This is a genomic window from Bacillus coahuilensis m4-4, assembly GCF_000171615.1.
In the GTDB taxonomy this organism is placed as follows: Bacteria; Bacillota; Bacilli; order Bacillales; family Bacillaceae_K; genus Bacillus_T; species Bacillus_T coahuilensis.
Map to the genome: position 1 here is coordinate 1 of NZ_ABFU01000059.3, position 57,671 is coordinate 57,671.

Consider the following 57,671-nt stretch of genomic DNA (forward strand, 5'->3'; position numbering starts at 1 on the left):
CAAAATCGTGTTCCTCTGGAGTGCCGGTTCGACCCCGGCCACCGGTACCAGACAATTTTATATGCGGGTGTAGTTTAATGGTAAAACCTCAGCCTTCCAAGCTGATGTCGTGGGTTCGATTCCCATCACCCGCTCCATTACATAATCTATAACGCATTATTTCTTGTATAACTTGAAATAGTGCGTTTTTTATTTTATATAAACAAGCAGTGATAAATAAAGGTTCTATAATATATGTTGGGGTTTCCACACAATTTGAAGAAATAAAAAAAGCACGATATCACCCATTCTTATATACTTGAATTGTCGAGAAACAAGTAGAGAGTGGGGACACGTGCATATGAATTCTAACATAGTTTTACCTGGATTTGAAGAAGTGATAATCAATAAAACTGAAGTAATTGAGGGTACCCTTTGCCTATACGTTGAAATGCCAGTAAGCAAGCATACGTGTCCAAATTGTGGTAAACACACCATGAAGGTTCATGATTATAGAATTCAAAAAATAAAGCACTTGAAGATGTTTGAGCGTAATACTCTCATTTTTTATAGGAAGCGCCGTTATACTTGTCTTTGTGGAAAAAGGTTTCCTGAGAATAATCCCTTTATTAATCGTTATCAAAGGTTATCTACTGAATACAATCAAGCCATTACGATTAGAAGTATAAAAGGGAAAACATTTAAAGAAACAGCTGAGATCTATGGTACGTCAGCTTCAACAATTGTACGTAGGTTTGACAAGGTGGCTGAAGACACGGTACAAGAAGAACCTAATGCGTTACCAAAAGTCATTGCGATAGACGAGTATAAAGGGGACACAAAAAAAGGAAAATACCAACTTATTATCGCTGATGGAGTGACAAGGGAACCTATTGATATACTACCCAACCGTTATAAAAAGACCATATCACATTATTTGCGAAAGTATGGTACGAATGTAGAAGTTGTAGTAATGGATATGAGCCCCTCTTTTAAAGCAGCTGTTCGACAAGCTCTGGGGAAACCGATTATCGTTGCAGATCGCTTTCATTTTGTGCGGTATATCTACTGCATTGGATGGGGTTAGAAGAAGAGTACAGTCAACTTGGCATGATTATGATCGGAAAAAGTGTAAAAAGATGCGCTATGTATTCCATTGGAATTCAGAAAAGTTAACAGAAGAAGATCGGTGGTACTTAAACCGATATCTAGGATTATCCAATGGATTAAAAGTAGCTTATGAACTGAAAGAGGCATTTTCCCAGTGGTTTAATGAGGCAAAAGAAAACGGTCAGGGTTCTATTCTTCAAACCACCAAGTTATTACAAGAGTTCTATCAAAAAGTAGAACAAGCCAATTTACCAGAGTTTAAGAAAGCTATTCAAACGCTCCAAAATTGGCAGGTAGAGATATTGAATAGCTTTGTTTATAACTTTTCTAATGGGTTTTTAGAAGGAATTAATAATCTAACTAAAGTAATGAAGAGAAATGCATTTGGATTTAGAAGTTTTAAGCGTTTTAGAGCTAAAATATTATTGACACATAAGTATAAAAAAATGGGTGTTCATATTGGTTGAGGGCGAAGTAGGAATTACTTCACCCCAACATTTGACGTTGAACCWAAATAAAAGAGGTTCAAAACGAATGTACAGTTAGTTCATTTGCTTTGAACCTATACTATGGGATGTTTATTTAGTTAAGATAAAATGAGTCCCATTTCCACCATGTAATTGAATGAACATATTTTTAAGCGATTCTGTAAGTTTATTTGCCTCTTCTATTAAAAGAGACGGTGGTAAATAAATAATCTGAAGGGCACTTTTTGTAGATTCAGTTACTGGTGCCCGGTTAGAGTCTACGTATGGTGATCCAAAGGGACCCGATTTGTCCTTACTTATAATTAAGTTTTCTAATGAAATGTCTCGCCCGTTTAGCGCAGTATAGACTTCTTTATCAGAACCAACTGTTATTTGAATAGGCCCGTTTAGTTTACTTGAATCATAAATCCCTATTGGACTTTCATATTGAAGGGAAAAGAAGTTATTTAGGTCCACTGCAGAGTGAATGCTGGATAAGTAATTTTCTTTCTGAATACGTCGATATAAACTTTCAGACGATGGCCGATACCTACTCGGGTCCTTGCCAAATGACTTAAAAACCTGTCTCCATTCATTGATTCCTTTTCGATCAGTGACTTGTTGATCTTTTAGGTCAAAGTAGATGGACTCTTGGAAGAGCTGGAGACGTCCTCTAAGCATAGATGGCGATGGGCCAACAGTGATGTTGTTATACTCTATAATACCAAGTTTAAAATCTGGTAGAATGTCTGTTACAGATGAATGTAATGTAATTTCCAAAGATTCCATCTCCCATTATTGTTTCGTTTAGTTTACCATAGAGATACAAAATTATTGAACTTAGTTTACTCAGAAAGGAAAGGAGGGAAGCTGTATGAACTATTAGTGAATTTAAAATGGACATTATAGCGTATAGTAAAACAATCGGAATTGATAAAATTGGTTTTACGACTCCAGATCCTTTTACTGAAATGAAAAATTTGTTAATCCGACAAGAAGAACTCGATTATCAATCAGGCTTTGAAGAAAAGGATATTGAGAAGCGAGTAAATCCTTCTTTACTATTTAATCAACCTCGATCAATCATTAGTATTGCGCTTGCTTATCCTTCTAAAATGAAAGAGGCTCCTAGAAGTAAAGAGGGAGAGCGAAGAGGAATATTTTGTCGTGCTTCATGGGGCACCGATTATCATGTTGTATTACGAGATAGGCTGCAGAAGCTTGAGACATATATATTATCAAGAGTCCCAGACGCTAGAATGAAAAGTATGGTGGATACAGGAGAGCTTGTGGATAGAGCAGTGGCTGAACGTGCAGGTGTCGGATGGAGTGGGAAGAATTGTTCCATTATTACGCCTGAATTCGGCTCGTATGTGTATTTAGGAGAAATGATTACGAATTTACCCTTTGCACCCGATGAACCTATGCAAGAGGGATGTGGTACGTGTAACAAGTGTGTGGATGTTTGTCCTACAGGAGCGTTAATCCAAGGTGGTCAGCTTGATGCTAAGAGATGCATCGCTTTTCTAACTCAAACAAAGGGATTCTTGCCAGATGAGTTTCGAGGGAAGATTGGAAATCGTTTATACGGATGCGATACGTGCCAAACGGTTTGTCCTAAAAATAAAGGGATAGACGTTCATCATCATATTGAAATGGAGCCAGATCCTGAGATTGCTAAGCCTTTACTACTCCCTCTTTTAACAATGAGTAACCGTGAATTTAATGAAACGTATGGCCATGTATCTGGCTCCTGGAGAGGGAAAAAACCTATTCAGCGAAATGCGATTTTGGCACTTGCACATTTTAAAGAAAGGGCAGCAGTGGAAGTTTTGATCCATCTGTTAAAAACAGATCCACGTCCTGTTATAAGGGGAACTGCTGCTTGGGCACTTGGAAAAATCGGAGGAAAAGAAGCCTACGAAGCCTTGAAGTTTTACAGGGAAAAAGAGCAGGATCAAGAGGTAGTGGGGGAAATTGAAAAAGGATTACGCTTTTTTGACCCTGAACTTGCTGAAAGATGACGCATTCTATTTAGGATGCGTTTTTGTTTTGGTGTTAGAAAGAGACAATCCCTCATAGAATTTTATAGAGGGGAGGGATGGGCTTTGAAAGAATTGCTACAAGAACGGTTGGCTGAGCGGATTGAAGGATTTGTGAACGGAAAGCGTGAGATACAACCATCCTGTTCAAAATTTGCTCAAAAGAAGGAGCTGTTTCATCGTCGTGAGGCAGAGGTTGTGAAGCTTAAAGGAAAAGGTAAAATTAAAGGGTATCTTCAAGATAAAACTCGCGTGTATTATGTTGTTCATCTAGAATATCTAGTTAGACAAGGAGAACAGTATTATATTGAAGAAGAGGTAGAAGAGCGTGTGGCTTCTTTTTATCAGGGAAAGCTACAGCGGGATGAAGAACTTAAGCCGCATTACTCATCCATCACTATTGAAGAAGAAGATTCTGGACAACAACGTGTTGGGTATGAGCGAATAACCTATCAGTATGACCGTTTAAAGGCTGTTCAATATGCAGAGAAATGGTGGAATAGTTATAATCCAGCTTATAAAAGCTTTGATGTGGATTGCACGAATTTTATATCTCAATGCTTGCGAGCTGGAGGAGCCCCTATGAGAGGAATGCCAAGTAGAGGGAAGGGCTGGTGGATGAGTGGGAATAATTGGAGCTACAGCTGGAGCGTGGCAAATGCGCTAAAAGTGTACCTAGGCTCTTCCATTGTCGGCCTACGTGCGAAAACAGTATCTTCTGCCGAGCAACTCACATATGGAGATGTGATTTGCTATGACTTTGAAGGAGATGGCCGATATAATCATAATACGATCGTAACGGGCTTTGATGCGGTCGGTATGCCGCTAGTGAATGCTCATACGACGAATAGTCGCATGAGGTATTGGAGCTATGAAGATTCTACCGCCTATACTCCTAATATTCAGTATAAATTTTTCTCCATTCAAGATGACCGCTAGAAGGTTGAGACTATGTGAAAGAGTGGTATAATGCTAAGGAGAATGTTTTAATGAGGTGAAAGATTTGGGAGTACATGTCGTATTATATCAACCAGAAATTCCAGCAAACACAGGTAACATTGCACGCACATGCGCAGCAACCGATACCACTTTACATTTAATCCGTCCTTTAGGATTTTCAACTGAAGATAAAATGTTACGTAGAGCAGGTCTTGACTACTGGGAACACGTAACGATTGTTTATTATGATTCATTAGATGAGTTCTTTGAGAAAAATGCAGGGGGTGAATTCTTCTATTTAACTAAATATGGAGAAATTCCTCACTCTGATTTTGATTATAGTTCGGTAGATAAAGATTATTTCTTTATTTTTGGACGTGAAACAACGGGGTTACCAAAAGATGTGATTGAAAATAATAAAGATCGCGCTCTACGTATTCCAATGAATGAGAATGTACGGTCATTAAATTTATCCAATACTGCTGCTATTCTTGTATATGAAGCTTTGCGTCAACAAAACTTCTTACACTTACGATAAGTCTCCTGGGTGGAGGCTTTTTCTGTTTATATTGGAGTGACAGCCGCACGAGAATGGGATGGACGCGCATGAGCTGACGGGGGTCCGCACGAGAATAGAGTGTAGCCGCACGAAGTAAGAGGTAAGCCGCACCAGATGAAGGGTTACCGCACGACATAAGGTGTCATCCGCCCAGGAAATCCGCAGCCGCACGAGAAAAGTCAATTTTTCCTCATCTCCAACACCAATCATTTTACCCATCTTCTCCAAATAGATATGATTATACTTAAGAAATAAGGGAGGTATCTACATACAATGAATGAAACAATCCGAACGATTCTTGAACATAGGTCAATTCGTCATTTTTCAGAGGATAAGCTGACGAAGGAAGATGTAAAATTACTCGTTCAGTCGGCTCAGGCTGCTTCAACGTCTAGTTACATTCAAGCTTATAGTATTATTGGCGTGACAGATCGACAGAAGAAGGAAAATTAGCGGAGCTTGCTGGTGGACAACAGTATGTGGCGGATAATGGACATTTGTTTGTGTTTTGTGCAGACTTTTATCGACATGAAGAAATGGCGAAGGCGTATAATCTAGACGTATCAGAGTCCGTTGAGAGTACGGAGAAATTTATGGTAGGTGTTATTGATGCAGCTTTAGCTGCTCAGAATATGAGTGTAGCAGCAGAATCAATGGGTCTTGGTATTTGTTATATTGGTGGAATTCGGAATGATCTTCAAGGGGTAAGTGAGCTTTTACAATTGCCTCACCGAGTACTTCCTTTATTTGGTTTAGTAGTAGGGCACCCGGCCAAAGAAACCGATCAGAAGCCACGCTTACCACTTCAGCATATTTACCATGAAAATGGCTATCATCTTGACCATTCAACACACTTAGAAGAATACGATGAACTCATTTCATCCTACTATCATGAACGGACGGGTGGGAAAAGGCAGGATCGCTGGACGGAGCAAATTGCAGGGATGCTTTCCATGCCGAAACGTATGTACATGAAGCAGTTTGTAGAAAGTAAAGGATATAATAAGCGATAGTCAAAACCCCCAGGTGCCGCACTGGGGGTTTTGTCTTAAACCTTTCCTACCCAAAGCCGTCTTAAATCAACATATCCAAAAGAATCAAATTGAATGTCTTGAATCATAGGATGGAAGGTTTGTTGTTTAATAGGGTGATGCATGTAAAGGATTAGGTTTTCTCTTTTAATATAGGACTCTATCTCATTAATAATTTCCTCTCGTTTGGCCGTACTGCTCTCCATTTTAAATTGATTTAAATAGGAGTCAATTTTACCAAGATGGGAAGGAAGAAGCATACGGCGAAACAGTAGCGCTTTATTTTTAAAGGACCCGTAGAATGAAACATGGTGGTCACTGGAACTTACTTCTCCCATAAAGATGAAGTCGGCATACTGTTCAAAATCCTCTGTGTAAAAGGAATCAAGCTGAAATAAGTGTAGTTCTAGTTGAATTCCTACTTTCTTTCCTGCTTCCATAAACCAATTGGCTTCTTCTATCGCATGCTCTTTGTTCAATTGGTAGACTCTTAGTGTCTCTCCTTCATAAGACGATTCTTCGATAAGCTCACGTACCTTTTCAAATGAGCGATCCCTCTCCTCTGAATTCCAATAAAAGTTCCCTGATGCTTCTACAAGATGATCTCGATCTAAATCCCTCCACATTCTCTTCATATCTAGTAGGTGGTAAATCGCTTCTCTAAATTTTGCATCGTTTACAATAGCGGATCGATGAAAGTTAAAGACTAGGAAACGATAGCCAACCTCAATTTCTTTCGTCTTTTGTAGTTGAATTTGCTCTTCTTCATTTTCTAAGTGAAAGGTCACATTGTGAAGGGCACTGTGATCAACTCGTACAAATTGGACTTCATCTAAAATTGGACGCTCTAAAAAATATGAATCAAAAGCGGATAAAACGATTTTTTGATTTGAATTTTCTTTTAATCGGAACGCTCCTGATCCAACCCATTCCTTTTCATCAAAGGAAATATGGTGAGGCAGAATGGAGAAGTTCGCAATACTAATAAATCTCAAGAACAAGGGATTCTGTTCTTTTAAATAGAATTCAATCGTGTAATCCGATAAAAGGTTCATTCTATCAATGTGCTCTACTACCCAGGAATAGGCGTTGTCCACTGCTTTAAATCGATTAAAGGTATATTCAATGTCCTGTGTTGTCAGAGTGCTATGGTCATGAAATTGAATCCCTTTTCGTATATAAAACGTCCACAATGTATGAGAATCATTGCTTTTCCAGTGGTGGGCAATACGTGGTTCAATTTTATCCATTTCCTTGTTATACGTAACCAGAGGGTCACCAAGCTGGCCAATAAGAAAACTTTCAAATGTAATGGATGAGAATATTGGGTCTAATGTTGTTAGTTTGCGAGCGATGATGGTTCGTAAAATATCTTTTTGAGCATGTGGTCCTTGAAATCCAAATAGTTGATTAAGCTCCGTGGTGAGCCCAGTGATCCATTGCTTTGGAATGGGTAGCTGCAAAAAGGTAAGAAGATCGTCTAGACGGTCGGCTGCTACAAGACTTGTCACCATTTCTTCTACTTCTTGTTTAAATGGAAGAGAAAACGTTAACGTAGAAGAGTTGCCTCTTCCTCGACCGGGTGTGTAGCGTAATAAGCCTTCTGATTCATATTTTCGTAATTTCCGTTTACAGTTTTTGGCTGTACAGAACCAAATCGATTCAAGATCTGCTAACCGGCAGTGAATGGTTAGATTTTGCTCAGTAGCATAATAATGAGCACGTAATTCAAAATAAGGAAAAATCCATCTATTTTACCACTTCTTTCTAAAAGGGGACATTTTAATATGGATTATAACCTTTTTTGTCCCCTTTGAATAGGGCAAAATAAAGGGGCAAAGGAGGCGTTTATGTGTTTAAGGAATTACACCCCAACATTCGTATTCGGATTTATACCAGTTTTTTAAGTAGAGTAGTAGGGTCCATGATCTTTCCTTTCATGGCCATTTATTTCACAGAGAGAATTCATGCGACAGCAGCAGGTATAATGATAATGGTCACGATCTTGGTTCAGTTTATTGCAAGTTTGTACGGTGGATACTTGGCTGATATTGTGGGTCGAAAGAAAATGGTGGTCCTAGGTGAGGTACTGAAATCTTTCGCATTTGTAGGTGTTCTATTGAGCAACTCCCCTTGGTATGAATCACCGTGGATTACGTTTATCATGCTGACAATCATCAGTGTTGCAGTGGGACTCATTATGCCAGCATCAGAGGCGATGTTAATTGATGTTAGTACAAAAGAGACGAGAGCCTTTATGTACTCTATCAATTATTGGGCAGTCAACTTTTCTATGATGTTTGGGTTAATTATTGGAGGATGGTTTTTACTACGAATTTCTTTGAATTATTGATAGTTCTCGTTATAATGAGTTTTTAACCCTATGGATTACACAGAGATTTATTCTAGAGACTTACACGCCAGATGTATCTAAAGAATCAACATCCTATGGGATAAAACCGATTTTAAAAAGCTATCAAACTGTCATTAACGATTTTCCATTTCTATTGTTTACTCTTGGTGGCATTTCTATATTAGCCATCGAATTTCAGCGAAATAACTATATTTCCGTTAGATTAAGTGAGGAGTTCACAGCTATTTCATTTCCTTTGTTAGGCACCATTGATGGAGTTCGCCTAATAAGCTTATTAACTGTTGAAAATACGTTGCTTATTGTTCTCTTAACGGCAGTTGCTTCGAAATGGATAAAGGGGAAGCGTGAAGAACCCATTATGTATGCAGGATTTATTTTGTTTGGATTAGGCTATGCGTATATGGCCTTTTCAAATAATGTAATGGGTCTTATCGTCGCGATATTTATTTTAAGTATCGGGGAATTACTATATGTTCCCACTAGACAATCCCTTCTAGCGGATATTGTAGATGATTCTAAGCGTGGAGCGTATATGGCGTTCAATGGATTTGTTTTTCAGATCGGTAAATTAATTGGAGCGTATGGAATCATTTTAGGTGAAAGTATTGGCGGGATGGGAATGGCGGTATTTACAATAGGCTTGGTATTAATCGGGATCGCTAGTTCCTCCCTATCATTGCGTAAAAGAAAGCGGGTAGTGAACATAAAGGCTGTAAACATATAAAGCGAAAAAGAGACAGCAACGATAGCTGTCTCTTTTCTTCTTATTTATGAACGCCTGGCTTGTCGTCATATCCTGCAGTGAAAATCGCCGCAAGGAATGTAACACATACACCTAAAATTAGTAAAAGTTTCATGTATGTACCCCCTCTTAACCGAATGTAATTATCATTATACAGGAAAATACGGAGCATGTGAATCTTGGATAGAACATGCTCACTTGGAAAATTGTGTACAATCCATGAATTCAAAATAAAAGTAACCAAGTTAATCATGATGTGTGGACGAAGTGCATAGATTGTATTAATCGTCGCCCTTAAGGAGGTTCACATGGATATATTAAGAAGAATTGAAGAATTTAGATCTGAAGAGCTATCGTTAAAGTGGGAAGGAACCTTTCGTGAATATTTAGACATTGTAAAAGAAAAGCCGTGGGTAGCCCAGTCTGCTCACTCAAGATTGTATCAAATGATTAAAGATGCTGGCGTAGAAGAGGTTAACGGTAAGCGTCATTATAAATTTTTCGATCAACAGCTATTTGGTCTTGAAGACTCGTTAGAAAAGCTTGTAGAGGAGTATTTCCATCCTGCAGCAAAGCGTTTAGATGTAAGGAAGCGTATTTTGTTACTAATGGGACCTGTTTCAGGTGGAAAATCGACTCTAGTAGCGATGCTAAAAAGAGGGTTAGAACAGTATTCAAGAACAGATAGGGGAGCCGTGTTTGCCATTAAGGGCTGCCCAATGCACGAGGATCCTCTTCACTTAATTCCTCATCATTTACGAGAGGAATTTCAGCAAGAGTATGGGGTGAGGATTGAAGGGAATCTGTCTCCTCTTAACTTGATGAGACTTGAAGATGAATATAATGGGCGAATTGAAGACGTAATAGTAGAACGCATTTTCTTCTCAGAGGATAAGCGTGTAGGAGTGGGTACCTTTAGTCCATCTGATCCAAAGTCTCAGGATATTGCTGACTTGACTGGAAGCATTGACTTCTCTACTATTGCTGAATTTGGTTCAGAATCTGATCCGCGAGCGTACCGCTTTGATGGTGAGCTAAATAAAGCAAATCGCGGTCTAATGGAATTCCAAGAGATGTTAAAATGTGATGAAAAGTTTCTGTGGCATTTACTTTCTCTTACGCAGGAAGGGAATTTCAAAGCAGGTCGCTTTGCCTTAATTTCTGCTGATGAATTGATTGTTAAGTGATATATACTAAAAGATATGTGGATAACTTCAAGGTTATTCCTAACCAAAGAAAAAACCTACCCAAAAATTATTGGGAAGCCGTACTAAGTAACATATTAGGATTAAGGTAAGCATGGAGATTGAATTTTCCTTTACCAGTCTTTTCTAAAACAACGTAATCAAAAATTCCTCTTAGTAATTCGTTCTTTTCACCTTTAGATAATTCTCCGCTTCTGTAAAGTGTCAATACTCCATTAAAGCCTTCTTGTATCTTTACCACATTTAATTCGTCCAGTTGTTCTTTTTGAGTTTGCAATGTGAATAAGTTAATCTGTTTATGTATTTCTTGTGCCTTCTTCTCAACTTCAGCATAATCATTCAAGTAATCATCATCTTCAATTAAACCTTTTCTTAAGATTCTCCTTAAATTTACTTTTTCACCCTCCAAATCATTCAGTTGCTTTTGCAACATTGCCATACGATCAGTTGGGTCAATTCTTTTCTTGTCTTGCATATTCTCTAAATCTATTAATTCCTCTAATTTACCTCTTAGGATTTCACTATCAACATTTAGGAAGTCTTCCTCAAGAACTCTAATAAGTTCTTCTTCAATAGCATTATATTTCATATACACTTTACACTCTAAACATTGCATAAACTCCTTATTATAGATACTTACATTTCCATCTTTTCTTTTATAATGTTGAGTGCTACTTTGCCTTTGCATCTTATTGTTACAACTACCACAAACAATTAAACCAGCAAGAGGAGTAGGTTCAAACTCTAGTCTTACCTTTGGGCTACTTCTATTCTCTTGCATTATTTCGGCTGCTTTATAAAATGTTTCTTCATCTATTAGAGGAGGATGTGCATTTGGAACAATAATCCAATCTTTTTCGGGTCTCTTTTCTTTCTTTTTCTTTCCATTCTCTATAACAGTCATTGTTTTATTAAATTCAACAGTTCCTATATAAACAGGATTTAACAATAACCTACGAATGACCATTGGTTTCCAATATTCTTTTCCAGTTGCGGTGAGGATTCCTTCTCTTCGCAACATAGTTGAGATTGCATTATATCCGATTCCCTGATGAACATAATAATCAAATATCTTTTGAATAACCCAATCCCTTTCCTCGTTTGGTTCTAGTTTTTGAGTATAGGAATTAAACTTGTACCCATCTGGAATTCCGCCACCACCTGTCATCCAACGTCCCATTTTTGAATAACTCAATCTCGCGTTGACCATACGTTCCTTAATAATGTCATACTCCTGATTAGCCATAAACATATGAAATTTCAAATAACGGATATCATTACTTTCATTAGGATCATATATTTTGAAGGGAGTAATTATATAGATAGACTTACTCTGAAGTAAATCTAATAGGAAACCCATTTCAGTCATACTTCCACGACCTAATCGGGAGATTTCTTTAACTGCAAATGCAACTGTCCCTCTTGCTTTAGATTTTATTTCTTCTATTATATTTAAAAAGACTGGTCTAGCCTCTAATGCGTCAGCACCAGAACCATATTCTTCAAATACATCCCAATCAACATGACGAAATCTATCTTCTAATATTCCTTCAATCAAAGTTCTTTGCTCTGTTAAAGTATCTTGGTCAACTTTTCTTTCACGTTCGATATCCTGTCTAGATCTTCTTATATATCCATAAATGTAGGTGACAGTCTGTTGGAGTGCTTTATCGTCCATATAGATACCTCCAATATTTTGGTATGTACCTATATTATACAACAGATGTTTTTACAGATGTTGCACATACCAAAAAAACTTTTTCTTTATTTTAAATACTTATGTTTTAACCTACTGACCACGTATTTTTAGATATATGGTATAAAGAAAAATAAGTTAAAAAATATAAAATTTTTTATGTAGAAATAGGGGGGATCTATAAATCAACGTGTAACTATAGGGTATAAGGCTGATAAATCAACATACTCAAGTCAGCATAGTGTCTAACAAACGGAAAAGGAGAGTGATAATTATGACACAAGTTAAAGAAGTAAATAAGCAAGAAGAAATGGTTAATGAGTATCTTAAAGCATTACAAGAAGAAAAGGATTTAGCAACATTTAAGCAAGCAGCAGTATTAACAATTGACGGTTTCATTAAAAGAAATGATTTAGATGAAAATCAACTAGAAAAATTAAATGGTTCAATTGCTGCTATTTATATGAGTAAGGATAGAAAACAAGCAGAGTTCTATCTAGACCATGCTAATGAGTTTATGAATGCTATTTCTGAAGCAAAGATTAAAGGTTGGATTTAACTACTTAGAGGGGTTCATTCTCCTCTAAAATATTTTTATATTTTCTACATATTTAATGCAGGGATTAGTTGCTCACTGTTTAACTGTAGAAATATAGAAGAAAGGAGTTGATACATATGGCAAAATTATTTCCAAATGTGTTCAGTGGTGAGGTACTTACTACAAGTGAGTTACCTACGAAGAAAAGAAGAGAGTTGTTTGAACTAGGTTTCTTGGTAAATTTCTTCAAACCTAATCAATACAACGGTAATGAATATTATGTACTTAGAAAGAAAGTAGGAGACTTCTACAAATTTGAAAAGGTAAGTAGATATGGAACGAAGAACAGACTTCCATTGTTACTTCTTCAAGGGTGGGAGATTGTTAAAGCACCTGCTGGTGTTCCTGATAAAGAAACAGAAGAAGAGTAACAAACACTTTAGGACAGAGATTTCATCACCACAGATAGTACGGAGGTGATAAATATGGAAATATTACAAGAATTAAAAGAAAGAGTTGCTGCTCTCTACAAAAAGGCAGAAGATGAAAAATGTGAAGATACTTTTATAAAGGCAAGGGATTTAGAATTTCAATATAAAATGACTATCCTATACCATAGCGAACAGTTCCCAAATGATTAACACATACTTACATAAGACAGACGAAACATTTCCTAAAGACAGAGCGTGCTACGGCACAGAAAAGGAGAGTGATAATTATGATTATTAAAAATAAGAAAAAGAAGTTAGCATTATTACCTAATTTCGAGGATATGTATGCACTTGGAAAAGATGTAATAGTGATTAAAACAAATAGTTCTTATGAGGTTGAATTAGAAAATGAAGTGTTCTATTGCGACACAAAAGAAGAGGTTCTTGAAGTAGTAAAGGGATACAAGTTGTACGAAGAAGAACCTGCTAATTTTTTAGGGTTACTTAACTAGATAAGATTCACACCTTTTGATAGATGATTTACTCCTAAAGACAGCACGTGCAATAGCACGAAGGAGGTGTTCTAAAATGATAAATTATAAAGGCAATATCGCAGTCATTGAACAAGGCGATTTTGACGAAGTGAAAAAGGAATATAACGGGATATTATTTTTAGGATCTAGATATGAAGTTTGGTCACTTATTAACACTAAAGACTTTGGTGTTCAAACGGTCATACTAAGAGATTCTAAGAAGGAATTCACTTTTCACTGTCTGGACGATTTCTATTCTATTTTTACTTTTGATATTTTGAAGAAGGTATGGGCTAACGAAACTCGAATCAACCCATCTCACGAAAAATACCTTCAGTATGAGAGTTTTAAAAACCATATGGTTCAGCATTACATTCATTGCTTTGCTAATGTATATGAACTAATGGTTAGTAAAGGATACACTGACTTGGAAATTCAAAGAAAGTATCCTAGAGCATTTAAACTACTTATGGAATACTTAGATTAATTTAAAAGCCATCAACAAGGATATTATAAAATCATTCACAACAATTATTCATAACACTACTCACACTCCTAAAACCCTTGTTCTAAACGGGAAGGAGAGTGATAAATATGGCTAAAGATTTAAAAGAAAAAAATATTATTGAACCAAATTTTGACGAGATTGACGGAAAGAAAAATGAAGAAGAGGTAAGAGGTTTCACTCCAGAGGAGATTGAGGAGCAAAATAAGAAGGTTGAAGAGTTTGAAACAAAACATTTAATTAAAGTGTCAGAAAAAGATAAGAAGAAAATGAAAGTATGGGAAACTGTACTTAAAGACGAAAAAGGCAATGAGTTTATTGGTCCAATTAATCATACTGTTGCATTTGACGGAAATGAAAAAGTAAAGTTCATTCCTCCATTTTTACAATGCACTGTTGATAACAAGGGCAATGAAAGAGAGTGGATAAGTAAGGGTTTCTTGGCTGAATACCTTATTGAGAATATAAATGCTATCTATTCTGGTGGCCTTATGTATATATATGACAACGGAGTTTATAGACCAATTCTTGAGAATGAAGAAAAGGGAATTATTAAAGCCCTTCTCACTCCTCAATTTTCAAACATGAACACTGTATCTGATGTTGCTAGTCAATGGAAGATTGATTATAGAATTAACAAACATCCACAAGAGATTAACAGTAATAATAACATGATTAACCTAAAAAATGGATTACTAGATATTAGTGATAATGAAAACTGGAAGTTCATTAAAGGACATAATCCAGAGCATTTAAGTACTATCCAAATTCAGGCTAATTATAATCCTGAAGCAAAAGGAAAAGAGTTTCATAAATTCCTTGATAGTAGTGTTCCTGACAAGCAGGTGCAAGTATTACTACAAGAAATGGTTGGTTACTGCTTAACTCCTTTTGTTACAAGTAAGCAAATGATTTTCATTCTAACTGGTCAAGGTGATAGTGGTAAATCTACTTTCTTAAATGCAACACTAGAGGCTTTAGTTGGTGATAATGCTAAAAGCCACGTGGCACTTCAGGACCTTGATGGAAACGAATATAATCAAGCAGAATTATTCGGGAAGATAGTCAATATCTTTGCTGATTTACCAGACAAGCCGCTTAAAGATATAGGATACTTAAAAGCAGCGACAGGTAAGGACTGGATTACTGCTAGACGTATTAGACAAGCACCTTTCCAGTTTAAAAATAAAGCGAAATTTGTTTATAGTGCCAACGATCTTCCTTCTAACTTCAGTAAGGATTCAACAGACGCTTTCTATAACCGTCTAACTCTTATTCCTTTCAATCAGAAGATTACTAAGAAAGATCCTTACTTAGAGCAGAAGTTAGAAAAAGAAATTGACTACATAGCATATTGGGCTTTACAAGGATTGCAGAGATTAATCAGTAACGGCTTTAAATTCTCTGAAAACCAGAAGAGCAATGAGTTAAAAGCAGAGTACAAGAAGAACTCTAATCCTGTAATGGTATTCGTTGAAGAGTATTGTGAATTAAGTTCTGAAAATGAAACACCAAGAGTAAGCCTTTGGACTGCTTGGCAGAATTTCTGTGAACAGAACGGCCATGTTGCTGGTAGTCAAATCAAGTTCAATAAAAACCTTACTGCATTGTATGGAGAACAAATTCAACAAAGCCAAATGAATAATAGTAGAAGAACTAAATCTTGGAAAGGTATTAGACCTTTAGAGTTTGACGAGATTGGTTGATTAATCAGGGACGGTATTATTACCGTCTCTTTTTTATGCTATGAACCAAGATGAACCAACTTTTGAACCAAGATGAACCGACTTTTGAACCGACTTTCCCCTACAGTCGCAAGGGATGAGCCGACTGAACCGACTTTTTCCTATTGTAAAATTATTTGTCTTTATATATAAGAGATTCCTTACTAAGGGTCTGTGTATGTATATGTGTTTTTCGAACGCTAAAAAACTGGTTCACTCGGCTCATGTGTTGGGGCTGTAGGCTCGAACTGGTTCAAACTCGGTTCATAGTTGGTTCGTAACTCGGTTCATGTTGGTTCATCCCCCATGTTCTTTTCGTTTCAAAAAAGAAAAAGAAGAAAACAAGGAACGAACATATGTGCGTGGAAGTTAACAACAGATACAACAAATATACTCAAGAAACGGGAGGAGCCGCTTTATGAAAGAAAATCAAGTGAACAAAGGGAAGATTGATTATCAAGACATTTGGTTTAGAGATTATGAACATCGTTTTATGATCGCACGTTTTAAAAAGGCTTTTACTTTGCCTACTGATAATCCCAAAAACGATTACTTATATTTCTTGTACATTCTCAAGGATGAATATAAGGTAACTGGAAAGGAAAAAGGTAAGACTAAAATTCAAAGATTTAATGTTATGGTTTATAACCAGTCATACGAGTCCTTCTATGAAATGGTTCTTAGTATTCAACCAATCCTAGAGGAATACATCCTTGATATGGGAAGAAGAAATAAATTACTTAATTTAGTTACAAAATTAAATCCAAAATATTATGCGAAAGCAGAGTAGGACAGAGAGCAACATTCTCTGTTCTTTTTTTATTGCCATTATTTACTTGCTTTATAGAATAGTACGGTTCTAGATGGTGCGTTAAAGTTATTACATAAGCAACACACATAACTTAAAAGGAGGAGATTAATATGATTCATTTTAACGAAGGATTTGTTAATACATTTATCAATATATACAACGAAGTAAAGAAAGGTACTGCTGACTTAGAAAAGGTTGAGAACTTGATTCTCGCAATCTACAATAACGATGAACTTTATGAGCCAATTGAAGAGAACGATCTTATGTGGAAGAGATTGCAGCAACTAGAAAAATACATGAATAAAAACGGTGTGCATTATGAAGCAAAGTCATATTCAGCAGATAATCAAATAACAGAATATATCCAATCAGTTGGTCGTTTTAACCGAGTAGAGTAGTGATTCTCTACTCTTTTTTTTGTCGAAAAATATTTTTATTTTTCTTCATTTTTTTATGCAGATTTTAGGGGGGATCTTTAAATGAATGTTTAACTGTAGATATATAGTCATAATTAATACTCCAAATCCACTGATAGCAAGAGTTTCACTCACTAAAGACAGAGCAGGTATTTACTAATACCTACCCATATGAGTTTAAAGAAAGGGAGGTGATACATATGGGATATTTTAAAAAAGAATTAGGATTCACTTTTAATCCGTTTGTTGTACAAGTAGTGATTGAGGATTTAATTAAAGAAGGATACAGTGAGGAGCAGGTTCACTTTGCTTATGCTACATACACTGTAAATAAGGATGCATTTGGTAGTAGTTACTTTAGATACAGTAGCCTTGAGGACACTCTAAAGCAAGACTTACTTTCTATTCTGGAAGGAGGTCAATGCTAATGAGTAATGAATTTGTTATTAACACTGAATTGGATGTTTGTGAATTGATTGGAATTAGTGAAGATTATAACAATAATTTTGTTGATTTAGAAAGACATATATACGATAGCGATAATAAAAAGATTATTGGTATTGTGATTAGTAGGAATGTTTATAAGAGTTCTAATTTGATTAGAGGTATTAAAACACATTATCTATTAACAGTGGACCAATGGGTGAAAATGAAAAGTGATTTCTATATTGGTGAATTACTAGAAGTCTGTTATAAATTTAATGACTTTTCATTAAAGAAACTGAATGAAGATAAGTACCAATTCGTGTTTATTCCAAAGGACGAAGAACCACGAACTATCATAGTAAATAAAGAAGAACGAGATTATATACTAAATTCAATTATCGATTAATTAACTTTATTACAGAGATTTTATTACTAAAGACAGCCCGTGCTATGGCACAGAAAAGGGGCTGATATAAATGGAAGGATTATTATTAAAGGGGGATTGCCTACAAGTATTAAAAGATATTGATAATAATATTGCTGATTTAATTATTGTAGATCCACCGTATGGAGTATTAACAAATGGAAAAGTAGTAAAAAAAGGTAATTATGAGATTGACGATTATTTCGAGTGGGATATGCTCGAAGACCTGCAACAATTCACTACTGAATGGTTTGAAAAGTTGTACAACAAGGCTAAAGAAGATTCATTTATCTATATCTTCTGGTCTCAAAAGTATATGAGAATGGGTTATGAAATATTTAATCCAGACAGAGTAATATTTTGGCACTATAAAAATCTAACATTAGGGGGTAACGGGGATTTCAGTTATGACTATGATCCAATATTCGTAGTTAAGAAAGGTAATCCAAAACTTTCAAAAGGAAAACACTCCTCTATATTACAATTCACAAAACCTCAATCAAACTAACAAAAAAGACAAACTTATACACCCCACACAAAAGCCAATTGCTCTCATTGAACATTTAATTGAGATTAGTTCTAAGGAAAACGATATTGTTCTAGATTGTTTCGCAGGTAGTGGAACAGTTGGAAGAGCCGCTTTAAACCTGAATAGAAAGTATTTGTTAATTGAAAAAGAACAGAAATACATAGACTTGATAAACGAACGATTAAGTTAGATTTACTTTTACTGAAGATAGATGATTTATCACTAAAGCCAGCGCCTGTTGATACACAGGGAAAGGCAAGGTGATGCTATATGGCACAAGAATTAAGCAATATTCAATATAGAAGCAAAGAAACACCAACTGAAAAACAATGGAGATTATTTGGGGAATCCTTACAAAAGGAAATGGGTAAAGGGTTTTGGTTTGATAATGGTACTTCAGAAGAAGGTAATGGGGTTCAGCAACACACGGCTGCAAGGGAAGCCACTTTTGATTTCGTTTTCTACTTTAAAGATTGGGATACACAAATATATGATAACCTTCCTGCTTACCGTAAAGGTGAATTTACTGGTGAGTTGAAGGATTGGATGTGGGATCACGATTATAAAATGAATATCGAGGTTAAGCGTGTAGGACTTGGAACTTTAGCAAGTGTTATGCCTTATAGGTTTATGAAATCCTTTGAGATTCCTTTTAGAGATCGTGACAAGTGGTTGATTGTAGATTTTACTAATGTTCTGAAACTAAGTAATCATGGTGGCTTTATTTATATTTTAGAGAATGGTGAGGGCGAGGAAGTTCATCATATCTTTGGTTCTCAAATTATTGAGGAAGCCTGTATTGGCGAATATAAAATGGATTGGGAAGGAGACCCAACTGCTGTTGGCGGTGGTGCTTATAAGGCTAAGACACTACTTGATAAGTCTTATTCTCTTAAGTTTAAATCATTTGAGGAAGTTAAGCAGTACATACGCAAAGTAGCGAAAGTTAAAATAGAAAAAGAAAAGAATAAGAACCGCTTCCTGTTCCGTAAGAATATAGAAAAAGGTAAGACGGATATCATTGAATACTCTGATAACAAAGTGGGTGAGGTTGCTCCAGTTGTTTGTAAGGACGGCCTTCTGAAGGATGCTCCAAAGACTTATATAGAGTGTAAGCAGGTGCAAGTCAATGAGTAAGAAAACTGGTAACAAGACAATCATTGACGGTATAGAGTTTGCTTCTGACATTGAGACTGCATTCTATCTTCATTTAAAGAAGAAAAAAGAAGAAGGTTTAATTAAGGATATTAAACCACATGTTACATATTTGTTCATTCCTTCTTTTACAGACTTCGAAGGGAGTAAGGTAGAGCCTATGACATATACTTCAGATTTCAATATCACTATGGCTGATGGGAAAGAGATCGTGATTGATACGAAGGAATACTCTGGTGAGGCTGATGATATAAAGAAGAAGTTGTTTATGTATCATAATCCAGATATCCCATTCTATTGGGTGGAAAGGCTTCCTAAGTATCTTGGTTACTATTTCGTGAACCGGGCTTTAAGAATAAGTTAAAAACACGATATGAAAAGATACATGGTTCTTCATTGAGTGTTAAAAGAAATATTAAATGGACTAAAGAACAAATAGAAGAGCATTTTGAGTTTGAAGATAACGGTCTTTTTCTTATCTGGAAGAAGACTAAGAGAATGAAGAAAGGAGGTAGTTAATATGATTACTCTTGTTTTATTAGCAGTTATTTCTTTATTAATATATTTGATTATATTCCTTGCTATTCAAGTTACTGAACTAAAGGGAAGAGTTGAGAATTATAGAAGGTTTCTAGAATTACAGGATTATATAGAGTATTTCAATTTACAGAAGGAGGATGATAAAAATAGGAAAATAAAAAATAATAACCTTGAAGTTGATCGTGATACATTGTATCAAATCTCATTAGCATTAACTCAATCTATAAATCTTTATAGAGGTTTAGTAAAAGAGGAATTAAGTAAGAGTGTAAATGAAAGAAGAGGGCTTTATACATATCTAACTGAATTAGAAAGAATGGAAGAAGCAGAATTAATCGTAGAAAAAACAAGGAACAGTATTAAAGAAGAGGAGGCTGATAAATAATGTTAAAAAGAAATAGTCCTTACAGACTTATTGAGTTACTTGTAGTATTGGTTGTATTAGGTATATTAGATAAAATCATTATCCCATCCATAGTAACCAATAAAATCTCATATACATATATGGATATCCTTGCAGTTGTTTGGTCTCTTAATCTCCATAATAGCAAGGTTAGAATTCCAACAGGGCAATCTTATTGATTGCTCTTTTTCTATGTCTGGACCTGATTTCAGAACAGATGCGCGCTATAATATAAATATTAACAAAATTAGAAAAATAAGGAGTGTGATATATATGTACATTCAACAAATTCAAAATAGAAACAGATATCTATTTAGTGTGATTGCTTATGTGTTTATTCTTTGTTGTATCAGTGCCATTTTATTCTATCCAGTCAATTACTTTAATCTTCATTTCAGTTTAACGAATTACTTTTTATTATACATTGGAGTATTCATGGGGAGTGGAGCATTGTTCCATCGCTTCTTCCTTCACATTGAAATGTTCGTTATGCCTGAAGCAAAGAACCAAAACGAAGACTTATGGGACTGGGTAGCACTAGTTGGATATAACCTCATTGGTTCTCCTGTTGGAGGATTTGTTATCTATATGCTAACCGATTCCTTTTCACTTGGAATTAGGACTTCCATAGTAATGCTGATAGGTTCTGTTGCTTGGTATATCACTATTGACTCCTTACGAACAGAACTAAAAAGAAAAAAGAAAAAAAACTTAGAAAATAATGAAAAAATATTCGTAGATGAAGCAGGAAATAAGCACTTAAAGTTTAAATTATAAGTATCAAAGTAAATAAGAATTATGATTTATCATTTTAGAACAAACTCATTAAATACGGTACAAATCAGAGCATATCATTCACAACCTTTATTCCCGTTTAGGTTGTCGTGATGTGCTCTATTTGTGTTTATAGGAGGGAAAGGAAAAGGAGGGGTAGATATGAGTGATAATGTTGTTCAAGTATATTATAGCGATAGAGATGATATTCATTTTAGTGTTGATATGAGTGATACGGTTAATAGACTAAGTGAAGTAATGCAAGAAGCAACTTCAAATGCTTTAAATTCAGTTCGTAGGAGTATTGAAGAAAGCAGGAATGCTGCACCTTTACCAGATTATTCTCATTATGGTTCACCAGCCTATGTTTCTTCAATTCACGGTTCTTTTAAACCGATTGAAGAAGTAAAGTTGTTAGATAATAAATACAAAGTTTTAAGGTATTTAAAGCAGTGTTACAACTATTTTGTTGAAGGAAATGAAGAAGATTTTTATATGAATGAACTTGAGTTGGCTCTCTGCTTTATGCAAGATTACGTTTATTACGATGAAGAACTTACAAAAGAACAAATAAGAAGGATTAATGGTCAATATCTTTCAAGCAAGATATATTTAGATTTAAGGAGGGTTTACACCTAGAGAAGAAGGAGGCTGATATATATGATTACAAATACTCAAATAGAGGAGTTGATAATTGGAAATAAGGATTTAATTAGAACAGGAATTTTGAAATGTAACATTAAAAGAATGGAAGATTACGAGGATTTTGAAGCAACAGTGTTTGTAGAATTAATTGCAAAGATTAAGAAAAATAATTATACATATTATAAATTACTTGAGAATGGTGAGGGGTATTTTGTCACTACTGTTAAAAACATTGTGAAAAATGAGTATGACAGACAGAATGCTCAAAAGAGGAATAAGAATAACGAGGTTCTTATGGATGAAGAAACGATGTGTTATGTATGTTAGATAGAGAATTGAAGACTGAACACATCCGTGCTGCCTTGAAGTACTTATATGAATACGAAGATATTGAGGCTATTCCATTAATGATATGTTTGAAAATGAATTAGAAAATATACCTACTTTTGAAAGGTCTGTTATTTTACAAAGATATAACTTAGATTTAGAAGTGAATAAGATTGCTAATAACATGGGAATTTCAGAAGCAAAGGTTGATAATATATGTTCTTACTATGTCAGAAGGATTGTAAAAAATATTGAAAAAGATTAATTTTTGAATCATGGAAAAGGGTTGATATGGTGTTATATAGGGTGTAAATATTTTTCATATTTATCACCTCCTATTAAGGAAGAGGCAGGGACTATATTGTTCCTGTCTTTTTCTTTTATTATTTATTAACAGAATATGCTAATTTGTAAGAGAATGATATTATTAATTCAAAGACGAATTGGAGGGAATATTATGAAAGTTATAGTAAAATGTGAAAAATGTAATAATGAAGTAGAGTTAACACCATTAACTGTAGGACAACATGCTTATGTTCGAAGAAATCTTCAAGAAAATAACTTAAGAGTTTTTGAGACTCGGTTTGATAAAAGAACAAACTTAAATGCTGATAAAGACTTTTTAGGTAAACTTGCCAAAGCCAAAACTGAAAATGAGATTGAAGAAATTCTAGAAGATGATATTGACTATCAAACTGATACAGATATTGAACTAGAAGAGTTGAGATTTGATTGTAGCAATTGTGGAGACTATATTGTTTTAACTGAATTTAAATAAATTATCACTTTAATAGGGGCTTATATGCCTCTATTTTTGCTTTTAAGGACTTACCATATAAACACCTTAGTATGTCTTTAAAGTCGAAAATAGGGCTATATAAAGGTTGATTTTTGGGTTGTTTTTTTGCCTATAAACATAGAAAACCCATAAATTGCTCATAAAGAAAGGAGGGGTTGAAGTGGCTAAACAGATTAACTTTAATGATATTGATGAAGTAAAGAAACTTCCTAAGAAAAGTCCTAAACGAAGAGTAGCAGCAATGGCTATATATCTTGCTAATCCCCATCTATCTGTTGAAAAGGTAGCAGAATTATTAGAATGGCCTTATGGTACATTGAACGATTGGGCTGCACAAGACGGCTGGAAGAAAGAACGGGATGAATTGTTTGAGGATATAAAGAAGGATGTAAGAGAAGAAATAAAGAATGAATTTTCATATCAACTATACAAGGTTGCTTCAACTCTCCTTGAGAGGATATTGGAATCAGTCCTTAATCCTAATATGAAGATTAATGATATTAGGGAATTAAAAGTTGCTATGGATACATTAAAAGAAAATATAAAAATAATGAGTTCCACACAGTTGATTGAAGAACCTGCTGATAAACACGAACATACCCATGAAGTAATAAATAAAGCCGATGTTCTCCGTATGCTTTCAGAGAGGAAAGAGAACAATGGGTCAGATTAGAACAGAAGAAGAACTAAATGAATTAGAAAAATGTGCAAATGATATTGTTTATTTTGCTAATACATATATCTGGTTTAATGATAAGAAGCGAGGTATTGTTCAGTTTGAGGCTTATCCATTTCAAGCCGATTTCCTTTTAGATTTATGTGAACACCAAAAGAATATTGTCCTTAAATCCCGTCAAATGGGTTTATCTTGGACTGCATTAATATGGGCACTGCATAGGTGTCTATTTTTCTTTGACCAAAAAGGATTAATTTTGTCAATGGATAAATCAGCCGCTGACGATGCACTAAATCGAATAAAGGTAATGTATGATTACTTACCTGACTTTCTAAAAGGAGATTTAGGGGATAACAGCAAATCAATAATTGAATTTAAAGATATGAATTCTATGATTAAATCTGTTGCTATGACAGAGAGTGCTGGTCGTTCTGATACTCCTACATTTGCTATTTGGGACGAAATGGCATTCCCACGAAAAGGTGTAGATCCATATAAGGTGTGGGATAGTTTAAAACCTGCACTTGGTGAGACTGGTAAATTTATTGGTATCAGTACTCCCAATGGGTTCGGTAACTTATTTCACCGTTTCTGGACACAAGGTGAGGAAAGAGGATTCCGTAAGACACAGATTCACTGGACTTCAAGACCTGATCGTGTTGGTAGCATTGAACTATTTAATGAATTAGAAGAAAGAAGAAAAAGAAGATTACAACCTACAACAGAACAAGTTGAAAGGGTAAAAGCAGTCAGTCATTGGTATGAGATGGAATGCAAAGATATGGACGATGATAAATTCTCACAAGAGTACGAAATGAATTTCTTAAACTCTGGCCGTCCTGCATTCTCCATTAGTAAGGTATTAAAACAGTTTGATAATGTCTTAGATAAATTCAATAAATTAAATGACCATATAGAGCAATATAAGAAGCCTGAAGCAGGTGTTGAATATATAGCAGCCTTTGATACTTCAGAAGGAACAGGAGGCGATAACAATGCCTTTGGTATCTTCACAAGGGACGGGGAACAGGTATTAGAATATGCTTGTAACAATGTCCCGCTCCGTAATTTCACAGACGAAGTAGTAGGCTTATGTAGGCTATATAACGATGCTCTGTTAGTGGTTGAAAGGAATAATACAGGTATAGGAGCAATTGAACGAATACAAGAAACACATAATTATTTTAATCTTTATTACTCTCCACGTGACGGGAAGGCAGGTTGGCACACTGGACCAGTCAGCCGTCCTATTATGATTTCAGATTTAAGAGAATTGATAAATAAAGAAGAATTAATTATACGAAGCACATCCTTGATTGAAGAATTGAGGGTGTTTTCTTATGACGAAAAAGATACTCCTAAAGCACCTACTGGTTATAAAGATGACCGTGTGCTTATGTTGGCCATCTTTGGACAAGCGATCAAAGGTGGAGTTGAACCTGTTGCGATACGTGTAAGCCCATCTAAAAGGAAAAGAAGGAGGTAGATATATATGAAAAGTTATAACGAATTATCAAATATGGAAAAGAAATTTTTAGTAAATGCCTATGGATATTCAGTGCTTGTTATTGAAGATGACTTATTAGGTTTTGCGATTTACACATGCGAAGAAGAGGATATCCTCCACTGGTGTTATAGACCTACACTTGAAGAATCATATAAGAGACTATGTGAGGAGTTTATTAAATACAACGGTATCGATTTTACAGAGGACGAAGAGGTTAAAGAATTGTTCTTTAGTTTTGATAAAGGAGGTAGATAAGAATGAAAGTATTAATTGATTTAACAAATAATTTTTCAATTGAGGTTGATAATGTTCCTGAAGAACAGGAGTTTAGTATTTATGAAGATTATAGTGATGAAAAGGTTGATTTTATACAAGTGAGTGGTGAAACTGAATCGTTCATTATACCTAAAAAGAATATATTCTATATCAATTTTTATGATAAAGAGGAATCTAATAATGAAGGTCATAGCATTACAATTAATGGATACAGTCCACAAAACCTAATTGAAGAAATGAACAATGTTATAAAAACGCTTGAATTCAATCCAAGAGGTGGTAGGTAAACACCCATTTAACATTACAACTAAGATTTAAGAGCCTATTTAGTGGCTCTTTTTCTTATGAAAGGAGGTATTTTAGTGAAACAGTTCATATATACGAGTAAAAAGAAGTTAATTGAAAGGGATATACTGGAACGACATGCGATCAAGAATAAATCAGAGGATTTAGATTTGTCCTTTACTGATAAACAAGCCGTTGAACCTCCATACAATCTTTCCGCTTTAGTTGTCATTTTAGAACAGAATACATATCACAAGAGAGCCGTATTCCAAAAGGCTGTTGATATTGCAGGTCTAGGTTGGCAATTGAAGTCAATAGAAGAAGAGGACGGTATAGAACAAGCAGAGGATACAGTTAAATCACTGAATGAAGATTTAGTTGAGGTATTTAAGAAAGGATTAATTGATTACTTTGCTATTGGTTTTAATTTCTTTGAGATTAGTAGGGAAGACAATAATCCTAATGCTGCCATTGATTATGTGGAACATATTCCTGCTCATACTATCCGATTCTTAAAGGGTAGGAAGATTGCACTTCAACAAAAAAGGAACTAAAAAGAAATATTTCAAAAAATATAAATATCCATACGATGTTCATAAAGAGACTGGTGAGGTATCTAAACTCGGTACATTACCACCAGAGGATAGAGCAAGGGAATTCTACTCTGATGTAGATTATTCTCCCGGTCATTCTTATTATGGACAACCTTGTGTCATTCCCGCTCTTGGTGCAGTAAAAGGGGATATATCAAGAAGAGAATATAATATTGATTGGTTCGATAATTTCGGTATGCCTGCCTGTTTGGTAACTGTATCTGGTGGATTTGATCAAGGTGCAGTTGGTGAAGATGGATATACAGATTTAGAAAGAGCAATTGAAGATAGGTTTGCTGAATTAACAGAGAACCCACATTCTACAATGGTTTTATCTATCCCATCTGTAAAGGGTTCACCTAATCCTGTTGAAGTAAAAGTTGAAAAATTATCAACTGAAGTACAAGAAGCCTCTTTCCGCTTATTCAGAGAAGATAATATGAAAGAGGTTCTTAGTTCTCACGGTGTTCCCGCTTCACGTCTTGCAATCACAGAGACTGGTGCATTAGGTGGAAATGTTTCAGAACAAGAAACAGAAATATATAAAAGAAGTATTATTGAGCCTATGCAAAATAAACTGGAACGATTTATGAATAGCATTATAGAGCATAATACTGGTTCTCTTGATTTCGAATTTAAGTTTAATGATATGGACTTAGAGGACGAACAAAGGGATTTAGATATGGCTATTAAACTATTTGAAAAGGCTGCTATTACTCCTAATCAATTGATTCAATACTTTGGTTGGAAGTATAACTTAGAGGAGAGTTCTCACCCTGCTATGGATTACCACTACTTAAATGGAAAGCCAATTGATTATGACCTCCTAGAGGCTGAAGAAACGGCAATTGACGAACAAATAAATGAAGAGGTAACAAATACCCTTAAAAGTTTAAAGAGTGCCGTAGAGGAGCAATTACAGGTTTCTAAAAAGAAGTGGTGGTCTAAATGAATGAACTAGAAAAACTACTTCTTGATATCCAGTTAGCAGAAAGAAAAATACAAGCAATCAAATCTGTTAATCGTAATACCCGTGCTGCTGAAATTCGATTACATAAGAAGTTGAAGAAGTTAATGATTCCAGTGTTCGATAAGGTTATTAATGAACTCCTCAAATTAAATAAAGTTCCAAGTAATGATTTAACAAGGAATATCATTCTTCAGTCTCTATACAGTATGCAAGATGGATATAAAAAAGAAATTGAAGAAGAAGTATTACAAGCCGCTCAACGTGGTGCTAACCGTACCACTTCTAATATGCAGAAGGCTGGTGTTACTGGACTTGCATTTAAGCCTATAACTGACAATGTAAAGCAAATATTACTTAGTCAGACATTTGAGGCTAGTGAAAGGACACTAGAACGAATGACGGGCGATGTTATGAAAAACATAATTCAATCTTATGATAAAGGATTAGGTATAGACGAAGCAGCCGATAGATTAAGAAGTAAATTTAAAAATATAGAACAACACGAACTGGTTAGGATAGCCCGAACAGAGATTAACTCTGCACAAAATAGAGGGGCATATTTAACTAATCAAGATCTAGGTGCTGAATACCATATGTGGATTACTGCCGAAGATGACCGTGTAAGGGATGGCTCTACTTCAGATGCCGACCACGTCTCACTACACGGACAGATAGTGAAGGTTGGAGACCCATTCTCTAATGGTTTATTACATCCCGGAGATCGTGCAGGGAATATTGAGGATTGGATTAACTGCCGTTGTGTATTAGTTCCATTCATTATGCCATTAGGTAAGAGACCTCCAGTAGGTGCTACATACTTTTATGAAGGAGACTTGGTAGATGTAGCCTAAATCAACCAAATATAATACTTATTTACCCTCTACAATCGTTCTTTACGGTTCTAGGGGGTATTTGTATTACCTTGCCTTGTAAAGTGCATTACAGGGCGAGTATAAGGCTTATAGAAAGGAGTTGAAGTGATATGCCTGAATTAAGTAGTCCAATATTAGGTTTAAATAAAAATTTGCAGATTATGACTGGTGCTGTTCTTATACCAGACGAGCCAGATAGTGACGGTGACGTGGTAAGTAAGGAACGAATTGAAAGCCTTGCTTATGAGTATATGGAAAAATATCAAAATAGCGATCTACAACACACATTGAACAATGTTGCAAAGGTTGTAGAGAGTTACATAACACCATTTCCTATGACTGTTAAAGCATATGGGAAGACGATTGAATTACCTGCTGGTACTTGGATTATGTCTGTAAAAGTTTCAGACCCAGAAATATGGCAAGCCGTATTAGATGGTAAATTAACTGGATTCTCCATTATGGGAGTTAGACGATCTACACTAAATGACTTTTCATTTAAGTCAGCAACTAATGAGGAAATATCTGATTTAGTAAATAAAAGTGAAAGAACTACTCTTGAAGACTTAGGAGATTTCGTTATTACCCACGTGTCCATTGTTGATAAACCTGCTGTTCCAAAAGCAGAATTCTTTTCACTCAAATCTCAACAGTTTGAAGAAAAGGGATTATTTAAAAGGTTTGTAGAGTTTATGAAAGACGAACAAGCCAAGAAAACGAAAGGGGAGGATGTTGAAATGACAAAGGAAGAATTAAAGCAATTCATTTTATCTGTATTTAAAGAGGCTAATACCGAAGAGGTTGAGGAAGAAACAGTTGAAGAAACTGAAACTCAAGAAGAAGTAGAGGACACTGCTGCTACAACTGAAGAGGAGAATTCTGAAACTGAAAAGGAAGAAGAGGAAGTAGAAGAAAATACTGAAACTTCAACCGAAGAAACTTCTGATACAGAGGAGACTGATAAAAAAATCAGAAACTGAACTAACAGAAGAATATATTAAAGATTTAATTAAAAACACAATCATGGAATTGGGTGCAGAAGGTGTTAATAGTGGTGTAGGCGGCACTTCTAAGAAATCCGCAAAAAGTAGTGAAAAGAGTAGCGAAGCATTTGACTTCGACGCAGAGGGTGGAAAGCCCGTTGAAGTATTCGATATGAATGAATACTTAGGCCGTGATAGAAACGGCGTAAAGAAAAAAGAAAAGGGGGAATTTTAAATGAAACGTTATTTAGATGATGTCCTAGCATCTGCAAAGAGTGCTGGAACATTTAACATTGCAGATTTAGGTAAAGTTTATCTAAAACCGCAACACTTCGCACAATTAGTGAAGAAAATTCAAGAGAATACCGTTCTATTAAACTTTGCTAAGTTTACTAAAATGGATAGTCATACTTTAGAAATCTCTAATGTAGGATACAAAGGTCGTACATTAAGAAGTGGGTATGATACAGAAGGTAATTACCGTGATGTTACTGACGCAGATGCAACTAAGCCATTTGTTGTTACAGAAGAATTAGTTGCTAAAAAACTTCGTGCTTTATTAATCCTTAAAGACGATGTTGCTCTTCTAAACCAATATGGACAAGCATTAGTAGATGCATTTGTTGATATGTTGGCAGATGAAATTAGTTATGACATTGAGGTTTATCTTGTACATGGGGATAAGGACATTGTTCCAACTTCAGACCAAGATTACCTACACCTAGAAGACGGTTGGATTAAGAAAGCAGGAGTGAAACTATACAGTGATTCATTCGATGCTACTAATCCAATTGAAGTGTTAAATACACTTGTTCGTTCTTTACCACGTAAGGCATTTAAGAACCGTAAGAACTTCGCTTTCCAAATTGATTTCGATTTCGAAATGGATATTCGTGAGTTCTACCGTACTCGTCCAACTGAATTAGGGGATTCATTCTATATTAAGAATGACGAATTATTCTTTGATGGTTTCCAATTAGTCACTGTTGATTCTCTTTCAGACGTTGACGGTTTAGCACACAATGGTCGTGTTGTAATGTTGCAAAACAAACAAGTTATGACTTGGGGATTATTCCAAGAAGTATCTATGGAACATGATCGTAATGCTCGTCAAGAAACTGATGAAATCATTGCACGTGTATGGCCTGCTGCTGGTTATGTAGATTCTGAATTTGCTGCTGTTGCTTTCTTAGAAAAAGCGAACCCAGATGCTAGTGGAGAGTAATAATGAACACCTACAAGGTGATCAATAAAAACTAAAAAACCTGTTTATAGGGGTGGATATTATTTCCACCCTCTACAAACGGTTGAATTACCACTGAATGAGAATCAAAGATTTTTCCTGAATGCATCTGCTCATTTAATCATAAGAAAAGTTGAAGAAGCAAAAGAAGAAGAACCTACACACTCTCAGGACGAAGAGAACAACCTTAAATGCAGTTTTTGTGGAAAAGAGTATAAACTATCACACTATCTAGAAAAACACCTTCAGAAGGAACATAGTGAGGTGATAGGAAATGAGTAATTATTATGGAACTGTTTTAGAAGTTAAACTATTTACAGGATTAAATGCAGAAGACATAAATTTAACAACCGAAGAATTAGACCCATTAATCGAAAAGTGGTTATTGCAGGCTAAAGCATACATAGACCAATATACAAATATCAATTTTACAGAAGAATATTCAATCATACCTCCAATTATAGAAGATATAGCAATCCGTGTCGTAGCAAACAAAATCAAACAAATGCAGGACAGATACAAAAACCCCAATGCTAAAGTAGATGATAACTCCTCCAATTTTATAAATGATTCCATTTTTTAGTTCAGCAGTAAAGAAAGATTTAGATATGTTTAAAAAGAAACCTACAATATCTATTCGTGTATTAAAAGGTAAAACCGGTGATAATCAATGAGCCGTATATTAGAGATTTTAGGTGTTGATAAAGAACAGTTTAATGGAATTGTAAGAAGTTGTAGGGAGGCTATACATAAATCTGTTAATTACACTGCTTTACATACTTTAGCAAGGGTAAAAATCAATGCACCAAAGGATCATGGTCGTCTAGCAGGTAGTTTTCAACTACATAAAGACGATGACCTTACATACCGTGTTTTTACAAAAGTAAAATATGCCTTAATGGTTAATAACGGTACAGGTGAATATGGACCTAATAAAAGACCTATCACACCTAAGAATGGGGAATATTTAGTATTCAATGTTGGTGGTAAAACAATTTTCACAAAAGAAGTAAAAGGTCAAAAGCCTAATCCATATATAGATAACTCAATCTCTGAAACTAAATCAAGAGTTCAAGAGTTTATCGAAAAAGCAATTCAAGAAGTAGCATAAAGGAGGTTGATACTTATGAACAAAACTCTAGGTGAAGCATATAGCGAGATTATGGATAGAGTTATAGAAATATTAAAGAATGAATGCAATGAAGAAGGAAAACTTCCAGAGATTAATCGTGTTATTCGTGGAGACCGAACTAGAGGAGTTATAAAACCTCCTGTGCTATGGGTATACCAGGAACAATTAACACACGAAGTAATTACTTCACGAATGGAAGAATGGACACTTCCTTTGGTATTAGTTGCAGTTTATCAAAGTAATGATCCTGAAAAAGGACATATAAATTCTACTGACATTGTAGATAGAGCAAGAACAATTATTTTAAGGGATCGCCATTTGGGTGGTCTTTCTTTTGTTTTTGACGTTAAATCTGGACCATTTGAACCGTCTTCTCCGTTGTTTAGTGATAAAGATGGAGTTTATGGCGCGGGTGCAGTTCTCAATATTCATTTTAAGATATTTAGAGATTAGAAGGGAGGAATTTTAATGAGTGAAATTTTAAGATATTTCGCAACAGTATTTGAAGATTCATTTAATGAACCAAATAGTAAAGAACCAACTGAATTTGTTGATATGACAAGTTCCAGTTTAGATATACCACAAGATCGTATTGCTTATGTTCCAACTTCCAACGGTAGAGGTACAAAGAGGTATGTAAAAACTTCAGTCTCTACAAGTGGGAATGTGGTTCAACCAGTAGATGTTAATTCCATTGGGTTTTGGTTAAAAGCAACCTTAATGAAATATGTATTTGAAGACAATATAGCAGCAGGGTCTAACTTCAATCGCCATTTATTCTATGGAGGACACGATAGTAATCCGCTTTCTTTTGTTTCTTATGTAGGTAAGCAAGAACACGAAGAAATCCATACAGGGTGTGTTGTTGAGAGTTTAGAGATTGCAGTATCTGACACTATTGTTACTGCTACTGTTAATATTGTGGCTGCTAATGGTGAAAGATATCCAATTCGTTTAACAGAAGAAGTTAATCTAAATGATACTTTACCGTTCAGTATGCACGAAGTTAATGCAAGAATTAATGGAACAGATAAGTCCCGTAAAATTCAAGAAATGACTATTTCTATTAGTAATAACCCTTCAGTAGATGCAGGTAAAACTATTGGAAGCCGTTATACAAGAATGATTGTTTTAGGTGAAAGAACTGTAAATGTAAGTCTTACATATATTTACGAAGATGATGAGGAACTTATCTTATTTGAAAATGAAGAGTCATTCTCTTTAGATATTGATTTTACATCTTTAGAAGAAGGTTCTATGCATATTAATTTACCACTTTGTGTTTATGAAAGTTTATCTACTCCAGTCTCTGGTCGTGATGCTATTACTCAAAGTGCCACTATTCGTGCATTGGAAACTACTGTTGACGTTTCAGACGGAAGTGCAACCGCTGGTTCATCTACTACTGTTGATACAGATATTATCGTTAGTTTATATAATAAGAAAGGGGAGATTAAATAATGAAAAATTTTGGTGATTTAGTTCAAGCAGGTAAAAGTTATATTGAAGATGTTGAGGTTGATTTTGCAGGGGAAAAGTATTCAATTCCTGTTCGTCCTTTAGGTAAGGATGAAGTAGGTCGTATTCAGAAACTACAAAGTAAAGGACAAGAAACAAGAGGGAGATTAAATCAACAAGATCCTTCTAAAAGTGATATGGAAATCATTATCAATGGTTCTGACAGTGTAGAAGGAAATACACAAGCAGAAATCCTTGCTGTTTCTTTAGCAATTGCAGACGGTCAAAAACATACGGTTGAAGAAGTAAAAAATCTTCCTGCTCCAATTGTTACTCAATTAGCAAAGAAAGTGTTCCAAATTAGTGGGATTTCTACTAGTAAGGAACAAGCGAAGGAGTTGGAAAAGAGTTAAATTCCTTTCGTGGATAGTGATGAAGGAAAATCGATTATTAGATTCCATGATGCAGGATATCCATTAGCCGCTAAACAGAGTGATCTCACTCCGTTACAGTGGCTTTTTTTAATTAGAGGATTTAATAAACAAAATCAAGAGCAACAAGAACAAGTTAATAAACAACCTAATCATTCTAATAATCAAAGTGCTGAACAACAGAAGCAACAAGTAATGCAAATGTTGAAAGAAAGGAGGGGTTATTAATGTCTAATGTGGTTGAAATTCTTATTCGTGCTAGAGACCAAGCAACACAAGTATTTGAGAATTTAGCAAACTCTGGAACTGCAAGTGTAGATAATATTCAGCAATCTATGGACAATGCTAATAAAAGTATTGAGGCCGTATCTGCTACTACTGAAAATGTAGAACAATCTTTAAAGACTGCAGGTGAAACGGCTGAAAAGACAGGTGATGATATAAAAGTTTCACTTGATAAGGCTGAAGAGAGTGGTCAAAAGGCAAACAGTACAATTAAAGATATGTTCAATAATTGGGAAAGTCATGCAAAAAAGGCTGGTCTTGCAATTTCCGATGCTGGTGTTGCTGTCGACGCTTTAGCACAAAAACAAGCGAAATTAACAGAAGACACTCACCGTTTAGCAATGGTTACAGGAATGTCCAGTAAGGAAATGCGAGAATTAGCCATTGAAACTGCTAACGTAACCCTTCCTTTAGAAGATGTAACTGCAATGATGGAAACTGCTTCTCAACAAGGAATTCGTAGTGGTGAGGCTATGCAAGAATATACTTGGTTCTGGGATACATTAGGTGATGCTGTTCGTGGTTCTGGTCCCGAATTAGCAAAGGCTGGTGTAGCATTACAGCAAATAGGAATAGAAGCAGGTAATGAAAAAGAAGCAATAGGTGCATTAGGATTTATATTTCAAGAGACTACAACTTCTGTTGAAGATTTTTTGTCTTTCGTAGATAAAACAGGTCCTGAATTAAAATCAATGGGTGCTGATATTAATGACTCTGCTGCTATTCTAGGAGTTTTAGAAAAGAATTAGGTATGACTGGAAGAACTGCACGGCAAGAGTTTAGAGCAGCCGTTAATGAGAGTGATGGTACATTACAAGGACTTCTTGATACTTTAGGTGTTTCAACAGAGGCATTCAATAAGTATAAAGAACAAGTATCAAACTCTACTGACGTTATCCAAAATCATGCAGATGTTCATGCTGAAAGTTATACACCTTTACAGAAAATGAAACATGAATTAGATGAATTAACTTATAAGTATGGAGATCAGATTCAAGTTATGGGTAATTTATCTATGGTTATGATGGCGAGTGGTCCTGTTATACAAGCAGTAGCATATCACCAACAGATTGCTGCCGCTGCGACTAAGGCTTGGACATTGGCACAAAAGGCAGGAACAGTTGCTGCACGTGCATTTGCAGTAGCCCAAACTATGGCTCTCGGACCAATCGGTTTAGTAATAGCCGCTATTGCAGCCGTAATTGGAATAGGATATCTTCTTGTAAAGCATTGGGATACCGTCAAAGCAGTAGGGGTTGCAGTTTGGGAAGGAATAGTAACAGCAGCCGAGTTTTGTTGGGAAATGCTCAAGAAAGGTGCAGAAAACGCATTTAAGATTCTATTCTTCCAATGGATTATTGCCTATAAAGGTATTAAAGCAGGTATTCAATGGATTATGGATGTTGGTCCTAAAGTATGGGACGGAATTAAGAATGCAGGAAAGGCCGCATGGGACTTCATAAAAGGTTACTGGTCTGGAATAGGCAACTTCTTCTCTGGATTATGGGATGGAGTTGTTGCAGGTTTCAAGGCTCCTATCAACTTTATGATTGAAATGGCAAATACTCTAATTGGAAAACTAAATCAAATCAATATTAAAGTTCCGAACTGGATACCGGGTATAGGTGGAAAGCAGTTCGGTTTTAATTTGCCTACGATTCCACGATTACACACTGGAGGAGTATTTAATGCTGCTACTTCTGGTGGTGAAGGTATTGCTTTATTGAAAGATGGGGAAATGGTTTTAGATCCTATGCAGTCAAGAAAACAACTACAAAATCAAAGTAATTCTCGTCCACAAATTATCAAATTTGTTTTAGACGGTAGAGAGTTAGCAGAAATTGTTGGGGAAAGTATGCAGGACGAAATCATTTTGAGGGGAGGTCGATAATCATGATTGAAGTCTTGATAAATGGAGAACCCGTTAATTTGAAGGCTGGTTCTCTAAATATCCAGAAGAACACAACTGATTTTGACACTCTCACTTTTTCCATTTTTACACTTAAAGATAAGAAATGGTTTAAAGAAGGATATGAAGTAGAATTATTCTTTTTAGGAGTAAAGAAATTCGGAGGCTTTATCCATAAAGTAAGGGAAAATGAGTCTTTAGAGAATTATCTGCTACATAATATACAAGTCAAAGGATATGAATATTTACTTAATAAAATACCTATAGCAAAGGCTTATCACAATGAGTATGCAGGAAGTGTAGTTACCTTCTTATGGGACGAATTCTTCTATGACGAAGGAATAAGAGGTGGGCATTTAGAGTTAGGTGAATTCTTACATGATATTAAATTTGGATATATAAGTGGTCTCACTGCTATGCAAAGGCTCGCTGAAAAGTCTAATTTTATATTTAGAATTAATGAAAATAAAGAGTTGATTTTTAGGAGTAAGGAAGGTTATCCTGCTCCTTTTTCATTGACTAAAAGTATTGCCAATAGAGGTTCTATTCGTGTTTCTAAAGGTAATTCAGAGTATCGAAATACTCAATACATTGTTGGTAGTAAAGCACTTACTGACACTATGACAGAAGAATTTAAAGGTGATGGTAAAAATAAAAACTTCACTTTATCCTTTCCAGTTGGTGCAAGACCAAAGGCTTACCTGTCAGTTAATGGTGGTCCATTTGAAGAAAGGCTAGTTGGATTTAAGGAATTAAGCACTAACTATGGATATCTATTCTTTTTTAAAATGGAGGATAATGTAATTGTTTATAACAGTGATGCTGAAGCATTAACGGAGAATGATATTATTCGCATTGAATATCAAGGCTTATACGATGTTGTAGTTGTAAATAAGATTGATTATGAGATTGAGAATAGAAAGAAATTAGATAAAGGAACAGGTACTGTTGGAAAGGTAATTCAACAAAAAATCATTGGAATGGACAATATTATTCAAGCCAATACTGAAATCCTTAACAAATATGGAACTCAAGACGGTTATGAAATTGAATATGAAACTGAAGAAGAAGGTTTGGAACCGGGAATGCTTCAAGAAATCTCTTTACCAGACCATAATCTTGTTGATACTAAAGGACTAATTACATCCGTTAAGATTCGTGACATTGAGAATAGATTGCGATATTCAGTGAAGGTTGTTAATGGTCCAGAACACGAAGATTGGGTTTCATTCTTTTCTAAAAATAAAAATGAAGATATGGACTTAATTGAAGGTAGTGAGTTTATTCAACCAGTTTATAGTTATGAAAAGATATGGGCTGAAACTGAATTTCCTAATTTATTTTCTAAACCTGTTCATCCAAGTAATAGCACATATCCTAGTTTATCCTTATATCCTTCTTTTCCTACTGATAAGAGGATTAAATACCTCGCTTATTATGTGAATGATGTTGAAGAAGGAAGAGTGCCTATCATCAGTCAATCAGAGGTTGATAATGCCATCTATTCCCGTGCAATTTTAGGATTAGATATTGAAGGACAGATAACTAAATTGGCTTGGATAGGTGGCAGCACTGCTACTAGGGAAGTTGGAACAGGAATTTATTTAGACATCCAATCTACAAATCTAATTAAAACTGAATTGGAAACTATGCAAATTGAAAAAGCCGATAAGAAAGGATGGTGATAATTATGAAGGGAAATGGTGTTTATAATAAAACACAATGGAATGAACAAACGGCCATTACGGCTGAACGTCTAAATAAACTAGAAAGTATTTATGATGCTTTGTGGGAGGATTTAACAGTAGATTCAGATGAGGATTCATATGGTGGAGACTTAGCAAGATTATTAATGCCTTTAATCAGGGATGCTGGTGCTCATAAGTTAAAGGTGGAATTAAGAAGTGAAGACTTAGATCCTTCAGATTCATCAAATCAAGGACGAATATATTTAATAATGGATTGGAGTGACTTTGGGGGTTCTGGAGGTTCTGGTACATCTGGAGGCTCTAGTCCTTCTGGAGTAGGAACTATGATTTTTGGAACTGTTAATTACACTAAAAATACTAATGGGACATATGAAGTGTCAATTAATTACAGTATTGATTTTGATGAAGGAATTACTGAATGGTTAATAGGTCTATATAGATTTAATGATAATGTGGATGTTGAAGTATTTAAGGAAGTAAAAACTGCTGGAACTTATACTTTTGTTGAGAGTAATGTTCCTGCTGGAACTTATACATATGGACTTTACTTCCTAGATCCAGCAGATTGGTATACTGCTAATTATGATATTACACTACCATAATGAAAGGAGGGGGATATACCTATGAGTGAAAAAGTATTTAATTATAAAATAAATAAATTACTAGATAGACAAGAAGTGGAACTATCCCCTATTCCTTTATTTATAGAGGGTAGGGATGGTTTATTAAGCATTCAAGAATATTATGCCGATGTGATTGCTCTTATAGAGAGTGGTGAAGATGTTTCAGAGAATGTAAAAGCACAAGAATATCTAGATTTATTGAAGAAATTCACTGTTCCAACATTTAATGGACGTGTTGAAGTAAATGACGAGGTTGCTACTATTACTGCTTCTCCTAGAACGGAGCAGATATCTATAAAAGAAAAAGAAGTATTTAATATTCAAAGAGAATTTGTTTGGATAGACGGAGCAGAGACTTCTAAAGGAATCATTGAATTACCTTATGACGATTATGACACGGTTTATGTTACTAAAGGTGATAAGGCTAACCCAGACATTATCATTATTGCTGAAGGTTCTGAAGGGGATATTGCTCCTTATTACTTTAAAGAGAATGGAAAGACATACATAGTTATGGATGGGTTCTCTGGTGGAGGAGGGACGCAGAGCGATCCTTATTTGGTGAGTACTCCTGAAGATTTTTTTAACATTAATAACAACCTTTCTGCACATTATGAACAGGTTAATAATATTGATTTCACAAATATAGATTTTCAAATCATTGGACCTTATTCAATGGGAACTGGGAAGGAATTCTTAGGATATTATAATGGAAATGGCTATTCACTCACAAACATTTCAATTGACAGTTCTGAAACAATGATAGGAGTTTTTGCAAGACCAAAAGGTGAAATTATTAATACATTTCTTAAAAATGTAAATATAAAAATACATGGACCAAACCGTGCCGGTTTATTTGCAGGATACTGCTATGGTGGAACTATAAGGAATTGTGGAGCAGAAGGGGTTATCACAGGTTCCTACGGGAACAATATGCACGGTGGTGGTTTCACTGGGGGTTCAAATAATGTCACAATTGAAAACTGTTATGTAAAAGTAGAATCTCCATTAAAAGATACTGCAGGTTTCATAGGGAATATATCTAATGAAACAAATATTATAAACTGTTATGCTATTAGTAATGTCCCTGAATACGGCTTTCAAAAGGAATATAGAAATTTTAGAAATGGAAACATAACTGGAAATTTCTACAGCAGAAAAGACAATGAAGGAAATATTTTAGAAGGCAATACAGATGCTGAAATGAAAACTCAATCCACTTTTGTTAATTGGGATTTTGTTAATACTTGGACAATGAATAGTTCAGACGGATATCCCGCTCTATTAGTTTATCAAGGAGGCTCTTCTGGAGGTGATACTGGAACAGGTAATGAGGGTGAAGACGATAACTATGGAACACCTCAAAATCCCGCTCCAGATGGCTTTATGAGGCTTGTAGCAGGAGGAAAGATATTGTATGTAAGTGTAATATTTCTAGAAAATACAGGTGAACTCCCATATCCTTACCTTCGTATTATTGCGGAACAAAAAGTATGTGTATTTAAATTAAAAAGACTTAGTGAAGTAAGTAATCAAGATGCTTACCCATTGAGAGTTATCACACACCAAGACATATTCGTATTTGAAACCAATGAGGCTACTGCTTAGTAGTCTTATTTTTATTGAAGGGAGGTGGTAAGGAAAGGGGAGATTTGAATGAATGTTTTAAGTTTATTAGGTTTTAAAGATTTTTATCAGTTCCTTGTTACTTGGATTGCTTCACTTTTTGGGATTGCAATTGCAAGTGGGAGAATGGATCAGTTTGCAAGTATGTTCTTGTTAATCTCATTGTTCACTGTTGCTGTTCTTGCCATTGATTACATAACACTATTTATGAATAAAGAAAGGGAAAAGAAAGATTTTGGTATGCCATTAGTCAAAGCATTCTGTTCTATTGCTATCTTTATGTTCTTCAGTGTAGGTTCAATGTTTGCAGCAGGAATAGATTCAATTACAGAAGGTGCTATGTACTATGTCACATGGGCTTATACAGGAATTGTAGTATCTGCTTATATGGTTCAACTACTTCAATTTGGGAGGAAGATTGGCTTACCCGGAATGGGGAAGATGATTGACATTGTAGAGAATGTATCCAGTATTTTTACAAAAAGAACAAAAAAATAACCTATACAAACATACGAGGAAGGTATGTGACTCAAAGCAGAGAGCCGATTTTAGGCTCTTTTTTGTTTTGAATAATAACTTTTGAAAGGAGTTGTTGTGAAATGAAGAGATCAGGAAATTTTATTGAAATGGATCGTAAGGAGTTTTTCGAATGGTTAATAAATGAAAAGGTGACTCGAAAGATTACTCACACTCAAGAACACCATACATATCAACCAGATTATGATGATTGTGGTAGATATTCTAACTTACAATTGGTTTTAAATATGTCTAATTATCACCGTAACACAAGAGGTTGGAGTGCTATTGCTCAACATATTACTACTTTTAAAGATGGGAAGATTGTTGTAGGTGAAAGAAGTTTTAATAGTAATCCTGCTGGTATTGCTGGACATAACTCTGGTGGTATCTGTATGGAGCATGTAGGGTATTTTGACAAAGGAAAAGATTCAATGACAGAGGAGCATAAAAAGACTATTGCTTTTGTTACTGCTGCCTTGCACTTTAAATTTAACCTTCCAGTTAATACTCAAACTTGTGTTTATCATACTTGGTTTGCTTCTAAGACTTGTCCCGGCACTAACTTTTTCGGAGGAAATACAAAGGCAGATGCTATAAAGTATTTCTATCCAGTGGTTGAAAAAGAATTAGCAGCAATGAAGGGTGTTTCCTACAAACCTACATCAGCACCTGCACCGAAACCTGCTCCAACTTCTAGTAAAGTAAATTCTTCTGTTACTCATATAGAAGTTATCACTGCTAGTTTGTGGACTTACAATTCTCCAGATTGGGACGACAAAGCAATAGTTGTCAATGATGGGGAAGTTTTTACTGTCACTGAAAAAATAAAAGTAGGTGGAGGTTACATGTATAAATTGAAGAGTGGTTTATATATTACTGCTAATGAAAAGTATGTAAAGCCAACCACTCTTAAAAAACAATCAGTAGAAAAGAAAAAGGAATTAGTTGAAGTCACAGTTAATTCTCTTTGGACTTATGCTTCTAAGGATTGGGACGATAAAGAACTTATTGTTCATAAAGGTGAAGTGTTTACTATTGTAGGTACATATAAGGTTGGTGGAGGAACAATGTATAAACTGAAATCAGGTCTATACATTACAGCCAACACTAAATATGTAAGAAAATTAAAGTAGATTCCCTACAAGATGACGATGGTTATATACTGCATTAGAATATGCAGCATAGTCCATTAGTCCGGGTGTCTATTTCATAACCCGTTGATAACTTACTTATCAACATTTATAAATGATTAATAACTTTTATAATCTTTATAATCAATAATTCCATTTTATAAGCCCTTTACAAGTGATTTGTAAGGGGCTTTATATATGGCTTATCAACATTTATAAATCATTATAACCATTATTAATGAAAGGAGTTGAATGCTAATGTTTACTGAAAGTGAAGTATATATTGCTGTTGGAGTAGTAATATCCCTAATTGTTCTCTTACTAAGTCCAACTGTAAGAGTTTATTTGAATAAATTCTATAACTTTTTGGTTGCTAAACTAGGAAAACAAACTGCAGATGCACTAAAATCTGTATTTCTTGCTGCTTTAAAGTTCCTTCCAGTAGTACTGGATAGACTAATTAAGTCTAAGAAACTAGGAAAAGTGGATAAAAAGGACGTTGAGGATATTAAGAAAGGCTATAAAAAAGGAAAAGATATTCTAAAATAAGCGAATAAATCTTCGATAGACAGTAGAAATATTTACTAACGACAGCCCAACTGGTTAGCATATAATACCGATTTTGGACAATCTATGAGACCGAATTTAATCCTGAAAAAAATCCATACAATAGCATGAGTGATAAGGAATGCTATTGTAAAAAATGATAAACGGAGCAGAATAACCGAATTAAACGACATTTAATGTTATTGCCCGAATTCCACTTTGAAAAAAATTATTTGAGGTATATGTAGAAATCGTATTTTCCTTTCAAATTTTCGATAAAAAACTTCATATTTTATGCAGAAAAAAGCAGGATTTACCCTTCTAGTCAACAAGTATTCAAGTGTAATAACTAAAAATAACTTATGAAAGGGTGATACACAAAAGGCAATTAAGACAAACACTCAACAGATTAGAAAAACATGCATTATCTATTTAAAACTAAAAAATTATTTGGAGGCTGATATTTATGACAGTATTGAAAGAAGTAGGACAGTTTATTTGGAGTAACCCAGAGGAAATCATTATGGCACTAGTAGCAATGACAATTATCTTTAATATCTTTTTCTTAATGAATTGGGTATTTAAGAAATTCATTGAACCTAAGTTAGACAGAAAAGCAGTAAGCATTGTAAAGCCATTATATAACTTCGCTGCAATTGCTACTTTGACAATTGGTATTCTTTCTATGTTTCAGTAAAGTAAGAGATTTATTCTCTTACTTTTTTTTATTTGTCTATAAATCATTTATCCTTCCATTTCGTAGATAAAAAAAAGGTAGGGAACTGAATCCCCACCTAATTGCTTACTACTTCAAACATATCCATTTGTTCATATATAACACTTGTATTATTTTGTTTCTTTTTATACTCTACAATCTTCCCTTTATTACTAATATAGTTATTTATAGCATTAGCCACGAACTCTGCTAATTTTACAGGAACTGCATTTCCTATCATTTGTTCGAGGTTCGTTTTGCTACCCTCAAATATAAAGTCTTTAGGGAAAGTTTGAAAGTAACTTCTTTCAATTGTAGTTAATGCACGGACTTCTTCTGGTTTAGCAGTGTCATTATGGTGTCCTTTATAACCACCCGGAACAGGTCTATTTACTCCTCGAATAGTTGGTGAAGGTTCATCTATACTAAATATTCCTCTACGGTTATAATTTCGAGGATGACGGTAGTAATGTTCTAATCCAAGACTATCCCCAAAGTATTCACGTGGTGTCATAGGTTTCTTACTTATTTTTTCCTCAATAAAAGGAATAAAGGCATCGTCTTTTCCACCTAATTCTCCAAATAAGAAGAATCTCTTTCGTTTTTGAGGTACTCCACATAGGGAGGCATCTAGTATTTTTGCTGACAAACCATAGCCAGCCTCTTTAAATATTTCTACTGCTCTCAGGTAAACGCTATATTTCTTGATTTGGTCAACGTTTTCCATAAGGAAATACTTTGGTTTTACATTTGCAATGATATTGGCATAGTCTGTTGTAAGGTTAGCATTTGCCTCTTCTTTACGTTTCCCTGCTGAAGAATAATCCTGACATGGAGGACCACCAATAATTATATCGGGGTTTAATTTTGAAAAATCATTATAATCCTTCACATCAGATAAATCATACTTACAGATAGGGTGTTGGAAATTCTTCCTATAAATATCGATTGCTTCGTCCCAATTTTCAAAGGCAGAAACTATTTCAAAACCAGCATTTTGAAAACCAAGTGACATTCCACCACAACCAGAAAATAAATCAATCACGCGCATTTTATTCACTCCTACTATTAATCAAAAATATCATTAGAAAAGTATATAGCCGCATCAAATCTTCTTTCAGGGCTTAACAGTAACTGACCATTTCCTAATATGATATTTTTCAATTCTTCTCTTTCAATTCTTGGTGTTAAAAGTTCTTCGCTTCTCATATACGGATTAGTTTTATTACCGTTAGAGGCGAATGCTTTATCTGTTTGATGATTAAAAGGCATAGTATAAATATCGTTACTATTTATTCTATCACGAATCGTAAATTGATGTAGTAAATAAAGTAACCAAATTAAGGCACGCGAGTATCGATCTACTTTTGAACGTCCTAACCCTATTGAATCAATAAAAAGTCTTGTCATTGCAAAATCAGACCAGACAAATAAATCAAGGCAGTTATCTGCTAATGCTGAAGATTTCCCGTTAGTTTTCCAAATAGGGTTCATTATCAACGGACTTTGTTTATCTAAATTCTGATTCAATATATTATTCAATGTATCTATTAAAGTAGGCATTAATTGAAGGAGTTCCTGCTCGTCTTTCCAGTCAGAAATATTATCAACTGCTGGTGCAAGTAAGGCCTCTAAATCTTCTTTATTATTTCTGTATATTTCTATAATGTTTATTGCAAGGTGGACAATTGTTACCGTTCTAATAACAATCTCACTTCCAAAATACTCTTCATTTTTATGGTGAGTAGCACTATCTGGAAGTGTAGTTAGTTTAACCTCATGATGTGAATAGCAATGATTTTGATTTAATGACTTTATAACTAAATCGCTTCTTAAGAAAGTATTATCTAGATTGTTGTGAGGAGTATAAATACCTTCAAATTCGTAATAAACATCCTCTAAATCTATACCCTCTGGCACTTTGAACAAATCACGAACAGTTATGTAGTCTTTACAAACATTAAAGTTCCCTTGATTATTTTCCAACTTTAAATAAACAGGATTGATTTCCTTGCTATTCATATAGCAGGCCAAAGAAGCAGGGAAACTACTATTAAATTGGTTCTTTCCCCAATTATCTTTACTTGTAAAATCTCTGTTTGAGTGCTTTAAGCCGAACAGAGCAGGTTGAATCTCTTCATTTTCCATAGTAACCTCCTTCCCCCGATATAAATATACGTTACATCAAATAGGAAAAAGGTTCCTACTTTTTTTTATTATAGCACTTGAAGATGATTAGATGCACGTTATTATAAATATAATAAGAATACGGAGGGATATTATGAAGTATTTAGGCAGKTAGTTTTGATTTTGGAGAATACCCATATGTCACGGATATGATGCATGACCATGCAAGGTGGTTCTTTAAGAAAGTTGATTGTTACCTGTTGGCTGATTTTGATTTAATTGATGTCTTTTTTAAATTTATAGATCGTACTACTTATAGTAGAGTAATAGTTTATGACTTAAAAGAACTAGGTGGTTGGGAAAACTTTAAATACTTTTCTAAACTGTGCCGTTCTTATAATCTTGAGTTTTCCATACTAAAGCAGGATATTCATTCAGATGTTGCTGTTGAACCTGACTATTTGCTAAATGTCATTTAATACCTTTACAATGATATTCAACTATAGTAAAATATTAATACGAACAAACATGCTATATATACTTTTACACTTAATATACTTTTTATATACGAAGAGTAATCTCTTCCTTTTACATTTTAAAGAAAAAATACATTAACTGAATAGGAACAAGTCTACACTTTTCTAGAGAGTGTAATGTTTCCTGTTGTTATGTATTTTTAAACTTTAATGTAGATGGAGGAGATTTTTTTATGAAAACATTTATGAGAACAGAACATTCAGTTGTACTTAAGGAAAAGATCACTGGAAAGAAAAAGTTTAGAATTGAGTTATTTCACAATAAAGGTGAAAACAAGGATGAAATGATTCATACATTAAAACTGTTTTGCTATATGGCTTATCTGCACAATGCAAGAACATTAGAGGATATGAAAGCAGCCGTAATAGATTATGGGTGTCCATACCTTATTGAAATACAAGAAGTAATTTAAATTAAGAATTTCTAATCATACTGATATGGTCTTTTATCTTTTATGATATCCTAATTTCAACAAACAAAAATAAAGGCCTAGATGTATAGTAAGACACTAATCACAATACTAATTCACAATACAATTCAGTAATACATACGGCCTCCAAAATGGAGGTAATACGTATGCAGCAATTATCAGCAATATTACAGGAAAATCCCACCCTGAAAGGACATATATTGTCTAACAGGGGAGGGGTTGTAATGTCAGTGCAGAGTCAAACTCAACCTCAAGAGGAAACAAAGACAGAAGAACAACCAGAACTGATAAAAGAAATAGAAGGTAAGTGTGGAACAATCGCAGTAATGAAACCTTCCCGTCCGATCAAGAAAACAGATGCAGACTTACACACACTTATTGCAAGAGTACTATTAATGAAGGAAAAGAGATTGGCAGAGGCTACTGGATAATTAAATCCAGTGGTCTTTTTTTATGGTTTTTGTATAATTACTATTGACAAACAGAAAAAATAGCCTGTATTTACTTTTTAGTATATATCATGTCACAACGAATGAACTGATCGTAGCTCATACAAATGAAACGGAGTATCGTTCATTTATTTCTAATAAAAAGAATGAAGCSCYTCATTCACGGATCATCGTTATGCCTGTACCATATAACTTGAGTGTCACGCAGGAAGAACGGATCTATGAGAAAATGATTCACGAAAGTGATGTAGCTGATGTTCACATTGCTCCACATACTCTTCGAGTGGCTGCCATGTTTACCATCCTAACTCGTTTAAAAGAACCAAAGCGCGGGGATATCGACTTTGTAAAGAAAATGCGCTTATATGACGGGGAAAACGTAGAAGGCTTTAATGCGGCAGATTTAGAAGAACTGAAAAAAGAATACCAGGATGAAGGAATGAGCGGAATTGATCCTCGTTATGTGATCAATCGAATCTCTTCAACCATCATCCGAAAAGATATGACCAGTATCAATGCACTGGATGTTCTTCGCTCACTAAAAGAAGGACTAGACCAGCATCCATCAATTACAAATGAACTACGTGAACGCTACCTAAACTTTATCTCTGTTGCTCGAAAAGAGTATGATGATATGGCGAAGAAGGAAGTTCAAAAAGCATTTGTATACTCGTATGAAGAATCTGCGAAAACACTTATGGATAATTACTTAGATAATGTTGAAGCCTACTGCAATAAGGCAAAGCTTCGTGATCCACTAACTGGAGAAGAGATTAATCCAGATGAGAAGCTGATGCGTTCAATAGAAGAACAAATTGGTATATCGGAAAATGCGAAAAAAGCCTTCCGAGAAGAAATCCTTATTCGCATCTCAGCGTACGCGCGTAAAGGAAAGAGATTTGATTACAATTCCCATGACCGTCTACGTGAAGCTATTCAGAAGAAACTGTTCGCTGATCTTAAGGATGTAGTGAAAATAACGACCTCAACGAAAACTCCAGATGAGCAGCAGCTGAAGAAAGTCAATGAAGTGGTCGCTCGTCTAATCGAAGAGCATGGATATAACTCAACGTCAGCGAATGAACTGTTAAGATATGTAGGAAGCTTATTAAATAGATAATAGAAGAAAATTAGTGATCGGAACCACTGTCCTGTACGTAATGTTACATTGGATAAGGGTTCCGATATTTTTTTCATTTAAACCATCTCATAAATAACCAACAATATTAATATTTATAAGATAATCCCTACAAGAAAGCTTGTCTATTTTTACTAGGCAAACGCACAATTATCTGAATTATTTGTAAATAATTCAGATTTTCTGCATAGTATAGAGTAATCCATCAACAAAGAAGCCGACCATCATTTTGACACTCGAAATAGTTTATGCGAGCTTCGTAGAAAACGTGAATGGAAACGGAAAAAAATTCCTAAGGAGGGGAAAAAGATGAGTAATACGGAAAACCATCAGTTTGTGATTTCTCAGGAAGACTGGTCCCTCCATCGCAAAGGTCATGATGATCAACAACGCCATCAAGAAAAAGTGCAAGATGCCATTAAAAATAATTTGCCAGACTTGATTACGGAAGAGAGTATTGTGATGTCAAAGGGACGTGACATGGTGAAGATACCGATTCGGTCACTGGATGAATATAAAATACGTTATAACTATGATAAAAATAAGCATGTTGGTCAAGGAGACGGTGAATCCCAAGTAGGCGATGTCGTAGCAAGAGACGGAAATCCACAGAAGGGACCTGGTCAAGGAGAAGGCGCGGGAGATCAGGCAGGGGAAGATTATTACGAAGCAGAAGTTTCCTTAATGGAGCTAGAAGAAGCCTTATTTAAAGAGCTTTCATTACCGAATTTAAAGAAAAAAGAACAAGATAATATTGTCGTTGAAAACATTGAATTTAACGATATTAGAAAAACAGGACTTATGGGCAATATCCACAAAAAACAAACCATGAAAGCCGCCTTCAAACGAAATGCACTGTCAGGAAATCCAGGGTTTCATCCTATAACCCGAGACGATTTGAAATTCAGAACATGGAATGAAATTGTGAAGCCAGAATCAAAAGCTGTAGTGCTCGCTATGATGGATACGTCAGGCTCAATGGGAGTATGGGAGAAATATATGGCGCGAAGCTTCTTCTTCTGGATGAATCGATTCTTAAAAACGAAATACGAAAAGGTGGATATAGAATTTATTGCTCATCACACAGAAGCGAAAGTGGTATCAGAAGAAGACTTCTTTTCTAAAGGAGAAAGTGGAGGGACGATCTGTTCATCCGCCTATAAAAAAGCATTAGAGCTAATTAACGACAAATACTCTCCAGAACGCTATAACATTTATCCCTTCCACTTCTCAGATGGAGATAACCTTACATCCGACAATGCTCGCTGTGTGAAGCTTGTTGAGGAACTAATAAAAGTATCGAGCATGTTTGGGTATGGGGAAGTGAACCAATACAACCGCCATTCGACACTCATGACCGCGTATAAAAATATTGACGACGAATTATTCCGCTACTTTATTCTAAAGAAAAAAGCCGATGTGTTCCATGCGCTGAAGAGTTTCTTCAGGGAAGAGGAAGAGAAGAAGATGTATGCATAAGAGAAACCAGCCGAGGGGCTGGTTTTTTATTTTTTAGCTGGTTCGTACGAAGGGGATGTTGGAGATTTTTAGGATATATTAAGATTTATTGTTTATTAGGAAGAAATCATATTACATAATAGAGTAGAAGGGTGAAAGTAACAGTTCTTCTAATCATCAACTGGACAGAGATAAAGTTATCTTTGAGAACAATTAATTATTACACTTGGTAACTGAATTATTGTAGTTGATTATCTGACGATGGACACAAAAGTAGATACACTTTAGTGTCAGTTTTTTTGACACAAAGATATATACAATCTTGTAAATAGACACAAAACTAGCAACAAAATTGATAAAAACATTAATGTTCTCTAAATTTAACTAATGGACCAAGTTTTTGGAAAAAAGATGATTTAATTGTATAACGATTCATAAATTATAGGTGGGATTTCTATTTTTCTTCCTTTTTTCTTTGCTTTCAAATTCTAATTAATAATGGAGGATATGAATGTTTCTACTTTTAAGACTCAGTTTTAAGGGGGCAATTGTTTATTAAACGATCGGGCACTTTAATGAATGATGGGCTAGACAAATATAAAGATTATGCTTCACAAGCCATTTGTGAGTTTTCAGTTCAGTCTATTTTAAAAATATGGAGGGGTAAAGCATGGGAGAGACAAAGCGAATCATTGGCTTTGATGTTGCAAGAGCGTTCGCGATATTTGGAATGGTCATAGTGAATTACAAAATCGCCATGAATGCAGAAGGAAATGGTCCGTATTGATTAGAATCCTTTATGAGAGACTTTGAAGGGCGGGCTGCCGCTATTTTCGTTATAGTAGCAGGTGTAGGAGTTTCACTAATGACGAAAGGTTCAAGAGAAACGAATGATATGCAAATCGTAAGAGAGGACAGGAAATCGCTCTGGAAAGGATCAGTGTTTCTGTTAGTTCTTGGGTTTTTACTCATTCTTTTAGGTTGGACAGCGGATATTCTTCACTATTATGCATTCTATTTATTTTTAGGAAGTTTCTTTATCACCTCCTCTACACGTGTTTTAATCATCTCTGCAATCTTTCTCCTCGTTCTCTCACAAACTTCTTTACTAGTACTCGATTACACAAAAGGATGGGATAGTAGTTTTACTGAATATGAAACCTTCTGGACATTTGCAGGCTTCGTGAGAAACTTGTTATTTAACGGGTATCACCCTATTTTCCCGTGGTTTTTCTTTATATTAATGGGAATGATCTTGGGTAGATTAGATTTTACTTCCATAAAAGTAAGGCGATACCTACTAATAGGTTCAAGTGTTGGGGCAATTGTATTTGAGCTTTTATCCTCCATTTTCATATTACTTACCCAGGATGAAGTAGGGCTAGAGATTGCTGAATTCCTATTCTTAACGAAGCCGATGCCACCAAATTTCTTCTATATGATTTCAAGTTCTTGTACAGGGGTTTTTATTATTACGCTCTGTATTATAATTTCAGAAAAATTTAAAGAGACGAAAGCTGTTCAATCATTCATCTATACTGGCCAGCTTGCGTTAACTATTTATGTTTCTCACTTCCTTTTATTGTTTATTTTTGATGGTTTTGGGCTATTGGATCATGCTTCTTTGGTTTTTGTAGTAACATCCTCGTGTTGGTTCTTTATTGGGGCAATCGTGTTTTCTAGACTATGGAGAAAAAGATATAAACGAGGTCCAATTGAGTTGTTAATGCGAAGAGTGAGTGGATAATTACTCTTCATCAATGGCTAATAGTAATTGATACAGTTGAAAAGTAAAAGCTAATAGGAAAACTCTGCGTTTGTCTTTTTATTTTTCGTGAATGAAAATGGCTACTATACGAAAAAATTGAAATAATGGTAAATAAGATCTTCTGAACAGGAGGGTGCCTATGAAACTTACATTTAAAAGGATTCAGATGAATGAATTAGAACAATGCAGGGGCTTATGTAATGAGTTAATGAACYTTCMAAAATYTAAAGSGTATWTTACGSCGGAACGATTTGATACGATGAATTTTGACACAAGAATGATCCCTTCTGTGGCGAATGCAACTCACAATTTTGTAGTCATAGTCAAAGACGGAAGTGAGCCTGTAGGATATGTATATGCCAATATTTCACCAAAGAAAGTGTATTCTAGTAGCTTTGCGACGTTTTTTGATTTAACGTCCGTTGAAGGAAGTGAGGTAGGGTGTTTATCTCAATTTTACATAAAAGAAGAATATCGTATGTTTGGGATTGGATCTATGCTGTATTCGATGTGCATTCAGTGGTTAAGTGAGTTTGAGGTGCAGGACTATTTTGTTTTTGTTTCAAACGGAAACGAAGAGGCTTTAGAGTTTTATAAACATAAAGGGTTCTATGAAAGTCATGACATTTTAAATAGGTTTATTACCGTTCTGAGAACAGACAAACAAGGGATACAACAAATGGTACAGTCATTAAAAGGTATGAAAGGCTGGAAAGAGGTTGATTAAGGGCGTTAATCATTTCTGTTTTTCTGTATCTGATCTAGATCTCTCTATTACATTTTATGAAAGAGTATTGGAAGCAAGGTTGTTGGTAAAGGGGAGAAGTACTGCATACTTTGATTTAAACGGCATCTGGCTTGCATTGAATGTTGAAAAGGATATTCCTCGAAATGAAATAAACGAATCATATACTCATATTGCTTTTACAGTAGAAGAGAATGATTTGAACATCCTGCATAAAAGGTTAATAGACTGGAATGTTTCAATACTACAAGGAAGAGATCGAGACGAGAAAGATAGGAATTCGATTTATTTTGCAGATCCAGATGGGCACAAGTTTGAGTTTCATAGTGGGACGTTAGAGGAGAGAGTAGAATTTTATAAAAATAGAAAAAAACATATGGAGTTTTATTAATACCAGGTGATGATTAGGAGGAAAGAATGAAGGTTTACTCGTTTAAGAAAGAGAATGGAAAGAAAATCAGAAAATTTGATTCGAATTTTGTTATGTCTAAAATAGCACATACCAAAACAGCTACTCATATAGGATGTATGCATTTAGACGAAAAGGGAATCATTGGCTATCACAAGGCGGTCATCCCACAAATCCTTCATGTTGTAAGTGGGGAGGGGGAAGTTCGTGGTGAAATAGACGAGTATGTGAAAGTTGAGGAAGGAGATGCGATTTACTGGGAGAAGGGTGAATGTCATGAAACCAGAACAGAGAAAGGCTTAACAGCCATCGTGATGGAGAATGAGGACTTGGAAAGCGGGGTAATTGTTAGGTGAAAATAGAGAAGTGAAAAATATTTTGGTATAACATTTACAGAAATGAGTCTATTTTAAAAGGAATCTTGTTCATAACCTATAAGATTATTTCAAAATTCTATAACTTTTGACTTTTATTGACGACTAACATAGTATAGAAGTAGATTGTAAAACACCCTCTTTTCCTATCGAAGAGGTTGTTTTCACCCGAGCAATACAAACGGTTGCATGATACAAAGTGTTTGAATAGGCATTAAGAAGAGACGGAAGAAAACCGACAACCTTTGGTATGGATTGTTCCATTCTTCAAGATTGTCGGTATTTTTATGAGGATTTTTGTGAAACCTTGTATACGAAGTGCACTCTATCTATGGATGTAGGAACGATGTTAACGGCAACTACTCTATTTAATGTATTCATGAGTTGGGAGGAAGCTTATCATGACAGAACGAACAAAGATAACGATTGCCAAAGGGGACGGGATCGGACCTGAAATTATGGACGCAACCCTTAAAATACTAGAGCATGCAGGGGCACGTCTTGATCCTGAATTTATTGAAGTAGGAAAGAAAGTGTACTTAGCTGGAAATTCTGCCGGAATCCCTGATGAGGCATGGGAATCTTTACGTAGAACAAAGCTATTATTCAAAGGACCGATTACAACTCCACAAGGTGGAGGATATAAAAGCTTAAATGTCACGATTCGTAAAACACTTGGTTTGTATGCAAACGTTCGCCCAAACATTTCATATGCTCCGTTTATAGAAACTAAACATCCTGACATGGATCTTGTTATTATTCGTGAGAATGAGGAAGATCTTTATGCTGGAATTGAACATCAGCAAACTCCTGAAGTGGTTCAATGTCTGAAATTAATTACACGCCCAGGATCTGAGAAGATTATTCGTTATGCATTTGAATATGCGGTGAAGAATAACCGCAAAAAGGTTACGTGTATGACAAAGGATAATATCATGAAGTTGACTGATGGACTTTTCCATAAAGTATTTAATGAAGTGGCTAAGGAATATCCTACCATCGAAGCAGACCACAGTATTATTGATATTGGGATTGCGAGGATTGCAGATAGCCCACAAAACTTCGATGTCATCGTCATGCCGAATTTATATGGTGATATTGCATCGGATGTGGCTGCTCAAATCACAGGTAGCGTAGGACTAGCTGGGTCAGCGAACATTGGAGATCAAGTTGCAATGTTTGAAGCTATTCATGGTAGTGCACCGGATATTGCAGGAAAAGGCATTGCGAACCCATCTGGATTAATTCATGCTTCTGTTATGATGCTTGTTCATATTGGACAACCTGATGTCGCGACAACCATCCATAATGCTTGGTTAAAAACGCTGGAGGATGGCGTTCTAACGAAAGAGCTGACGAAGGATGGGAGTGGTGTTGGTACATCGGAGTTTACAGAAGCGGTGATTGCTCGTTTAGGACAGAAGCCTTCTGTCTATCAACCGGTACACTATCAAGAAATCCCACCAAGTGAGGAAGATACGTTTAAACTGGACCCAGTGGTGAAAAATCGTCCAGCACCAAAGGTTGAACGTAAGTTAGATGGAGTTGATGTTTTCCTTTATAGTGATACGCACACGCCAGATGAACTTGGACAAACCCTTGAACAATTAGCTGGTGATGAGTTCGAACTAGCGATTATTACGAATCGTGGAGTGAAAGTTTATCCTAACGGATTCCCTGAAACGTTTAGCACAGATCACTGGAGATGTCGTTTTCAGATGAAAAATGCTGGGGGAACCGTTACAAATGGTGATATTATAGGGTTGCTAAGCCGTATTGAAGATGCTGGCTTAGATTTTATCAAAACAGAGAACCTTTATCGTTTTGATGGGGAAAGAGGCTATTCGTTAGGACAGGGGCAGTAAGTCTTTAATTAATGTATATATGCTAATAAGCTGTTCCATTTAATCTGGGGCAGCTTTTCTTGGTGTATATGGACTTGAGTTCAAGAAAAGAATGCGTGTAATCGGACGGTACGTTATAAAAATGGAAGGGGAAGGAAAGATGACGTTTACAATCCAAACCATGGCCCAAGAACAAGCAGAGGAAATCGCCTACAATTGGCATTATGAACAGGAATATGATTTTTATGATATGGAGGCAGATAACGAGGATTTAGAGGAGTTTCTAAATCCTGTCACTCGCGGGAACAATATGTTCTCTGTATCAGAAGATAACGTTTTGGTGGGATTTTTAAGTGTTAGTGAAGAAACCCTCTCTACTTTTGAGATTGGCCTAGGCATGAGACCAGATTTAACTGGGCAGGGAATGGGGCAGAACTTTTTAGTAGGATGTATAGAATTTGTTCAGAAGAAATTTTCACCAAGAATCCTAACATTATCTGTTGCCACGTTCAATCAACGAGCCATCAAAGTATATAAAAGGTGGGATTCAAAGAGATTGAGGTCTTTATGCAAGAAACGAATGGGAGTCAATTTGAATTTGTAAAAATGGCATATGAATTGAAAAAGAAATAGTTTTATTGTTTACTAGCAGGAGAATTGTATTTATAGGTTATAGGTTTTTTAATCAGGGAAACGATAATTAGGAAAGAAGAAAAGGAGGAAGCAGAATGAAGTTAACTGGAAAGAAAGTTCTTCAAATTGTAAGCGATGATTTTGAGGATTTAGAATTATGGTATCCCGTGCTGCGTCTACGTGAAGAAGGGGCGATTGTAGATCTTGCGGGTGAGGAAGCTGATAAAACTTATGTAGGAAAATACGGGGTACCTGTTGTATCCGATCTTGCTTTTAAGGATGTTTCCATTGAAGAGTATGATGCCTTACTTGTTCCAGGTGGTTGGTCGCCAGATAAGTTAAGACGATACGACGAAGTGTTACATATGGTGAAAACTATGGATGAAAAGCAAAAACCAATCGGTCAGATTTGCCATGCAGGCTGGGTGTTAATTTCTGCTGATATTTTACGAGGTAGAAAAGTAACGAGTACGCCAGGAATTAAGCATGATATGATGAACGCTGGTGCTACTTGGGTAGATGAAGCGGTTGTCGTAGATGGACATATTATTTCAAGTCGCCGCCCACCAGATTTACCGGATTATATGAGAGTGTTTATTGAAGAAATGGGTAAAATGTAAGAATGTAAAATGAGTTTTGGTCATTCCAACAGGTTGGAGTGGCTTTTTTTATGGGGAAGAGGGAATTTTCACCTTTTAATTATTTTTGGGTAAATGGACAAGCGTTATGGGCAATTACGGGTGGCTTATGGGCAAAATTTTAAAAATACGGGCAAATTATAGGATGTTACGGGCATTTAAAAGGAAATACTGGCAAATCCCTACAATTCTTCAAAATTCTCCAATTCCCTCAGCTGACAACTCAAACTTCCCATTTTACATACCATAGCGGGGTATGGTAACCTATGATTAGAGGTGATGAAATGACGGCAGACTTATCAAATCCAAATGAACATTCACTAATTAAGCAAGAAGAAATAGATGTAATGAGTCCACATTGTGAGGACGAAAGAAGAAGTCATCATTCTGATCAAGTGAAGAAAAATTTAGTTACCCGATTAAATCGGATTGAAGGTCAGATTAGAGGAATTAAAGGCTTGATTGAACGAGATACGTACTGCGATGATGTGATCACACAGATTTCTGCTACGCAGTCTGCTTTGAATAGTGTGGCAAAGCTCTTGCTTGAGGGGCATATGAAGACATGCATTGCGGAACGCATTCAAGAGGGCGATAGTGAAGCCATTGATGAAGTACTTGTAACGATACAAAAATTAATGAAAAAATAAGGAGTTGTTACACATGACAAAAGATATCCTAACGGTGGAAGGCATGAGCTGCGGACATTGTGTGAAAGCAGTAGAAGATAGTGTTGGAAAGCTTTCAGGAGTGAAAGAGGTAAAGGTTCACTTGAAGAGAAGAAAGTAGAAGTAGAATATGATGCAGGTCAAGTTCGTTTAGAAACCATTAAAGAAACAATTGATGATCAAGGGTATGATGTTCAATAATTCACTGTGCTACTAAGCGCAGTTTTCTTTTACAAAGTACTATACCCCATATAGGTATGGAGGCGAAAACAATGGCGAATACTAGTCAGGAAACAACGGTTGATGTAACGGGGATGACATGTGCTGCTTGTGCTACTCGTATTGAAAAAGGGTTAAATAAGCTTTCAGGCGTAGAGAAGGCGACTGTGAATCTTGCGTTAGATCGAGCTTCTATAAGATACAACCCTGAAGAGCTGAGCCCACGAGAGATCTATCAAAAGATACAAGACCTTGGGTATGATGTGAAACTAGAACAGACGGACTATACCATTACGGGGATGACGTGTGCCGCTTGCTCTGCTCGTATCGAAAAAGTATTAAACAAACAGCCTGGTATCGAACAAGCGACGGTGAACTTAGCCCTTGAAACGGCAACGGTACATTATCATTCAGGAATGATATCTTCACAGGATATTATGAAAAAAGTGGATGATTTAGGATATAAAGCGACTGAGAAAAACGAGGAACTACAGCGATCAAATGATCATAGAGAAGAGGCGATTAAGAAGCAGCAACAAAAGTTCATTATTTCACTACTTCTTTCACTTCCTCTACTATGGACGATGGTTGGGCATTTTGGATTCCTATCCTTTTTGCCTCTGCTTGAAATATTGATAAATCCTTGGGTTCAAATGGCGCTTGCGACACCAGTACAGTTCTTTATTGGGAAGCAATTTTATGTGGGAGCGTATAAGGCGTTAAAGAATAAGAGTGCCAATATGGATGTGTTAGTGGCACTTGGTACGTCAGCTGCTTATTTTTATAGTGTGTATCTTGCGGTTGAATCGATTGGGCACGAAGGACATCCTATGGGATTGTATTTTGAAACAAGTGCCATTCTTATCACTCTAATATTGCTTGGTAAGCTATTTGAAGCTAGGGCTAAGGGGCGTTCATCCGAAGCAATAAAAAAACTAATGGGCTTACAGGCGAAACATGCGACAGTTGAGCGAAATGGGCAGGAAATGATCCTACCAATTGAAGAAGTGCTTGTAGGGGACATCCTTCATGTAAAGCCTGGAGAAAGAATACCAGTAGACGGGGAAGTGACAGAAGGTCAATCGGCTATGGATGAGTCCATGATCACTGGAGAAAGTATTCCCGTTGATAAGCATCCAGGTGACAATGTGATTGGTGCAACCATTAATAAAAACGGCTTTATTAAAATGAAAGCAACAAAAGTAGGAAAAGATACGGCCCTTGCCCAAATTATTAAAGTAGTAGAGGATGCACAAGGATCAAAGGCACCCATTCAGAGAATGGCAGACACGATATCTGGTGTGTTTGTTCCCATAGTTGTTGGGATTGCGGTCATAACGTTCTTGATTTGGTTCCTTTGGATTGATCCTGGGAATTTTGCTAGTAGCTTAGAAAAGCTCATTGCGGTTCTAGTGATTGCGTGTCCTTGTGCACTGGGTCTCGCCACACCGACGTCGATTATGGCAGGATCTGGTAGAGCGGCGGAGTATGGCATCCTGTTTAAAGGTGGGGAACACCTTGAAATACTCATAGGGTGACGACCGTTGTAGTAGATAAAACAGGAACGGTTACAACGGGAGCCGGTTTTAACAGATGTTAAAGTAGCAGGGGATTTTACTGAA

The 57,671-nt window shown here is 35.5% G+C and carries 66 protein-coding genes, 1 tRNA gene and 7 pseudogenes (1 of these 74 running past the window's edge); 69 read left to right on the forward strand and 5 right to left on the reverse strand.

Annotation, left to right across the window (positions count from 1 at the left end; all coding sequences use genetic code 11):
• Positions 1-63: 63 nt before the first annotated feature.
• Together M44_RS14870 and M44_RS23585 are read left to right on the forward strand one after the other, a co-directional pair.
• Positions 64-137, forward strand: a tRNA-Gly gene (locus tag M44_RS14870).
• 197 nt (positions 138-334) lie between these two features.
• Positions 335-1,556 (forward strand): annotated as a pseudogene (locus tag M44_RS23585) (ISL3 family transposase).
• Between the two features lie 111 nt (positions 1,557-1,667).
• On the opposite strand, the gene M44_RS14880 reads toward M44_RS23585, so the two are convergent.
• On the reverse strand, positions 1,668-2,336 hold the full coding sequence (locus M44_RS14880) for a B3/B4 domain-containing protein (RefSeq protein ID WP_010174813.1): 669 nt from the start codon (positions 2,334-2,336) through the stop codon (positions 1,668-1,670).
• 116 nt (positions 2,337-2,452) lie between these two features.
• Between M44_RS14880 and queG the strand changes: the two genes are divergently transcribed.
• The 4 genes and pseudogenes from queG (at position 2,453) to nfsA (ending at position 6,109) form a co-directional block, all read left to right on the forward strand.
• A complete protein-coding gene (queG, locus tag M44_RS14885; protein WP_010174815.1) occupies positions 2,453-3,580 on the forward strand; it encodes a tRNA epoxyqueuosine(34) reductase QueG in 1,128 nt (375 codons plus the stop codon).
• A gap of 84 nt (positions 3,581-3,664) precedes the next feature.
• Positions 3,665-4,537: an amidase domain-containing protein gene (locus M44_RS14890; RefSeq protein ID WP_010174817.1), complete on the forward strand. Its 873-nt coding sequence runs from the start codon at positions 3,665-3,667 to the stop codon at positions 4,535-4,537.
• Between the two features lie 64 nt (positions 4,538-4,601).
• Entirely contained in the window at positions 4,602-5,075 is a 474-nt protein-coding gene (gene trmL, locus M44_RS14895) for a tRNA (uridine(34)/cytosine(34)/5-carboxymethylaminomethyluridine(34)-2'-O)-methyltransferase TrmL (protein WP_029326918.1), read from the forward strand.
• Positions 5,076-5,369: 294 nt separating this feature from the next.
• A pseudogene (gene nfsA, locus M44_RS23590) lies at positions 5,370-6,109 on the forward strand (oxygen-insensitive NADPH nitroreductase).
• 35 nt (positions 6,110-6,144) lie between these two features.
• Here nfsA and M44_RS14905 read toward each other — a convergent pair.
• Positions 6,145-7,872, reverse strand: coding sequence for an SgrR family transcriptional regulator (locus M44_RS14905; protein WP_272941200.1), 1,728 nt, complete (start codon positions 7,870-7,872; stop codon positions 6,145-6,147).
• Between the two features lie 107 nt (positions 7,873-7,979).
• On the opposite strand from M44_RS14905, the gene M44_RS28410 reads away from it, so the two are divergent.
• The 3 genes and pseudogenes from M44_RS28410 to M44_RS23600 all read left to right on the forward strand — a co-directional run.
• Complete coding sequence (locus M44_RS28410; protein WP_237705306.1) at positions 7,980-8,480, forward strand: MFS transporter; 501 nt, start codon at positions 7,980-7,982, stop codon at positions 8,478-8,480.
• A gap of 154 nt (positions 8,481-8,634) precedes the next feature.
• On the forward strand, positions 8,635-9,225 hold the full coding sequence (locus M44_RS28415; protein ID WP_237705307.1) for an MFS transporter: 591 nt from the start codon (positions 8,635-8,637) through the stop codon (positions 9,223-9,225).
• Between the two features lie 326 nt (positions 9,226-9,551).
• Positions 9,552-10,424: pseudogene (locus M44_RS23600) on the forward strand (protein prkA); the annotation flags it as partial.
• A 73-nt stretch (positions 10,425-10,497) separates the two neighbouring features.
• Here the strand turns inward: M44_RS23600 and M44_RS14925 are convergent.
• Positions 10,498-12,126: a recombinase family protein gene (locus M44_RS14925; protein ID WP_010174825.1), complete on the reverse strand. Its 1,629-nt coding sequence runs from the start codon at positions 12,124-12,126 to the stop codon at positions 10,498-10,500.
• Positions 12,127-12,418: 292 nt separating this feature from the next.
• Between M44_RS14925 and M44_RS14930 the strand changes: the two genes are divergently transcribed.
• From M44_RS14930 to M44_RS15170, 45 genes are all read left to right on the forward strand, one after another.
• The gene (locus tag M44_RS14930; RefSeq protein ID WP_010174827.1) at positions 12,419-12,703 is read left to right on the forward strand and encodes a hypothetical protein; all 285 of its coding nucleotides are present in this window, start codon (positions 12,419-12,421) and stop codon (positions 12,701-12,703) included.
• Between the two features lie 116 nt (positions 12,704-12,819).
• Positions 12,820-13,113 (forward strand): hypothetical protein, encoded by a 294-nt coding sequence (locus tag M44_RS14935; protein WP_010174829.1) that lies wholly within the window; start codon positions 12,820-12,822, stop codon positions 13,111-13,113.
• Between the two features lie 54 nt (positions 13,114-13,167).
• Positions 13,168-13,323, forward strand: coding sequence for a hypothetical protein (locus tag M44_RS27100; RefSeq protein WP_010174831.1), 156 nt, complete (start codon positions 13,168-13,170; stop codon positions 13,321-13,323).
• A gap of 77 nt (positions 13,324-13,400) precedes the next feature.
• Complete coding sequence (locus M44_RS14945; RefSeq protein ID WP_010174833.1) at positions 13,401-13,625, forward strand: hypothetical protein; 225 nt, start codon at positions 13,401-13,403, stop codon at positions 13,623-13,625.
• 76 nt (positions 13,626-13,701) lie between these two features.
• Positions 13,702-14,133: a hypothetical protein gene (locus M44_RS14950; RefSeq protein WP_010174835.1), complete on the forward strand. Its 432-nt coding sequence runs from the start codon at positions 13,702-13,704 to the stop codon at positions 14,131-14,133.
• Between the two features lie 107 nt (positions 14,134-14,240).
• Positions 14,241-15,857, forward strand: coding sequence for a DNA primase family protein (locus M44_RS23605; protein ID WP_010174837.1), 1,617 nt, complete (start codon positions 14,241-14,243; stop codon positions 15,855-15,857).
• A 436-nt stretch (positions 15,858-16,293) separates the two neighbouring features.
• A complete protein-coding gene (locus M44_RS14960; protein WP_010174839.1) occupies positions 16,294-16,665 on the forward strand; it encodes a hypothetical protein in 372 nt (123 codons plus the stop codon).
• A 131-nt stretch (positions 16,666-16,796) separates the two neighbouring features.
• Positions 16,797-17,084, forward strand: coding sequence for a hypothetical protein (locus M44_RS14965; RefSeq protein WP_010174841.1), 288 nt, complete (start codon positions 16,797-16,799; stop codon positions 17,082-17,084).
• A gap of 218 nt (positions 17,085-17,302) precedes the next feature.
• Positions 17,303-17,530, forward strand: coding sequence for a hypothetical protein (locus M44_RS14970; RefSeq protein WP_010174844.1), 228 nt, complete (start codon positions 17,303-17,305; stop codon positions 17,528-17,530).
• Entirely contained in the window at positions 17,530-17,934 is a 405-nt protein-coding gene (locus tag M44_RS14975; protein ID WP_010174847.1) for a hypothetical protein, read from the forward strand. Before M44_RS14970 ends, M44_RS14975 begins: the two co-directional genes overlap by 1 nt.
• A gap of 70 nt (positions 17,935-18,004) precedes the next feature.
• Complete coding sequence (locus M44_RS14980; protein WP_010174848.1) at positions 18,005-18,460, forward strand: DNA methyltransferase; 456 nt, start codon at positions 18,005-18,007, stop codon at positions 18,458-18,460.
• Positions 18,461-18,476: 16 nt separating this feature from the next.
• Positions 18,477-18,671, forward strand: a complete 195-nt coding sequence (locus tag M44_RS30030) for a DNA methyltransferase (protein WP_420167119.1) — start codon at positions 18,477-18,479, stop codon at positions 18,669-18,671.
• Positions 18,672-18,751: 80 nt separating this feature from the next.
• Positions 18,752-19,618: a hypothetical protein gene (locus M44_RS14990; RefSeq protein ID WP_010174850.1), complete on the forward strand. Its 867-nt coding sequence runs from the start codon at positions 18,752-18,754 to the stop codon at positions 19,616-19,618.
• The gene (locus tag M44_RS14995) at positions 19,611-20,000 is read left to right on the forward strand and encodes a DUF1064 domain-containing protein (RefSeq protein WP_010174852.1); all 390 of its coding nucleotides are present in this window, start codon (positions 19,611-19,613) and stop codon (positions 19,998-20,000) included. Before M44_RS14990 ends, M44_RS14995 begins: the two co-directional genes overlap by 8 nt.
• Positions 20,001-20,156: 156 nt before the next feature.
• Positions 20,157-20,561 (forward strand): hypothetical protein, encoded by a 405-nt coding sequence (locus M44_RS15005; protein WP_010174855.1) that lies wholly within the window; start codon positions 20,157-20,159, stop codon positions 20,559-20,561.
• A 291-nt stretch (positions 20,562-20,852) separates the two neighbouring features.
• Positions 20,853-21,356: a hypothetical protein gene (locus M44_RS15015; protein WP_010174859.1), complete on the forward strand. Its 504-nt coding sequence runs from the start codon at positions 20,853-20,855 to the stop codon at positions 21,354-21,356.
• A 159-nt stretch (positions 21,357-21,515) separates the two neighbouring features.
• The gene (locus M44_RS15020; RefSeq protein ID WP_010174860.1) at positions 21,516-21,992 is read left to right on the forward strand and encodes a hypothetical protein; all 477 of its coding nucleotides are present in this window, start codon (positions 21,516-21,518) and stop codon (positions 21,990-21,992) included.
• A gap of 21 nt (positions 21,993-22,013) precedes the next feature.
• Positions 22,014-22,325 (forward strand): hypothetical protein, encoded by a 312-nt coding sequence (locus tag M44_RS15025; protein ID WP_010174861.1) that lies wholly within the window; start codon positions 22,014-22,016, stop codon positions 22,323-22,325.
• Between the two features lie 85 nt (positions 22,326-22,410).
• Positions 22,411-22,590 (forward strand): hypothetical protein, encoded by a 180-nt coding sequence (locus M44_RS15035; protein ID WP_010174863.1) that lies wholly within the window; start codon positions 22,411-22,413, stop codon positions 22,588-22,590.
• A 192-nt stretch (positions 22,591-22,782) separates the two neighbouring features.
• Positions 22,783-23,103, forward strand: coding sequence for a hypothetical protein (locus M44_RS15040; RefSeq protein ID WP_010174865.1), 321 nt, complete (start codon positions 22,783-22,785; stop codon positions 23,101-23,103).
• Positions 23,104-23,284: 181 nt separating this feature from the next.
• Positions 23,285-23,797 carry a hypothetical protein gene (locus M44_RS15045; RefSeq protein ID WP_010174866.1) on the forward strand — a complete coding sequence of 171 codons (513 nt, stop codon included), beginning with the start codon at positions 23,285-23,287 and terminating at the stop codon, positions 23,795-23,797.
• Positions 23,784-25,286: a terminase large subunit gene (locus M44_RS15050; RefSeq protein ID WP_010174867.1), complete on the forward strand. Its 1,503-nt coding sequence runs from the start codon at positions 23,784-23,786 to the stop codon at positions 25,284-25,286. Before M44_RS15045 ends, M44_RS15050 begins: the two co-directional genes overlap by 14 nt.
• A gap of 6 nt (positions 25,287-25,292) precedes the next feature.
• Positions 25,293-25,562: a hypothetical protein gene (locus M44_RS15055; RefSeq protein ID WP_010174869.1), complete on the forward strand. Its 270-nt coding sequence runs from the start codon at positions 25,293-25,295 to the stop codon at positions 25,560-25,562.
• Positions 25,563-25,564: 2 nt separating this feature from the next.
• Positions 25,565-25,870 (forward strand): hypothetical protein, encoded by a 306-nt coding sequence (locus tag M44_RS15060; protein WP_010174871.1) that lies wholly within the window; start codon positions 25,565-25,567, stop codon positions 25,868-25,870.
• Positions 25,871-25,945: 75 nt separating this feature from the next.
• Positions 25,946-26,422, forward strand: a complete 477-nt coding sequence (locus M44_RS15065; RefSeq protein WP_010174873.1) for a phage portal family protein — start codon at positions 25,946-25,948, stop codon at positions 26,420-26,422.
• The gene (locus M44_RS15070) at positions 26,397-27,413 is read left to right on the forward strand and encodes a phage portal protein (protein ID WP_010174875.1); all 1,017 of its coding nucleotides are present in this window, start codon (positions 26,397-26,399) and stop codon (positions 27,411-27,413) included. The genes M44_RS15065 and M44_RS15070 overlap by 26 nt, the downstream gene beginning before the upstream one ends.
• Positions 27,410-28,282, forward strand: a complete 873-nt coding sequence (locus M44_RS15075) for a phage head morphogenesis protein (protein WP_010174877.1) — start codon at positions 27,410-27,412, stop codon at positions 28,280-28,282. The genes M44_RS15070 and M44_RS15075 overlap by 4 nt, the downstream gene beginning before the upstream one ends.
• A 131-nt stretch (positions 28,283-28,413) precedes the next feature.
• Positions 28,414-29,283, forward strand: coding sequence for an XkdF-like putative serine protease domain-containing protein (locus tag M44_RS25530; RefSeq protein ID WP_010174879.1), 870 nt, complete (start codon positions 28,414-28,416; stop codon positions 29,281-29,283).
• 43 nt (positions 29,284-29,326) lie between these two features.
• The gene (locus tag M44_RS15085) at positions 29,327-29,521 is read left to right on the forward strand and encodes a hypothetical protein (protein ID WP_010174881.1); all 195 of its coding nucleotides are present in this window, start codon (positions 29,327-29,329) and stop codon (positions 29,519-29,521) included.
• Positions 29,522-30,511, forward strand: coding sequence for a hypothetical protein (locus M44_RS15090; protein ID WP_010174883.1), 990 nt, complete (start codon positions 29,522-29,524; stop codon positions 30,509-30,511).
• A 292-nt stretch (positions 30,512-30,803) separates the two neighbouring features.
• A complete protein-coding gene (locus M44_RS15095; RefSeq protein WP_010174885.1) occupies positions 30,804-31,112 on the forward strand; it encodes a hypothetical protein in 309 nt (102 codons plus the stop codon).
• Between the two features lie 87 nt (positions 31,113-31,199).
• Entirely contained in the window at positions 31,200-31,640 is a 441-nt protein-coding gene (locus tag M44_RS25535) for an HK97 gp10 family phage protein (RefSeq protein WP_010174888.1), read from the forward strand.
• A gap of 15 nt (positions 31,641-31,655) precedes the next feature.
• Complete coding sequence (locus M44_RS15110) at positions 31,656-32,114, forward strand: hypothetical protein (RefSeq protein WP_010174889.1); 459 nt, start codon at positions 31,656-31,658, stop codon at positions 32,112-32,114.
• Positions 32,115-32,129: 15 nt separating this feature from the next.
• Positions 32,130-33,122 (forward strand): phage tail tube protein, encoded by a 993-nt coding sequence (locus tag M44_RS15115; RefSeq protein WP_010174891.1) that lies wholly within the window; start codon positions 32,130-32,132, stop codon positions 33,120-33,122.
• On the forward strand, positions 33,122-33,532 hold the full coding sequence (locus M44_RS15120) for a hypothetical protein (RefSeq protein ID WP_010174893.1): 411 nt from the start codon (positions 33,122-33,124) through the stop codon (positions 33,530-33,532). Before M44_RS15115 ends, M44_RS15120 begins: the two co-directional genes overlap by 1 nt.
• 9 nt (positions 33,533-33,541) lie before the next feature.
• On the forward strand, positions 33,542-33,778 hold the full coding sequence (locus M44_RS15125; RefSeq protein ID WP_010174894.1) for a hypothetical protein: 237 nt from the start codon (positions 33,542-33,544) through the stop codon (positions 33,776-33,778).
• Positions 33,778-34,584: a TP901 family phage tail tape measure protein gene (locus M44_RS15130; RefSeq protein WP_010174895.1), complete on the forward strand. Its 807-nt coding sequence runs from the start codon at positions 33,778-33,780 to the stop codon at positions 34,582-34,584. The genes M44_RS15125 and M44_RS15130 overlap by 1 nt, the downstream gene beginning before the upstream one ends.
• 2 nt (positions 34,585-34,586) lie before the next feature.
• Positions 34,587-35,726, forward strand: coding sequence for a phage tail tape measure protein (locus M44_RS15135; protein WP_010174896.1), 1,140 nt, complete (start codon positions 34,587-34,589; stop codon positions 35,724-35,726).
• Between the two features lie 2 nt (positions 35,727-35,728).
• Positions 35,729-37,429, forward strand: a complete 1,701-nt coding sequence (locus tag M44_RS15140; RefSeq protein WP_010174897.1) for a hypothetical protein — start codon at positions 35,729-35,731, stop codon at positions 37,427-37,429.
• Between the two features lie 5 nt (positions 37,430-37,434).
• Positions 37,435-38,055 (forward strand): hypothetical protein, encoded by a 621-nt coding sequence (locus tag M44_RS15145; RefSeq protein ID WP_010174898.1) that lies wholly within the window; start codon positions 37,435-37,437, stop codon positions 38,053-38,055.
• A gap of 21 nt (positions 38,056-38,076) precedes the next feature.
• Positions 38,077-39,684 (forward strand): hypothetical protein, encoded by a 1,608-nt coding sequence (locus M44_RS15150; protein ID WP_010174900.1) that lies wholly within the window; start codon positions 38,077-38,079, stop codon positions 39,682-39,684.
• A gap of 48 nt (positions 39,685-39,732) precedes the next feature.
• The gene (locus M44_RS15155; RefSeq protein ID WP_010174901.1) at positions 39,733-40,200 is read left to right on the forward strand and encodes a hypothetical protein; all 468 of its coding nucleotides are present in this window, start codon (positions 39,733-39,735) and stop codon (positions 40,198-40,200) included.
• Positions 40,201-40,301: 101 nt separating this feature from the next.
• Positions 40,302-41,354, forward strand: coding sequence for a DUF5776 domain-containing protein (locus M44_RS25540; RefSeq protein ID WP_010174902.1), 1,053 nt, complete (start codon positions 40,302-40,304; stop codon positions 41,352-41,354).
• Positions 41,355-41,609: 255 nt separating this feature from the next.
• A complete protein-coding gene (locus M44_RS15165; protein ID WP_010174903.1) occupies positions 41,610-41,900 on the forward strand; it encodes a hypothetical protein in 291 nt (96 codons plus the stop codon).
• Between the two features lie 463 nt (positions 41,901-42,363).
• A complete protein-coding gene (locus M44_RS15170; RefSeq protein WP_010174904.1) occupies positions 42,364-42,594 on the forward strand; it encodes a hypothetical protein in 231 nt (76 codons plus the stop codon).
• A 97-nt stretch (positions 42,595-42,691) separates the two neighbouring features.
• On the opposite strand, the gene M44_RS15175 is transcribed toward M44_RS15170, so the two are convergent.
• Entirely contained in the window at positions 42,692-43,663 is a 972-nt protein-coding gene (locus tag M44_RS15175; protein WP_010174905.1) for a DNA cytosine methyltransferase, read from the reverse strand.
• A gap of 17 nt (positions 43,664-43,680) precedes the next feature.
• A complete protein-coding gene (locus tag M44_RS15180; RefSeq protein ID WP_010174907.1) occupies positions 43,681-44,760 on the reverse strand; it encodes a HindVP family restriction endonuclease in 1,080 nt (359 codons plus the stop codon).
• Between the two features lie 239 nt (positions 44,761-44,999).
• On the opposite strand from M44_RS15180, the gene M44_RS15185 reads away from it, so the two are divergent.
• The 15 genes and pseudogenes from M44_RS15185 to M44_RS23655 all read left to right on the forward strand — a co-directional run.
• Positions 45,000-45,218, forward strand: a complete 219-nt coding sequence (locus M44_RS15185) for a hypothetical protein (protein WP_162013681.1) — start codon at positions 45,000-45,002, stop codon at positions 45,216-45,218.
• Positions 45,219-45,448: 230 nt separating this feature from the next.
• On the forward strand, positions 45,449-45,688 hold the full coding sequence (locus M44_RS15190) for a hypothetical protein (RefSeq protein WP_010174911.1): 240 nt from the start codon (positions 45,449-45,451) through the stop codon (positions 45,686-45,688).
• Between the two features lie 242 nt (positions 45,689-45,930).
• The gene (locus tag M44_RS23630; RefSeq protein ID WP_155814978.1) at positions 45,931-46,137 is read left to right on the forward strand and encodes a hypothetical protein; all 207 of its coding nucleotides are present in this window, start codon (positions 45,931-45,933) and stop codon (positions 46,135-46,137) included.
• A gap of 91 nt (positions 46,138-46,228) precedes the next feature.
• A pseudogene (locus M44_RS23635) lies at positions 46,229-47,275 on the forward strand (protein prkA); the annotation flags it as partial.
• Between the two features lie 327 nt (positions 47,276-47,602).
• The gene (gene yhbH, locus M44_RS15200; RefSeq protein ID WP_010174918.1) at positions 47,603-48,772 is read left to right on the forward strand and encodes a sporulation protein YhbH; all 1,170 of its coding nucleotides are present in this window, start codon (positions 47,603-47,605) and stop codon (positions 48,770-48,772) included.
• A gap of 778 nt (positions 48,773-49,550) precedes the next feature.
• Complete coding sequence (locus M44_RS23640; RefSeq protein ID WP_050771002.1) at positions 49,551-50,498, forward strand: DUF418 domain-containing protein; 948 nt, start codon at positions 49,551-49,553, stop codon at positions 50,496-50,498.
• Between the two features lie 280 nt (positions 50,499-50,778).
• Positions 50,779-51,246 (forward strand): GNAT family N-acetyltransferase, encoded by a 468-nt coding sequence (locus M44_RS15210; RefSeq protein WP_237705308.1) that lies wholly within the window; start codon positions 50,779-50,781, stop codon positions 51,244-51,246.
• Positions 51,239-51,655, forward strand: coding sequence for a metallothiol transferase FosB (fosB, locus tag M44_RS15215; RefSeq protein WP_010174926.1), 417 nt, complete (start codon positions 51,239-51,241; stop codon positions 51,653-51,655). The genes M44_RS15210 and fosB overlap by 8 nt, the downstream gene beginning before the upstream one ends.
• A gap of 26 nt (positions 51,656-51,681) precedes the next feature.
• A complete protein-coding gene (locus tag M44_RS15220; protein ID WP_010174927.1) occupies positions 51,682-52,029 on the forward strand; it encodes a cupin domain-containing protein in 348 nt (115 codons plus the stop codon).
• Between the two features lie 419 nt (positions 52,030-52,448).
• On the forward strand, positions 52,449-53,912 hold the full coding sequence (locus M44_RS15225) for an NADP-dependent isocitrate dehydrogenase (RefSeq protein ID WP_010174932.1): 1,464 nt from the start codon (positions 52,449-52,451) through the stop codon (positions 53,910-53,912).
• A gap of 139 nt (positions 53,913-54,051) precedes the next feature.
• A pseudogene (locus M44_RS23645) lies at positions 54,052-54,524 on the forward strand (GNAT family N-acetyltransferase).
• 95 nt (positions 54,525-54,619) lie between these two features.
• Positions 54,620-55,144 carry a type 1 glutamine amidotransferase domain-containing protein gene (locus tag M44_RS15235; RefSeq protein WP_010174936.1) on the forward strand — a complete coding sequence of 175 codons (525 nt, stop codon included), beginning with the start codon at positions 54,620-54,622 and terminating at the stop codon, positions 55,142-55,144.
• A gap of 365 nt (positions 55,145-55,509) precedes the next feature.
• Positions 55,510-55,812, forward strand: a complete 303-nt coding sequence (locus M44_RS15245; protein ID WP_040365476.1) for a metal-sensitive transcriptional regulator — start codon at positions 55,510-55,512, stop codon at positions 55,810-55,812.
• Between the two features lie 13 nt (positions 55,813-55,825).
• A pseudogene (gene copZ, locus M44_RS23650) lies at positions 55,826-56,031 on the forward strand (copper chaperone CopZ).
• A 71-nt stretch (positions 56,032-56,102) separates the two neighbouring features.
• A pseudogene (locus M44_RS23655) lies at positions 56,103-57,671 on the forward strand (heavy metal translocating P-type ATPase) (it continues 846 nt past the right edge of the window).

Bases quoted from the DNA above. Each gene is read 5' to 3' on its own strand.
- M44_RS15050 (WP_010174867.1), top strand. From the start codon at position 23,784: ATGGGTCAGATTAGAACAGAAGAAGAACTAAATGAATTAGAAAAATGT.
- M44_RS15025 (WP_010174861.1), top strand. From the start codon at position 22,014: ATGATTACAAATACTCAAATAGAGGAGTTGATAATTGGAAATAAGGAT.
- queG (WP_010174815.1), top strand. From the start codon at position 2,453: ATGGACATTATAGCGTATAGTAAAACAATCGGAATTGATAAAATTGGT.
- M44_RS15155 (WP_010174901.1), top strand. From the start codon at position 39,733: ATGAATGTTTTAAGTTTATTAGGTTTTAAAGATTTTTATCAGTTCCTT.
- M44_RS15110 (WP_010174889.1), top strand. From the start codon at position 31,656: ATGAACAAAACTCTAGGTGAAGCATATAGCGAGATTATGGATAGAGTT.
- M44_RS14970 (WP_010174844.1), top strand. From the start codon at position 17,303: ATGGGATATTTTAAAAAAGAATTAGGATTCACTTTTAATCCGTTTGTT.
- M44_RS15140 (WP_010174897.1), top strand. From the start codon at position 35,729: ATGATTGAAGTCTTGATAAATGGAGAACCCGTTAATTTGAAGGCTGGT.
- M44_RS25535 (WP_010174888.1), top strand. From the start codon at position 31,200: ATGAGCCGTATATTAGAGATTTTAGGTGTTGATAAAGAACAGTTTAAT.
- M44_RS15115 (WP_010174891.1), top strand. From the start codon at position 32,130: ATGAGTGAAATTTTAAGATATTTCGCAACAGTATTTGAAGATTCATTT.
- M44_RS14960 (WP_010174839.1), top strand. From the start codon at position 16,294: ATGAAAGAAAATCAAGTGAACAAAGGGAAGATTGATTATCAAGACATT.
- M44_RS14980 (WP_010174848.1), top strand. From the start codon at position 18,005: ATGGAAGGATTATTATTAAAGGGGGATTGCCTACAAGTATTAAAAGAT.
- M44_RS15150 (WP_010174900.1), top strand. From the start codon at position 38,077: ATGAGTGAAAAAGTATTTAATTATAAAATAAATAAATTACTAGATAGA.
- M44_RS15055 (WP_010174869.1), top strand. From the start codon at position 25,293: ATGAAAAGTTATAACGAATTATCAAATATGGAAAAGAAATTTTTAGTA.
- M44_RS15170 (WP_010174904.1), top strand. From the start codon at position 42,364: ATGACAGTATTGAAAGAAGTAGGACAGTTTATTTGGAGTAACCCAGAG.
- M44_RS14945 (WP_010174833.1), top strand. From the start codon at position 13,401: ATGATTATTAAAAATAAGAAAAAGAAGTTAGCATTATTACCTAATTTC.
- M44_RS15235 (WP_010174936.1), top strand. From the start codon at position 54,620: ATGAAGTTAACTGGAAAGAAAGTTCTTCAAATTGTAAGCGATGATTTT.
- M44_RS15245 (WP_040365476.1), top strand. From the start codon at position 55,510: ATGAGTCCACATTGTGAGGACGAAAGAAGAAGTCATCATTCTGATCAA.
- M44_RS15075 (WP_010174877.1), top strand. From the start codon at position 27,410: ATGAATGAACTAGAAAAACTACTTCTTGATATCCAGTTAGCAGAAAGA.
- M44_RS14925 (WP_010174825.1), bottom strand. From the start codon at position 12,126: ATGGACGATAAAGCACTCCAACAGACTGTCACCTACATTTATGGATAT.
- M44_RS15180 (WP_010174907.1), bottom strand. From the start codon at position 44,760: ATGGAAAATGAAGAGATTCAACCTGCTCTGTTCGGCTTAAAGCACTCA.
- M44_RS23640 (WP_050771002.1), top strand. From the start codon at position 49,551: ATGAGAGACTTTGAAGGGCGGGCTGCCGCTATTTTCGTTATAGTAGCA.
- M44_RS14935 (WP_010174829.1), top strand. From the start codon at position 12,820: ATGGCAAAATTATTTCCAAATGTGTTCAGTGGTGAGGTACTTACTACA.
- M44_RS15145 (WP_010174898.1), top strand. From the start codon at position 37,435: ATGAAGGGAAATGGTGTTTATAATAAAACACAATGGAATGAACAAACG.
- M44_RS25540 (WP_010174902.1), top strand. From the start codon at position 40,302: ATGAAGAGATCAGGAAATTTTATTGAAATGGATCGTAAGGAGTTTTTC.
- M44_RS15090 (WP_010174883.1), top strand. From the start codon at position 29,522: ATGAAACGTTATTTAGATGATGTCCTAGCATCTGCAAAGAGTGCTGGA.
- M44_RS14930 (WP_010174827.1), top strand. From the start codon at position 12,419: ATGACACAAGTTAAAGAAGTAAATAAGCAAGAAGAAATGGTTAATGAG.
- M44_RS25530 (WP_010174879.1), top strand. From the start codon at position 28,414: ATGCCTGAATTAAGTAGTCCAATATTAGGTTTAAATAAAAATTTGCAG.
- M44_RS15190 (WP_010174911.1), top strand. From the start codon at position 45,449: ATGAAAACATTTATGAGAACAGAACATTCAGTTGTACTTAAGGAAAAG.
- M44_RS14950 (WP_010174835.1), top strand. From the start codon at position 13,702: ATGATAAATTATAAAGGCAATATCGCAGTCATTGAACAAGGCGATTTT.
- M44_RS14975 (WP_010174847.1), top strand. From the start codon at position 17,530: ATGAGTAATGAATTTGTTATTAACACTGAATTGGATGTTTGTGAATTG.
- M44_RS15225 (WP_010174932.1), top strand. From the start codon at position 52,449: ATGACAGAACGAACAAAGATAACGATTGCCAAAGGGGACGGGATCGGA.
- M44_RS15015 (WP_010174859.1), top strand. From the start codon at position 20,853: ATGTACATTCAACAAATTCAAAATAGAAACAGATATCTATTTAGTGTG.
- M44_RS15035 (WP_010174863.1), top strand. From the start codon at position 22,411: ATGTTTGAAAATGAATTAGAAAATATACCTACTTTTGAAAGGTCTGTT.
- M44_RS15175 (WP_010174905.1), bottom strand. From the start codon at position 43,663: ATGCGCGTGATTGATTTATTTTCTGGTTGTGGTGGAATGTCACTTGGT.
- M44_RS15060 (WP_010174871.1), top strand. From the start codon at position 25,565: ATGAAAGTATTAATTGATTTAACAAATAATTTTTCAATTGAGGTTGAT.
- M44_RS15130 (WP_010174895.1), top strand. From the start codon at position 33,778: ATGTCTAATGTGGTTGAAATTCTTATTCGTGCTAGAGACCAAGCAACA.
- M44_RS15020 (WP_010174860.1), top strand. From the start codon at position 21,516: ATGAGTGATAATGTTGTTCAAGTATATTATAGCGATAGAGATGATATT.
- M44_RS15120 (WP_010174893.1), top strand. From the start codon at position 33,122: ATGAAAAATTTTGGTGATTTAGTTCAAGCAGGTAAAAGTTATATTGAA.
- M44_RS14965 (WP_010174841.1), top strand. From the start codon at position 16,797: ATGATTCATTTTAACGAAGGATTTGTTAATACATTTATCAATATATAC.
- M44_RS14990 (WP_010174850.1), top strand. From the start codon at position 18,752: ATGGCACAAGAATTAAGCAATATTCAATATAGAAGCAAAGAAACACCA.
- M44_RS15085 (WP_010174881.1), top strand. From the start codon at position 29,327: ATGGAATTGGGTGCAGAAGGTGTTAATAGTGGTGTAGGCGGCACTTCT.
- M44_RS15095 (WP_010174885.1), top strand. From the start codon at position 30,804: ATGAGTAATTATTATGGAACTGTTTTAGAAGTTAAACTATTTACAGGA.
- M44_RS23605 (WP_010174837.1), top strand. From the start codon at position 14,241: ATGGCTAAAGATTTAAAAGAAAAAAATATTATTGAACCAAATTTTGAC.
- M44_RS15040 (WP_010174865.1), top strand. From the start codon at position 22,783: ATGAAAGTTATAGTAAAATGTGAAAAATGTAATAATGAAGTAGAGTTA.
- M44_RS27100 (WP_010174831.1), top strand. From the start codon at position 13,168: ATGGAAATATTACAAGAATTAAAAGAAAGAGTTGCTGCTCTCTACAAA.
- M44_RS15135 (WP_010174896.1), top strand. From the start codon at position 34,587: ATGACTGGAAGAACTGCACGGCAAGAGTTTAGAGCAGCCGTTAATGAG.
- M44_RS15165 (WP_010174903.1), top strand. From the start codon at position 41,610: ATGTTTACTGAAAGTGAAGTATATATTGCTGTTGGAGTAGTAATATCC.
- yhbH (WP_010174918.1), top strand. From the start codon at position 47,603: ATGAGTAATACGGAAAACCATCAGTTTGTGATTTCTCAGGAAGACTGG.
- M44_RS15005 (WP_010174855.1), top strand. From the start codon at position 20,157: ATGATTACTCTTGTTTTATTAGCAGTTATTTCTTTATTAATATATTTG.
- M44_RS15220 (WP_010174927.1), top strand. From the start codon at position 51,682: ATGAAGGTTTACTCGTTTAAGAAAGAGAATGGAAAGAAAATCAGAAAA.
- M44_RS14995 (WP_010174852.1), top strand. From the start codon at position 19,611: ATGAGTAAGAAAACTGGTAACAAGACAATCATTGACGGTATAGAGTTT.
- M44_RS23630 (WP_155814978.1), top strand. From the start codon at position 45,931: ATGTCAGTGCAGAGTCAAACTCAACCTCAAGAGGAAACAAAGACAGAA.
- M44_RS15210 (WP_237705308.1), top strand. From the start codon at position 50,779: ATGAATTTTGACACAAGAATGATCCCTTCTGTGGCGAATGCAACTCAC.